This is a genomic window from Bifidobacterium sp. ESL1133 (assembly GCF_058107325.1).
The window spans coordinates 403700-461370 of record NZ_JBYLUI010000001.1 but is presented as its reverse complement, the minus strand read 5'-3'; the positions used below and the strand labels follow the sequence as shown (position 1 = coordinate 461370).

Annotated in this window: 46 protein-coding genes, 1 tRNA gene and 1 pseudogene (2 of these 48 running past the window's edge); 33 read left to right on the top strand and 15 right to left on the bottom strand. The window is 57.6% G+C overall.

Annotated elements, in window-relative coordinates; all coding sequences use genetic code 11:
• The 5 genes from sufD to AC3B5A_RS01870 all read left to right on the top strand — a co-directional run.
• Nucleotides 1-623, top strand: partial view of a Fe-S cluster assembly protein SufD gene (sufD, locus tag AC3B5A_RS01890; RefSeq protein WP_489798365.1) — the 3' portion only. Its footprint begins 604 nt before the window's first position; only the last 623 of its 1227 coding nucleotides appear in the window; its start codon lies off the left edge, out of view; the stop codon is at nucleotides 621-623.
• A gap of 2 nt (nucleotides 624-625) precedes the next feature.
• Nucleotides 626-1405 carry a Fe-S cluster assembly ATPase SufC gene (gene sufC, locus AC3B5A_RS01885; RefSeq protein WP_489798363.1) on the top strand — a complete coding sequence of 260 codons (780 nt, stop codon included), beginning with the start codon at nucleotides 626-628 and terminating at the stop codon, nucleotides 1403-1405.
• Between the two features lie 187 nt (nucleotides 1406-1592).
• Nucleotides 1593-2864: a SufS family cysteine desulfurase gene (locus AC3B5A_RS01880; protein ID WP_489798361.1), complete on the top strand. Its 1272-nt coding sequence runs from the start codon at nucleotides 1593-1595 to the stop codon at nucleotides 2862-2864.
• 2 nt (nucleotides 2865-2866) lie between these two features.
• Entirely contained in the window at nucleotides 2867-3442 is a 576-nt protein-coding gene (gene sufU, locus AC3B5A_RS01875; protein ID WP_489798359.1) for a Fe-S cluster assembly sulfur transfer protein SufU, read from the top strand.
• A 57-nt stretch (nucleotides 3443-3499) separates the two neighbouring features.
• Nucleotides 3500-4144: a metal-sulfur cluster assembly factor gene (locus tag AC3B5A_RS01870; protein WP_489798357.1), complete on the top strand. Its 645-nt coding sequence runs from the start codon at nucleotides 3500-3502 to the stop codon at nucleotides 4142-4144.
• Between the two features lie 31 nt (nucleotides 4145-4175).
• Here the strand turns inward: AC3B5A_RS01870 and AC3B5A_RS01865 are convergent, their stop codons facing one another.
• Together AC3B5A_RS01865 and AC3B5A_RS01860 are read right to left on the bottom strand one after the other, a co-directional pair.
• Entirely contained in the window at nucleotides 4176-5069 is an 894-nt protein-coding gene (locus tag AC3B5A_RS01865) for a TrmH family RNA methyltransferase (protein WP_489798356.1), read from the bottom strand.
• 61 nt (nucleotides 5070-5130) lie between these two features.
• Nucleotides 5131-5220: transfer RNA gene (locus AC3B5A_RS01860), tRNA-Leu, on the bottom strand.
• A 102-nt stretch (nucleotides 5221-5322) separates the two neighbouring features.
• Between AC3B5A_RS01860 and AC3B5A_RS01855 the strand changes: the two genes are divergently transcribed.
• The 6 genes from AC3B5A_RS01855 (at nucleotide 5323) to era (ending at nucleotide 10753) form a co-directional block, all read left to right on the top strand.
• Nucleotides 5323-6120 (top strand): 16S rRNA (uracil(1498)-N(3))-methyltransferase, encoded by a 798-nt coding sequence (locus AC3B5A_RS01855; RefSeq protein WP_489798355.1) that lies wholly within the window; start codon nucleotides 5323-5325, stop codon nucleotides 6118-6120.
• Nucleotides 6121-6223: 103 nt separating this feature from the next.
• The gene (locus tag AC3B5A_RS01850) at nucleotides 6224-6556 is read left to right on the top strand and encodes a histidine triad nucleotide-binding protein (protein WP_489798353.1); all 333 of its coding nucleotides are present in this window, start codon (nucleotides 6224-6226) and stop codon (nucleotides 6554-6556) included.
• Nucleotides 6557-6563: 7 nt separating this feature from the next.
• Entirely contained in the window at nucleotides 6564-7736 is a 1173-nt protein-coding gene (locus AC3B5A_RS01845) for a PhoH family protein (protein ID WP_489798351.1), read from the top strand.
• A complete protein-coding gene (gene ybeY, locus AC3B5A_RS01840; protein ID WP_489798349.1) occupies nucleotides 7733-8296 on the top strand; it encodes an rRNA maturation RNase YbeY in 564 nt (187 codons plus the stop codon). The genes AC3B5A_RS01845 and ybeY overlap by 4 nt, the downstream gene beginning before the upstream one ends.
• A complete protein-coding gene (locus AC3B5A_RS01835; protein ID WP_489798348.1) occupies nucleotides 8293-9678 on the top strand; it encodes a hemolysin family protein in 1386 nt (461 codons plus the stop codon). Before ybeY ends, AC3B5A_RS01835 begins: the two co-directional genes overlap by 4 nt.
• A 76-nt stretch (nucleotides 9679-9754) precedes the next feature.
• Complete coding sequence (era, locus tag AC3B5A_RS01830; protein WP_489798346.1) at nucleotides 9755-10753, top strand: GTPase Era; 999 nt, start codon at nucleotides 9755-9757, stop codon at nucleotides 10751-10753.
• A gap of 128 nt (nucleotides 10754-10881) precedes the next feature.
• On the opposite strand, the gene AC3B5A_RS01825 is transcribed toward era, so the two are convergent.
• Nucleotides 10882-12894: an AMP-dependent synthetase/ligase gene (locus tag AC3B5A_RS01825; protein ID WP_489798344.1), complete on the bottom strand. Its 2013-nt coding sequence runs from the start codon at nucleotides 12892-12894 to the stop codon at nucleotides 10882-10884.
• A gap of 310 nt (nucleotides 12895-13204) precedes the next feature.
• On the opposite strand from AC3B5A_RS01825, the gene AC3B5A_RS01820 reads away from it, so the two are divergent.
• From AC3B5A_RS01820 to pyrE, 10 genes are all read left to right on the top strand, one after another.
• The gene (locus tag AC3B5A_RS01820) at nucleotides 13205-13834 is read left to right on the top strand and encodes a 50S ribosomal protein L25/general stress protein Ctc (RefSeq protein WP_489798342.1); all 630 of its coding nucleotides are present in this window, start codon (nucleotides 13205-13207) and stop codon (nucleotides 13832-13834) included.
• Nucleotides 13835-14098: 264 nt separating this feature from the next.
• The gene (locus AC3B5A_RS01815) at nucleotides 14099-15226 is read left to right on the top strand and encodes a branched-chain amino acid aminotransferase (RefSeq protein ID WP_489798341.1); all 1128 of its coding nucleotides are present in this window, start codon (nucleotides 14099-14101) and stop codon (nucleotides 15224-15226) included.
• A gap of 164 nt (nucleotides 15227-15390) precedes the next feature.
• On the top strand, nucleotides 15391-16074 hold the full coding sequence (locus tag AC3B5A_RS01810; RefSeq protein ID WP_489798522.1) for a trimeric intracellular cation channel family protein: 684 nt from the start codon (nucleotides 15391-15393) through the stop codon (nucleotides 16072-16074).
• A 94-nt stretch (nucleotides 16075-16168) separates the two neighbouring features.
• On the top strand, nucleotides 16169-19285 hold the full coding sequence (locus AC3B5A_RS01805; protein WP_489798339.1) for a bifunctional [glutamine synthetase] adenylyltransferase/[glutamine synthetase]-adenylyl-L-tyrosine phosphorylase: 3117 nt from the start codon (nucleotides 16169-16171) through the stop codon (nucleotides 19283-19285).
• A 203-nt stretch (nucleotides 19286-19488) separates the two neighbouring features.
• Entirely contained in the window at nucleotides 19489-20649 is a 1161-nt protein-coding gene (gene pyrB, locus AC3B5A_RS01800; RefSeq protein WP_489798521.1) for an aspartate carbamoyltransferase, read from the top strand.
• On the top strand, nucleotides 20643-22157 hold the full coding sequence (locus AC3B5A_RS01795; RefSeq protein ID WP_489798337.1) for a dihydroorotase: 1515 nt from the start codon (nucleotides 20643-20645) through the stop codon (nucleotides 22155-22157). Before pyrB ends, AC3B5A_RS01795 begins: the two co-directional genes overlap by 7 nt.
• A gap of 114 nt (nucleotides 22158-22271) precedes the next feature.
• Nucleotides 22272-23339, top strand: a complete 1068-nt coding sequence (pyrF, locus tag AC3B5A_RS01790; RefSeq protein ID WP_489798335.1) for an orotidine-5'-phosphate decarboxylase — start codon at nucleotides 22272-22274, stop codon at nucleotides 23337-23339.
• A gap of 163 nt (nucleotides 23340-23502) precedes the next feature.
• The gene (locus AC3B5A_RS01785; RefSeq protein WP_489798519.1) at nucleotides 23503-24339 is read left to right on the top strand and encodes a dihydroorotate dehydrogenase electron transfer subunit; all 837 of its coding nucleotides are present in this window, start codon (nucleotides 23503-23505) and stop codon (nucleotides 24337-24339) included.
• Nucleotides 24336-25271, top strand: coding sequence for a dihydroorotate dehydrogenase (locus AC3B5A_RS01780; RefSeq protein WP_489798333.1), 936 nt, complete (start codon nucleotides 24336-24338; stop codon nucleotides 25269-25271). Before AC3B5A_RS01785 ends, AC3B5A_RS01780 begins: the two co-directional genes overlap by 4 nt.
• Nucleotides 25272-25475: 204 nt before the next feature.
• Complete coding sequence (gene pyrE, locus AC3B5A_RS01775; protein ID WP_489798518.1) at nucleotides 25476-26201, top strand: orotate phosphoribosyltransferase; 726 nt, start codon at nucleotides 25476-25478, stop codon at nucleotides 26199-26201.
• Nucleotides 26202-26369: 168 nt separating this feature from the next.
• Here pyrE and AC3B5A_RS01770 read toward each other — a convergent pair whose 3' ends face one another.
• The 5 genes from AC3B5A_RS01770 to AC3B5A_RS01750 form a co-directional block, all read right to left on the bottom strand.
• Nucleotides 26370-27233, bottom strand: a complete 864-nt coding sequence (locus AC3B5A_RS01770) for an aldo/keto reductase (RefSeq protein WP_489798331.1) — start codon at nucleotides 27231-27233, stop codon at nucleotides 26370-26372.
• 323 nt (nucleotides 27234-27556) lie between these two features.
• Nucleotides 27557-28480: a LysR family transcriptional regulator gene (locus tag AC3B5A_RS01765; protein ID WP_489798329.1), complete on the bottom strand. Its 924-nt coding sequence runs from the start codon at nucleotides 28478-28480 to the stop codon at nucleotides 27557-27559.
• 97 nt (nucleotides 28481-28577) lie between these two features.
• A complete protein-coding gene (locus AC3B5A_RS01760; protein ID WP_489798328.1) occupies nucleotides 28578-29270 on the bottom strand; it encodes an HAD family hydrolase in 693 nt (230 codons plus the stop codon).
• Between the two features lie 21 nt (nucleotides 29271-29291).
• Nucleotides 29292-31184: a bifunctional ADP-dependent NAD(P)H-hydrate dehydratase/NAD(P)H-hydrate epimerase gene (locus tag AC3B5A_RS01755; RefSeq protein ID WP_489798326.1), complete on the bottom strand. Its 1893-nt coding sequence runs from the start codon at nucleotides 31182-31184 to the stop codon at nucleotides 29292-29294.
• Nucleotides 31185-31275: 91 nt separating this feature from the next.
• Nucleotides 31276-32877, bottom strand: coding sequence for an ABC-F family ATP-binding cassette domain-containing protein (locus AC3B5A_RS01750; protein ID WP_489798324.1), 1602 nt, complete (start codon nucleotides 32875-32877; stop codon nucleotides 31276-31278).
• A gap of 232 nt (nucleotides 32878-33109) precedes the next feature.
• Here AC3B5A_RS01750 and uvrA point away from each other — a divergent pair, with 232 nt between their 5' ends.
• From uvrA to AC3B5A_RS01705, 9 genes and pseudogenes are all read left to right on the top strand, one after another.
• On the top strand, nucleotides 33110-36055 hold the full coding sequence (gene uvrA / locus AC3B5A_RS01745; protein ID WP_489798516.1) for an excinuclease ABC subunit UvrA: 2946 nt from the start codon (nucleotides 33110-33112) through the stop codon (nucleotides 36053-36055).
• A gap of 35 nt (nucleotides 36056-36090) precedes the next feature.
• The gene (gene uvrC, locus AC3B5A_RS01740) at nucleotides 36091-38415 is read left to right on the top strand and encodes an excinuclease ABC subunit UvrC (protein ID WP_489798323.1); all 2325 of its coding nucleotides are present in this window, start codon (nucleotides 36091-36093) and stop codon (nucleotides 38413-38415) included.
• Nucleotides 38416-38457: 42 nt separating this feature from the next.
• A complete protein-coding gene (locus AC3B5A_RS01735; RefSeq protein WP_489798321.1) occupies nucleotides 38458-39492 on the top strand; it encodes a shikimate dehydrogenase family protein in 1035 nt (344 codons plus the stop codon).
• A 149-nt stretch (nucleotides 39493-39641) separates the two neighbouring features.
• Nucleotides 39642-40502, top strand: a pseudogene (gene rapZ, locus AC3B5A_RS01730) (RNase adapter RapZ); the annotation flags it as partial.
• A gap of 151 nt (nucleotides 40503-40653) precedes the next feature.
• Nucleotides 40654-41604, top strand: coding sequence for a DNA-binding protein WhiA (whiA, locus tag AC3B5A_RS01725; protein ID WP_489798319.1), 951 nt, complete (start codon nucleotides 40654-40656; stop codon nucleotides 41602-41604).
• A gap of 275 nt (nucleotides 41605-41879) precedes the next feature.
• Complete coding sequence (locus AC3B5A_RS01720; RefSeq protein ID WP_489798318.1) at nucleotides 41880-43085, top strand: phosphoglycerate kinase; 1206 nt, start codon at nucleotides 41880-41882, stop codon at nucleotides 43083-43085.
• Nucleotides 43086-43231: 146 nt separating this feature from the next.
• Nucleotides 43232-44032 (top strand): triose-phosphate isomerase, encoded by an 801-nt coding sequence (gene tpiA / locus AC3B5A_RS01715; RefSeq protein WP_489798316.1) that lies wholly within the window; start codon nucleotides 43232-43234, stop codon nucleotides 44030-44032.
• A 193-nt stretch (nucleotides 44033-44225) separates the two neighbouring features.
• Entirely contained in the window at nucleotides 44226-44474 is a 249-nt protein-coding gene (gene secG / locus AC3B5A_RS01710) for a preprotein translocase subunit SecG (protein ID WP_489798514.1), read from the top strand.
• A gap of 22 nt (nucleotides 44475-44496) precedes the next feature.
• Entirely contained in the window at nucleotides 44497-45291 is a 795-nt protein-coding gene (locus AC3B5A_RS01705) for an alpha/beta fold hydrolase (protein ID WP_489798314.1), read from the top strand.
• A gap of 106 nt (nucleotides 45292-45397) precedes the next feature.
• Here AC3B5A_RS01705 and AC3B5A_RS01700 read toward each other — a convergent pair whose 3' ends face one another.
• The 5 genes from AC3B5A_RS01700 to tkt form a co-directional block, all read right to left on the bottom strand.
• Nucleotides 45398-46393, bottom strand: a complete 996-nt coding sequence (locus tag AC3B5A_RS01700) for a D-2-hydroxyacid dehydrogenase (RefSeq protein ID WP_489798312.1) — start codon at nucleotides 46391-46393, stop codon at nucleotides 45398-45400.
• 9 nt (nucleotides 46394-46402) lie between these two features.
• Nucleotides 46403-47566 carry an aminotransferase class I/II-fold pyridoxal phosphate-dependent enzyme gene (locus AC3B5A_RS01695; protein ID WP_489798311.1) on the bottom strand — a complete coding sequence of 388 codons (1164 nt, stop codon included), beginning with the start codon at nucleotides 47564-47566 and terminating at the stop codon, nucleotides 46403-46405.
• 43 nt (nucleotides 47567-47609) lie between these two features.
• Nucleotides 47610-48662 (bottom strand): PTS sugar transporter subunit IIC, encoded by a 1053-nt coding sequence (locus AC3B5A_RS01690; protein WP_489798310.1) that lies wholly within the window; start codon nucleotides 48660-48662, stop codon nucleotides 47610-47612.
• 555 nt (nucleotides 48663-49217) lie between these two features.
• Nucleotides 49218-50321: a transaldolase gene (gene tal, locus AC3B5A_RS01685; RefSeq protein WP_489798308.1), complete on the bottom strand. Its 1104-nt coding sequence runs from the start codon at nucleotides 50319-50321 to the stop codon at nucleotides 49218-49220.
• 106 nt (nucleotides 50322-50427) lie between these two features.
• A complete protein-coding gene (tkt, locus tag AC3B5A_RS01680) occupies nucleotides 50428-52527 on the bottom strand; it encodes a transketolase (RefSeq protein WP_489798306.1) in 2100 nt (699 codons plus the stop codon).
• 323 nt (nucleotides 52528-52850) lie between these two features.
• On the opposite strand from tkt, the gene hrcA reads away from it, so the two are divergent.
• Together hrcA and dnaJ are read left to right on the top strand one after the other, a co-directional pair.
• Nucleotides 52851-53903 carry a heat-inducible transcriptional repressor HrcA gene (gene hrcA, locus AC3B5A_RS01675; protein ID WP_489798512.1) on the top strand — a complete coding sequence of 351 codons (1053 nt, stop codon included), beginning with the start codon at nucleotides 52851-52853 and terminating at the stop codon, nucleotides 53901-53903.
• Between the two features lie 76 nt (nucleotides 53904-53979).
• Complete coding sequence (gene dnaJ / locus AC3B5A_RS01670) at nucleotides 53980-55119, top strand: molecular chaperone DnaJ (protein ID WP_489798304.1); 1140 nt, start codon at nucleotides 53980-53982, stop codon at nucleotides 55117-55119.
• 125 nt (nucleotides 55120-55244) lie between these two features.
• On the opposite strand, the gene AC3B5A_RS01665 is transcribed toward dnaJ, so the two are convergent.
• The gene (locus AC3B5A_RS01665) at nucleotides 55245-56036 is read right to left on the bottom strand and encodes a fructosamine kinase family protein (RefSeq protein WP_489798302.1); all 792 of its coding nucleotides are present in this window, start codon (nucleotides 56034-56036) and stop codon (nucleotides 55245-55247) included.
• A gap of 188 nt (nucleotides 56037-56224) precedes the next feature.
• Here AC3B5A_RS01665 and uppP point away from each other — a divergent pair, with 188 nt between their 5' ends.
• Nucleotides 56225-57142, top strand: coding sequence for an undecaprenyl-diphosphatase UppP (uppP, locus tag AC3B5A_RS01660; protein WP_489798300.1), 918 nt, complete (start codon nucleotides 56225-56227; stop codon nucleotides 57140-57142).
• A 288-nt stretch (nucleotides 57143-57430) separates the two neighbouring features.
• Here uppP and AC3B5A_RS01655 read toward each other — a convergent pair whose 3' ends face one another.
• Nucleotides 57431-57671, bottom strand: partial view of a PAC2 family protein gene (locus AC3B5A_RS01655; RefSeq protein WP_489798299.1) — the final stretch only. 641 nt of this gene lie beyond the right edge of the window; only the last 241 of its 882 coding nucleotides appear in the window; its start codon lies off the right edge, out of view — the gene reads right to left on this strand; the stop codon is at nucleotides 57431-57433.

The following is a 57671-nucleotide window of genomic DNA, read 5'->3' as shown; positions in this document are numbered from 1 at the left end:
GCAACCATCGCATCCATGTGGGTGCAGGCGCCACACTGCGTCACTCCGTGGTCACACTTGGCGGCGATGTGGTGCGTATTCGTATGGATCAGGACTTCGGCGGAGAGCAGGGCGATCTGAACATGCTCGGCATCTACTTCGTGGATCCGGGCGAGCATATCGAGCACCGCACCATGGTGGTGCACAACCATCCCGACTGCAAGTCCCGCGTGGTGTACAAGGGTGCGCTCGACGGTGAGGGCGCGCACTCCACTTGGGTGGGCAACGCGCTCATCGAACCGACAGCGCCAGGCACGGACTCCTACGAGCTCAACCGCAATCTGGTGCTCACGCACGGCGCCATCGCCGATTCCGAACCGAATCTGGAGATTGAAAACGGTGATATCGTCGGTGCCGGTCATGCCAGCTCGGTCGGTCGTTTCGACGACGAACAGCTGTTCTACCTGCAGTCCCGTGGCGTATCCGAGGTGGATGCGCGCAAACTGGTGGTGCGTGGTTTCTTTGGTGAACTGGTGGAGCAGATTGGTATCCCAGCTATTTCCGAACATCTTATGAACGTGATTGACCGTCGTCTGGCCCGTGGTGAGTCCGCGCAAATGCAGGCCGTATTGGAGGAGAAGTAACTATGTCGACATTGGAGATCAAAGACCTGTACGCCTCGGTGGAAACCAAAGAAGGGCGCAAGCAGATTCTCAAAGGTGCCAACTTGACGGTGAATTCGAATGAGACTCACGCCATCATGGGACCCAACGGTTCCGGCAAGTCCACGTTGGCGTACACCATCGCAGGCCACCCCAAGTATTTCGTGGATTCCGGCGAGGTACTCCTCGACGGCGAGGACTTGCTCAAGATGACTGTGGACGAGCGTGCCAAGAAGGGTCTTTTCTTGGCTATGCAGTACCCCGTCGAGGTGCCGGGCGTCTCGATGACGAACTTCCTGCGTACCGCCAAGACTGAGGTCGATGGGCAGGCTCCTGAGTTGCGCACTTGGGGCAAGGAGCTGAGTGAAGCGATGAAGAAGCTGCGCATGGATCCCAAATTTGCCTCGCGTTCCGTGAACGAGGGCTTCTCGGGCGGTGAGAAGAAGCGCGCCGAAGTGCTGCAGCTTGAGCTGCTCAAACCCAAGTTCGCCATCATGGATGAGACTGATTCCGGTCTTGACGTCGATGCGTTGCGCATCGTCTCCGAAGGCGTGAACCGTGCCAAGGAGAACACCGGTTTGGGTATTTTGATGGTGACGCACTATACGCGCATTCTCAAGTACATCAAGCCTGATATCGTGCACGTGTTCGCCGGTGGCAAGTTTGTGAAGACCGGCGGCCCCGAGCTGGCCGATGAGCTGGAAGAATCCGGATATGACCAGTATCTGCCGGAAGGTTCGGACTCGGAATCCGCTTTGGCATGATGCTCAGCGTGTGATTGAACGCGAGTAACAGAACAGGCAAATACATCACCGATACACGATATACATGTAGATATTCGTTTTCTTGCATATCATTAGCATCGGTGATGTTTGCTAGTGTGGTAGCTATATGCCGACCACACATATGCGGCACAAATGGCAGGAAACGGCAGATGAAAGGGACGTTGGGATGCTTGATACTGAAACGATCCGCGCTCAGTTTCCGATACTGAACCAAGAAATTCATGGCCACCCTCTGGTCTACCTCGACTCTGCAGCCACAGCGCAGAAACCACAATGTGTGATCGATGCGGAAACACGATTCTATGAGACCATCAACGCCGGTGTGCATCGCGGCGCCCACGAACTGGCAGCGCAGAGCACGGTAGCGTTCGAGGAAGCGCGCGGCAAAGTGGCTCGACTGGTGGGAGCTCAAAGCCGCGAAGGTGAAGAAGAAATCGTGGTTACCGCCGGAGCTACTGCCGGTTTGAACCTCTTGGCCACCGCCTTCGGCAATGCATCGCAAGGTCGCGGGGGAGCGGCCGCTCAGCGTTTCGCTTTGGGGCCAGGAGACGAGATTGTAGTCTCCAAGGCAGAGCACCATTCGGTACTGCTGCCATTCCAAGAGCTGGCTGCGCGCACTGGTGCCATGTTGAAATGGTTCGAGCTAAGCGACGACGGGCGCATTCTTGCCGGCAGTGCCGATGAAGTGATTACTGAACGCACCAAAGTGGTGGCGGTCACGCAGGTGAGCAACGTGACCGGTGCCATTACCGATCTGGCACCCATCGTGCGTCGTGCCCACGAAGTAGGGGCTTTGGTAGTGCTCGATGCATGCCAATCTGTGCCACACATGGCGGTGGATTTCCATCAGCTAGATGTTGACTTCGCCGCGTGGAGTGCACACAAGATGTATGGTCCCACTGGTGTCGGCTTCCTCTATGGCAAACGCGAGCTTCTTGAGGCGTTACCTCCGGCCAGCTTTGGCGGTTCGATGGTAGAACTGGCTTGGATGGATCAGCCGGCGCAATATATGGCGCCTCCTGCCAAATTTGAAGCCGGAACCCAGCCGGTGGCTCAAGTGGTCGCTGCAGGTGTTGCGGCTGACTGGCTGCGTGAGATCGGTATGAGCAACGTAGAGGAGCACGAGCACGCCATTACCGCAGAATTGTTGAAACTTGCAGACATCGAAGGGGTTCGTGTGCTGGGACCGACATGCAATGAGCGCCGTATCGGTACGGTGGCGTTCGACTTGGACGGAGTGCACCCGCATGATGTGGGGCAGTTTGTGGATGCGCAAGGCATTGCGATTCGGGTAGGGCATCATTGCGCCCAACCGGTGCATCGTCACTTCGGTGTCTACGCTTCGAACCGTGCTTCGACCGGCGTGTACACTACGCTCGACGAGGCGCGCGCCCTGGTGGAGACAGTGGGCAAAGTCCGCGCGTTCTTTAAGGTGTAGGTATGGAAGACTTTGGTATGAGCGGCAGTGAGCTTGAGCAGATGTATCAGGAAGTCATTCTTGATGCGTCGAAACATCCTCATGGTCGTGAACATTTTGCAGCGGACTTGACCCATGAGCCGGACAGTGCTACTTCGGCAGCAGATACCACGGTGCGTGCCACGCACGAGTATTGCACGCCAGGGGAGTCGCACCAGTTCAACCCTACCTGCGGTGATCAGGTCACAGTGCATGTGGAGGTGTCTCGCAGTGAGCCACGGCGCATTGAGCGGCTGGTTTGGGATGGCAGCGGATGTTCCATCTCGCAAGCCAGCCTCTCGGTGATGGTCGATCTCGTGGACGGTAAAACCGTGGACGAGGCGATGGAGTTGGAATCTGCGTTCCAAACGCTTATGAACTCGCGTGGCGCCGGCCTTGACGATGAAACACAGGAGGAAGCTCTGGGAGATGCAGTAGTGTTCCAAGGTGTTTCAAAGTATCCGATGCGCATCAAGTGCGCGCTGTTGGGTTGGGCCGGTTTAAAGGATGCGCTGGCCAAGGCACTTGCGGACGCTGACAGCGCACCTCGTGCACAATAATGCTTTGATATGCATATATCGCATAGTATGTAGGAATATATAGAGGGAAGATGGAATATGAGTGATACAAGCAATCTGGTGCCCGAACCGCAGTCGTCAATTCTTGCGTCCGCCAGCGCAGCGCTAGGGGACGAGGATGCGGCGCGTCAGGCAGTGGCCTCGCCTCAATCGGTCAATTCCATCGCGCAGGCAGCCGAACAGCGAGCGGAGTCGGTAGACCGCGCTGAGTCGCATGAGGCTGGTCGCGATGCTCAAGATGGTGGTGCGGCACTGTTGGATGACAGCACTTCCGTTCGTGCGGATGCGGGTACGGCCACGGATAATAGTGCTGAAAGCCAGGCTGATATCCCTCTCATTGCAGTGGACAGCATCGGGCAGGCGACTGCCGCCGATGTGCGCGAGGCTCTGCATCAGGTGATTGATCCTGAACTGGGTATTGATGTGGTGGATTTGGGCTTGGTGTACGGCATTGAGATTGACAGCCAGAATCGAGCCATCATCACCATGACGCTGACTACTCCAGCATGCCCGCTGACTGAGCTCATCGAAGATCAGTGCGCCAGCGTATTGGCTGGTCTGGTGGAGGAGTTCCGCATCGATTGGACGTGGCAGCCGCAGTGGAGCATCGATAAGATTCGCCCGGAAGGTCGAGAACAGCTGGCTGCCATCGGTTTCAACTTCGACAACATGCCGAAGTACTAGTATGTAAAAGTTGCTGATTCTGCGCGAATAATCACTGTTGTGGCATGCGCGTGGCGTAGAAAGCCACCGCGCTGGATGCGGCTACGTTCAGGCTGTCCACATTGTGGCTCATCGGGATGCGCACCGTCAGATCGGCACCGGCTATGGTGCGAGGGTTGAGTCCATCGCCTTCGGTGCCGAAAATGAGAGCGAGTTTGGCAATATGGTCAGGCTCGTTCTCGTTGTTGTTGAGTCTGCGGGTGAGCTCGTCCAGGCTTACCGAGTCGTCGCGCAACGCCATTGCCACCGTGGTGAAGCCCAAGTCGTGCAGTTGCCGCAGTCCTTCTTTGGGCCACCATCGGTTCTCGTCCTCATGGGTGAAGGGCTTGGGAGGCACCAGCCGCGTCCATGGCACTTGGAATACCGTGCCCATGGAAACGCGTGCGGCACGGCGATACAGCGGGTCGCCACATGAGGGGGAGACGAGCACGGCATCCACGTCAAGTGCCGCAGCCGAGCGCATGAGTGCACCTACGTTGGTATGGTCTACGATGTTCTCCATCACCGCCACTCGGCGCGCATCCCGGCATATCTCTTCCACGCTCGGCAGCGGCCAACGACGCATCGCAGCCATCGCTCCACGGTGCAGCGGATATCCGGTCAGACTGTGCAACAGTTCAGGGGAAGCGACATACACCGGCACGTCCTGGCCCCAACGTTCCTCGATGCGCGCGAACATGTCGCTCATGCCGTCGATCCAAGTGCGCTCCACCAGCAGTGATATCGGTTCCCGCCCCGCAGCGATGGCCCGCTCTATTACTTTGGGGGACTCGGCGATGAACAAGCCCTTTTCCGGTTCCAGCCGGTTACGCAGTTGCAGCTCGGTAAGGCTGGTGTATGCTGCCACGCGTTCGTCGTTGACGGAATCGATGGTGATGAAACGCATACAGGCCTTCTTCGGTAATGACAGGATAAACAAAAACCCTTGAGAAATCTCAAGGGTGATGTGGTGCCCAGGACGGGAGTTGAACCCGTACGCCCGTAAAATTAGGCACAAGCACCTCAAGCTTGCGCGTCTACCATTCCGCCACCTGGGCAGGTGTCGTTGAAAAGCAACAGAAGAAACTATACACCATGGGTTGCGTTTTGACCATACCGGTGTGTCGCGCGGACAAGGGAAGCGGATAGGCTGAGGACTTATGACCGCACCTCTCTTCGTTATCGACACTGACCATGACGATACTCCCATCACTCGCGATGAGTTGCGAGAGGGGTGGACGGTGAAGCTTCCTGCGGACGTGAAACGTCACGCCATCGCTGCCATGCGTTTGAGCGAGGGCGATACCCTGCAACTCAGCGATGGCAAAGGGTTGCGCATTGAGGCAAGCATCGTGGATGCACAGGAAGGACTGGCGCAAGTGGTTGGTTTTACCACCGACGAGCGTCCCATGACGCGTCTGCGTCTGGTGCAGGCGCTGGCCAAAACCGGACACGACGAACAAGCCATCGATATGGCCACACAGATTGGTGTGGACGAAGTGGTGCCTTGGCAGGCCGACCGTTCCATAGCCAAATGGAAGCCCGGGCGTACCGATAGGAAATGGCGTCAGACGCTTGTTGCGGCGACGGAGCAGTCTCGCCGTTCATGGGAGCCGGAACTCGGTGAGTGCGTGCCCAGCAAAGAGATTGTGGCGATGTGCCGCCGCGCTTGTGTGCACGGGGACTTAGTGGTCGTGCTTCATCAAGATGCCACCTCAACCTGGAATGGGGTGGAGAGTCGGGTTGAGCAGATGGAGCAGCGTTGCCTGTCTGACGGCAAACCGCGCACCGTGAGTGTGGTGGTGGGGCCGGAAGGCGGTGTCAGCGAGAAAGAGGCGGAGATGTTCGCCGATGCAGGTGCCATGGTCTGCGTGCTGGGATCCAATATCATGCGTGCCTCCACTGCAGGCCCGGTGGCGCTCTCGCTGTTGGCCCGGGCGTTGGGACGGTTTGCTTGAGCTGCCCGAGGATTATCGGGGAGCCGCAATACCATAGAGACATATAGCAAACTGTGGGAAAACTGTGTGTCGGCGCCTTGGCGCAGGCCGTTTAAGGAGCACTATGAGTGACGATTGCCTGTTCTGCAAGATCGTGTCGGGAGAAGTGCCTAGCACGCGCATCCGTGAGGACGACACCACCTATGCCTTCGCCGACCTGAATCCTAAAGCCAAAGTGCATGCTCTGGTGGTGCCGAAACAGCATTACGCCAACGTCGCTGAATTGGCAAAGGCAGACCCCGCTCTTCTGGCACACATCATCGAAGTGGCGCAGGACATAGCCGACGAGCATTTCCACGGTGCCTACCGGTTGATCTTCAATACTGGTGAAGACGCCGGCCAGACCGTATTCCACGTGCATGCTCACGTGTTGACCGGCGAGACGTTGGACGAGTAGGAGAGCAGTGGCGGTAACGAAACGAGTCATCACCATTCCAGAAGAACTTAACCCTGTGGCGGCCTTGGGACCAGGGGATAGTGTGCTGGCTGAAGTTGAGAAGAACTTCCCACAGGTCGACATTCTGGTGCGTGGCAATCGCATTGAAGTGCAGGCGTATTCAGCCCGCGATGACGCGCAGGCCGGCCAGGCTGCAGGCATAATCCAAGACATCATCGAGGCCGCACACAGCGCACCGGTGGAAGCGGATTCCGTCAGACGGGCGCTGGACCGCCAGGCAATACGTCACCCCGGGCGGGAGATGCCGGACGAGCACGAATATGCCACTGGTCGGGAATCGCTGTCCGGCAGGCAACCGCAACATAGTGCGCGGTCTGCTGCACGCCACAGGCAGTTCTCTGGTCCTTATGAAAATACAGACGAGGATGTGCAGTCTGCACGCTCCAGAGCAGAACGCCGGCGGTCTCGTGTACCCGGCGTCATCACAGTCGCGGCCGGTGAACCGGTGCGTGCCAAAACAGCCGGTCAAGTGGCTTACGTGGGTGCCATAGAGGAACACACCATCACGTTTGCCATCGGACCGGCAGGAACCGGCAAAACCTATTTGGCAGTTGCCAAGGCAGTGCGGGCATTCGAGGATGGTCTGGTCAGTCGCATCATTCTCACCCGGCCTGCAGTGGAGGCGGGGGAGAGCCTTGGCTTTTTGCCGGGCACGCTCAACGACAAAGTCGATCCGTACCTGCGACCGCTGTATGACGCACTCTCCGACATGCTCGGTGCAGCGCAACTGCACCGCTACATGGTTGACGGCACCATCGAGGTCGCGCCGCTGGCCTACATGCGTGGACGTACGCTCAACGACGCATTCGTTATCCTTGACGAGGCGCAGAACACCACCGAACAGCAGATGAAGATGTTCCTCACGCGTTTGGGTTTCAACACGAAAATGGTGATTACCGGAGACGTGACCCAAGTGGATTTGCAAGTGCCTCATTCTGGCCTGGCCACCATCGAACATATCCTCGGTGGCATCGACGACATCGCTTTTGCTCATTTGGGTGCCGGGGATGTGGTGCGTCACGAACTGGTTGGCCGTATCGTCGAAGCCTACGATGAGCGTGCTGCTCAGCGCAACCGTGCTGCAGGGCGTCATAGCAAAGCGCGGGAGGCGCGTCAATGAGTGTGGAAGTCACCAACGAAACTGTGTGGGACATCAACCCCAAGATATTCTCCGAGTTGGGGTTGTGGGTGATGAGCCAAATGCGGGTGAGTGTGGAGTCCGACCTGACGGTTCTGTTTGTCGACCCGGATCCGATTGCCCAGCTGCACATGCGCTGGATGCAGCTTGAAGGCCCTACCGACGTGATGAGCTTCCCCATGGACGAGTTGCGCCCCGGCAACGGGAACGACGTGATGGAAGGGGTGCTTGGAGACATCGTGATCTGCCCGTGGGTGGCGGCACAGCAGGCTTTGGCCGCAGGCCACACCGTCATGGAGGAGATGATGCTCCTTACCATTCACGGCGTGCTTCACTTACTCGGATACGATCATGCCACACCTGAAGAGGAGCGGCAGATGTTCGGTCTGCAGCGCCAACTGCTGCTCACGTTCATTGCGGTGCGCAGCGAACCGCTGGAGGTAGCCTCACTTCCTGCTGGGTCCAAAGATCTGCTGAGCCAGTGGGATGACGAACATACAGACGGAGATCATGCCTTGCACAAGGGGGCGGACCGCTCATGAGCGTGACGACCATGATAGAGGTGGCGGTGCTGTCCGTTGTGGTGATACTGCTGGTATGGCTGTCGCTACGCATGGCGTCGAACGAGTTTGCGGTGACCCGTGTGACCCGCTCGAGTCTGAACAACAGGATTCTGCAGGTGCAGACCGACAGCGAGATGGGCAAACTCGCGCAGCACAAGAAGATCGATCGCATTCACCGCGTGCAGCGACTGGTCGCCGACCGCTCAGGCACCGCGAGCTCATGCGCGTTCTTCCGCATATGCTGCAACGTGATGAGCGGCGTCATTGTTGCCGTCATCGCCTCCTTGCTAGACGCTCCGGTATGGGCAACTCTGATTGTCGGCCTTGTCTTCACCGTGCTTGTGGCCCTGATTTCGGTGCTGGTTCGCCGGCATTCACCCGGGCTGTTGCGGCCGGTCGATACCATGCTCGCCTCGGCTCGTCTGCTGACGGTATGCACGGCACTGACTCCGTTCGCCCGAGAAATAGGCAAAGAAGGGCGCGAACGGCACGGTGCGGAACTCTCTGCTGACGAACAGCTGGAGCGTCTGCAGCGTGAGCAGAGCCGCATGATGGTCGAACAACTGGTGGAGACGGGAGACTTCGACCCTGAGGTCGGGGAAATGTTGGGCAATGTGCTGACGTTGAGTGAGACACTCACCCGTGAGATCATGGTGCCGCGCACCGATATGATCTGTGCCGGCCAAGATGAAACTTTGGGCGGCTTCCTCCAACTGTGCTCTCGTTCCGGGTATTCTCGCATTCCTGTGATCGGAGAAGACATCGACGATCTCAAAGGCGTGGCATATCTCAAGGATGCGGTGAGGGCCGTGGCTTTCAACGCTTCGGCGACGGAACGGCCGGTCAGCTCCATTGTGCGAGACCCCACGCTGGTGCCTGAATCCAAACCTGTGGACGATTTGTTCCACGAGATGCAGCGCACCCGCCAGCATGTGGCTGTGGTGGCTGACGAGTACGGCGGCATCGCCGGCATGGTGACCATCGAGGATGCCATCGAGCAGATTGTGGGCGAGCTGGAAGACGAGCACGACCATACCCAGCGGCAGAATCCAGAGCAGGTAGGTGCGCGCACATGGCGTATGCCGGCACGAGCGCCCATTACGGATCTGGAATCGATTTTTGAAGTCAGCATTGACGAGGATGACGTGGACACCGTCTATGGGCTGCTCACCAAACTGCTTGGCCGTGTGCCCATTGTAGGCATGAGCGCATGCACTCATGGACTGAAGCTGACCGCTGTCGATTCGGCAGGACGGCGCAAAAAAGTATCCACCATTGTTGTCGAGCCGGAACACCAAAGCGCTGAACCGCCGGACAGCGGCGAAGAGCCGGAGCATGACAGCGGTATGCATGAGGACTAGGCGCAGCAGCACCTCTATCTACAGTCAAAGCATCAGCAATCATTCTTATCAGCAGTACCCCAAGTAAAGGAACATCGTGCAAGACGTAACACCATCAAACCATTCCGCGACTGCCCCAAGCCGGGAGGGTGAGCGACCCTACCGTTCCGGGTTCGTCGCCGTGGTAGGCCGCCCCAACGTAGGCAAGTCCACACTCATCAACGCGCTTATCGGCACGCAGATCGCCATTGCCTCCTCGCGCCCGGAAACCACACGTAAGGCCATCCGCGGCATCCTGACGCAGCAGGATGCTCAGCTGGTGTTGGTGGACACTCCAGGCATTCACCGTCCACGTACGTTGCTTGGTCAGCGTCTCAACGATATCGTGGATGAATCGCTCTCCGACGTGGACGAAATCGCGTTCCTGCTCCCCGCAGATCAGGAGATCGGGCCGGGAGACAAGCGCATCCTCAGCCGTTTGCGCCAGTCATTCGCCCGTAAGCGTGACGACGGAACGTTCGAGTGGAAGGTACCGCTCGTGGCAGTGGTGACCAAAATCGACGAACTGAGCCACAAAGAGCTGATGGCCAAGCTTATGGAGATCACCCAGTTCGCTGATTTCTCTGACATCGTGCCGGTGAGTGCGCTCGAGAAAGACAATGTGGACGAAGTCAAATCTGTGCTCATCGACAACATGCCTGAAGGTCCGCAAATGTACCCTGAAAACCAGGTGAGCGAGGAAGCTCCGGAAGACACCATCGCCGAGTTGATTCGTGGCGCGTTCCTTGAGGAGCTGGACGATGAGCTGCCTCATTCCTTGGCTGTGGTGGTGGATTCCATCGAACGCCCCGGGCAAAGCGATGACCCGCAGACCGCTGACGGCAAAGCACGCGTACTGGTTTCGGTGTACGTTGAGCGTGACTCGCAAAAACCCATCATCATCGGGCACAAGGCCGAGCACCTGGTGCAGGTCAAGAAGCGCCTGCGCACTCCCATCAACCGCATTGTAGGGCAGAAAGCCAAGCTTGACCTACATGTCAAAGTGGCCAAAGGCTGGCAGTCCGACCCCAAGCAGCTTGAGCGACTCGGGTTCTAGGAACGAATCGGTTTGTGAAGGGAACAAACCATAAACATACGCAACAGGCGGTGCCCACGACCATAGGTAAGTTACCATAGGTAAGTCGGGGCACCGCCTGTATTGATTCCGCTGTGCGTTGTCTGGGACTACTTGCGCGAGGTGTACATCTGCGTGTTCAGCACGTTGGTGTAACGCTCGATGACTGCGGAACGCTTGACCTTCATCGATCCGGTAAGCAGGCCGTTCTCCTGGCTGAACTCCTCGGGAAGGATGATGAACTTACGCACCGACTCGGCTCGGGAGACCCCCTCGTTGGCCTGATCCACATACTTTTGAATTTCGGCACGCACCACCGCGTTGGTGGCGACCTCCTCCATCGGCATATTGCGGTCGAGACGCTGCACGTCAAGCCAGGAGCGAACGGCATCCTCGTTCAGCGTGATGAGAGCGGAGATAAAGGGACGCTTGTCTCCCAACACCAATGCCTGCGAGACCAAATCGCATCGCTGGATAATCTCTTCGACCGGGCCGGGGGCCATATTCTTGCCGCCTGCGGTGATGATGAGATCCTTCTTGCGCCCGGTGATGTACAGGAACCCGTTCTCATCTATTTGCCCCAGGTCTCCGGTGGTGTACCAGCCGTCGTCCGTGAACGCCAACTCGGTGGCCTCATCGTTCTTGTGGTACCGGTTGAACACGCAGGTGCCTTTGATCTGCACCTCGCCGTCAGCGGCCAGACGAATGGAGAAGCCGGGGTAGGGTATGCCGACTGAACCGGCATGGAACGGCGTTCCCTTAGGGTTGAACGCGCATGGTGCGGTGGTCTCCGTCAGACCATATCCCTCATAGGCCGGAATGTCGGCGCCACGGAAGAAGGCGATAAGCTCAGGGTCGAGCGGGGCGCCACCGGTGACGAACCATTCGGCACGACCGCCCAGCACTTCGCGCAGTGACTTGTAGACCAACGGATCATAGGTTTTGCGCTTCGCCCGGGTGGTGAAACTGATGGTGCCGGTCTGCTGCTCGGCCATGTAGCGCTGCGCTGTAGAGACCGCTGCGGCGAATGTGCGCCCCTTCAAGCCGTTGCCGGCCTTTTGAGAAGCGGCGTTGTAGACCTTCTCCAGCACGCGTGGCACCAGGATGGTGACGCTGGGGCGTGCCACCTGCAGGTCATTCAACAGCGTTTTGGTGCCCTGGGATATGTAGATGTGCAGATCGCTGGCCACGACGATGTAGTTGACGGCTCTGGCGAATGTATGCGCTTGGGGGAGGAAGAGCAGCACGGACTTGTCTCGCTGATGCAACAGGCGTGGCATGTAGTCACGCAGGTTGAGAGCGGTGGTGCAGTAGTGTTCGTGTGTCATCTCCACGCCCTTGGGAGCGGCTGTGGAACCTGACGTGTAGACGATGGAGCACAGGTCAGTCTTCCTGATCGAATCGATGCGCTCGTCGAGCGTCGTGTCGTCAATGGATGTGCCATAAGCCTTGAGCTCATCGAGTGCGCCCATCTCCAGGCAGTACACCTTCTCCAAACTCGGGCAGTCCTCCACGGTGCCGTCTGCGGACTCTTGCATGGCACGCGTTTCAACGATGAGCAGACGGGCGTCGGAGTTGTTGACGATATTGCGAATCTGCTCGGCCGAGTCGGTTTCGTAGATGGTGGCAAGCACGCCGCCGCACGCCATGACGGCGGCATCGACCACATCCCAGTCGTAGGATGTGCGGCTCATGAACGCCACCGCATCTCCCTTGCCCAGACCGTAATGCATGAGGCCTTTGGCCACGGCGCGCACATCCGCAAGGAACTCGTTCGCGCTTTTCGTCTCCCACGAGTCGCCGGAACGATAGGTATAGAGCGGATCGTCGCCCATGCGCTTGGCACGGTCCACGTACAGGTCATAGATTGACATACCCTCGTCGATGGGTTCGTTGCCGGCAGTGGTGGTGGTCAGCAGCCCGGTGCGCTCGTCGATGAACGTGCGGGTCGGGTAACCGGGGCCCCATTCGTGGTTCGTGGGCAGATGGCTGGTGTCGAGGCTAGGGGCGACGACGTTGGCGGTGCCGGAGCCTTCATGGCCAGAGGTTTTGGCACCGTCGTCTTTTCCAAACGGATGCAGAATCTTCTGGGCTGATGTACTGAGTGACGCAAAAGCTGACACGGACTACTCCTCGATTTGTGACGGTTCTCTGTAAGTATTCTAGAGCGTTTTTCTCGTTCCGTCACCTTACGGTAGCGTAAGAACGTCAATGTTCTCTAGGCATGCACTGTGCTTGTCGCTGTCGTGATGCTATAATGCCCATGATTTGGCAAGCTGAGGAATGGCGCACAATGCGTCGGCCGTGCTTGCCGGCTCTGGCGAGGGGACAGGTTCCCGTAATCGACTGGGCTGATTCGGCTTGGGTTTCAGGCCGCTTTCGGCGCATCGGAGCGCCCGAGTGGCATCAAAGAGAACTCAAGGAGTTATGACTATGGCAAACACCATTACCATCGATGGCGAAGTCCGCGACGAATTCGGCAAGGGCGCTGCGCGCCGTATGCGCGTGGCTGAGCAGATTCCCGCCACCATCTATGCCGGCGGCAACGATCCCGCCTTCGTCAAGCTGCCGATGCGCGACGCGACCTTGGCTCTGCGTCGTGCCAACGCCCTGTTCACCATCAACTTCGGCGGCGAGTCGAAGATGGCGGTCGTCAAGGACGTGCAGCGCAACCCTGTCAAGCGCATCGTTGAGCACATCGACTTCCTCGAGGTCAAGGCCGGCGAGAAGATCGAGGTCGAGGTGCCTGTCTTCGTGGAAGGTACGCCGAAGGGTGCCGCTGTGGCGTTCGTCGACATCCAGAACCTGGCCATGCGCGCCGACGTCTCCAACCTGCCCGAGCGCGTCACCGTGAACGTCGATGGCATGTCTGACGGCGACAAGGTGTTCGCCAAGGACATCGAACTGCCCGAGGGCTCCGAGCTGGTGAACACCGACCCCGAAGAATCCGTGGTCAGCGTCGTGGTGCCTGCTGACGCCACCGCTACCACCGCCGAGGGTGAGGGTGCAGCCGCTGGCGAGGGTGAGGCCGCCGCTGAGGGCGAGGCCGCCAAGAGCGAGTGAGTCACACGTCGCGGCATCATTGGATGAATGCTGTGTAGTGCAGAGGCGACCGGTCTTCGGGCTGGTCGCCTTTTCATATCTATGCCGCGCTGCAACCCGGTGGGTGATGCTTTTTGGGGTGCGCGACGTATGTTCGTTCGCGAATCTGCCCATATGGTGAGCAAAATCATGCATTGGGTCTGCTGGCATGATACAACTGCTGGCACGACGCGAATGCGCCACAAGTTCGAGATGCCGCGCGGCGGCGGAGCGAGGAAGAGACATATGACTGAGCAATCTCACCATGACCCAGCGGCATTGAACGCGCTGTCCCAGGCGTTTTCGGTTGAGCCCAACGACCATCTGATTCCCGAGGAGACGCGGGCGCAGATGATTGACAAGCCGGCGTTCGGACAGGTGTTCTCGGACTCCATGGCACGCATGCAGTGGAATGCCGGTGAGGGCTGGTCCGACCGCCGCGTGGAACCCTTCGGCCCCATCCCGATGAACCCAGGCGCCTCCGTGCTGCACTATGCACAGGAGTGTTTCGAAGGGCTGAAGGCCTATCGTCATGCCGATGGCAGTACGTGGATGTTCCGACCCGACGCCAATGCGGAACGTTTCCAGAACTCGGCAAAACGTATGAAACTGCCCGAGGTGTCCACCGATGACTTCCTTGGTTCGCTGGGTGCGTTGGTGAACGCCGATGTGAACTGGGTGCCGAGCCGTCGCGAATACACGCTGTATCTGCGTCCCTTCATGTTCGCCTCCGAGGCGTTCCTCGGTGTGCGAGCCCCTGCGCAGGTGGATTATTGCGTCATTGCCTCGCCTTCCGGCCCCTACTTCCCGGGCGGCGTAAAACCGGTGAGCATTTGGGTGGAGGACAAGTGGTTCCGCACAGGCCCCGGCGGCACCGGTTTCGCGAAGTGCGGTGGCAACTACGCCGCCTCGATGATCGGCGAATATCGTGGCAAGGACAACGGCTGCGAACAGGTGTGCTTCGTGGACGCGGCCACGAAGACCTACTTGGAGGAGCTGGGCGGCATGAACATGTTCGTCGTCCACAAGGACGGTCATCTGGAGACGCCCTCGCTCACCGGCACCATTCTGCCCGGAGTGACGCGGCGTTCGATCATCCAACTGGTGCATGACCGCGGCCTGGACGTGGTGGAGACCATGATCAAGCTCGACGACTTGCTTGCGGACATCAAGTCCGGCGAAGTGACGGAGGTCTTCGCCTGTGGTACCGCAGCCATTGTGACCCCCATAGGGCGGTTCAAGTCCGACCGGTTCGACGTCGAGGTCGGCGGCGGGCAGTCCGGCAAGTTCACCTGCGAGCTGCGTGACGAACTGCTTGGCATTCAGCTCGGTGAGATTGACGATCCGCACAACTGGATGTGGAAGGTGTGCTGAGTTAGACATGGCGGCATGCTGACGCATGCATGCGACGGTCTGCCGACTCTCGGGGTCCATTCGCTTATCGCGGGTGGACCCCGCGTGTTGTGGCCGCAAACTGTCCAAAACGCCGGAGACAATATAGGCTGAAATCACTGGCGGCATGCGGAAAGGCTGTGGACATGCAACTGGCGTTGGAAAGCAATGTGTTCTTCCTGGCGGTGGAATATATGGCCACCTTCTGTTGTGCGCTGCTCGGTGGACTGTGTGCGGTCAAGAAAGGCTACGATGTTGTGGCCATCATGCTTACCGCCTGGCTGACGGGACTGGGCGGAGGCATCATCAGGGACGTGCTGCTTGGTGCGCTGCCGCCCGTGGGTGTCTCCGACAAAGGCTTGGTGCTCACCTGCCTTGCTTCCAGCGCTGCAGTGGCGGTGCTGTATCCGGAAGCAGATAGGCTCAAGTGGACCATGCTGAGTCTGGATGCGTTGGCGCTGGGATTGTATGCGGTCAACGGCACACAGAAGGCGCTGATGATGGGGACTTCGGGCATGACGGCCTGCTTCATGGGGCTGTTTACGGCACTGGGGGGCGGTCTGATTCGAGATGTATTGCTCAACATCGTGCCTTCTATCGTGCGTGATCGGCACTGGTATGCTTTCCCTGCTGCGGTGGGCAGCATATTAGCGGTGTTGGTGACCAAAGCGTTCGAGGCGCACCACATCAACTTCGCCACTGAAGTGATACTCGACCTGCTGGTGGTAGCTCTGGTGGTGGCGATGCGCCTGGCTTCGGTGATATTTGACTGGCAGATGCCACGGGCCATCAAACGTGGTCGCGGTATACGCAGTGACGACGGTGAATAGCGTTCCGAGAGGCGAGATTGCTGTGCATTGCGTGTTGTCATTACAAGAAGGGTCGGCCGTCCCGTATGGTTTGTCGCCCGAGTAGAGTGGAGCCATGAACACACGGTCGGCAGGAGTATCCGCACGCGAACTGATCCGTTCCGGATTGCGTAATCTGGATGAAGCCAAGGAACAGTTCGCACAACTCACTGCGCTCGGTGTCGGCAGTCAAGGCGTGGAAATGCTGATGGAGGCACTCAGACGCTGCGCGGACCCAGACACCGCGCTGCGCAATCTCGTCGGTATTGCACAGCATGGAGCAGTTGAAGGCAAGATGTCAACAGAGCTGTCCGAGCTATGGGACAACAGAAACGCTGCCTTCGCGCTGATGGGAGTGCTGGGTGCCTCGGACGAGATGGGCAAGCTCATGCGCACCCGCCCCTCGCTGGTACGCGCCGCTGCGCTGGACGAGTGCGGGTCGGCGCGCTGGAGCCGAGAGCGGCGCGTGAACCACATGCTCAAAGCGGTGAACGCGCAAGACCATGATGGGGCACCGGTATCGGCGATGCCCCAACCACAGGCCGTATCGGCATTGCGACGCACCTACCACCACCAGCTGGCAGCCATCATGTCCATGGACGTAACTGCAGCCGATCCACTGGAAATACAGCCGGTCGTCAGCCGTGCGCTCTCCGATTTGGCGGACGCCACGCTGGAAGGGGCGCTCGCCATCGCCAAAGCCGCGGTGGAAGGCAGTGAGCGTTGCAGGTTTGCCATCATCGCCATGGGCAAACTCGGTGCTCAAGAGCTCAACTATGTGTCCGACGTTGATTTGATTTATGTGGTGGAACCAGCACAAGCGAACAATGCTCCTGATGTTGCGGAACTTACCCGTGTGGGCACACGCATCGCCTCGATGCTGCCACGTATCTGCGGGTCGGCCATGCCGGGTGTCCAGGAGCCTGCGCTATGGCCCATCGACACGGCGCTGCGTCCGGAAGGCAAGGACGGGCCGCTGGTGAGGCGCCTTGCCTCACACGAGGGATATTATGCCAAATGGGCCAAGAACTGGGAATTTCAGGCCCTGCTCAAAGCTCGTGCCGCGGCAGGCGACGAAGCCCTGGGCGACGCGTATATCAGCATGGTTCAACCGTTGGTATGGCGCGCGTCCACGCGCGACAACTTCGTCAACGACTGCCAGAAGATGCGTACCCGAGTCGAAGAGCATATTGCCCCCGAACTGCGCGGACGCGAGATCAAACTCGGCAAAGGAGGACTGCGCGACGTGGAGTTCACCGTGCAGATGCTCCAGCTGGTGCATGGCCGCTACGACGAGACGTTGCGCCGACGTTCCACTCTGGACGCGTTGACGGCGCTCACGCAAGGAGGCTACGTTTCCCGAGGCCAGTCACAACGCATGTCCCAGGATTATCGATTCGAGCGAGTGCTCGAGCATCGCCAGCAGATGTGGCAGCTGCGGCGTACGCATCTGTTTCCGGACTGCGGCATGGCGGAGCTGGGCGGAGCCGCCTCAGGTCGTGTCAGTGATGCGGCGCTGAACGACAATCCGGAACTCTCTCGTTTGTCCAGAGCGTTCGGCTTGCTAGGCGACGAGCTGGTGAATCGGTACGACAGCGTACGTCGTGAAGTGCGACGGCTGCATGCCGACATCTACTACCGACCCATGCTGCCCATCAGCGCGCAGTTGAGTGAAGACCAGGTCACGCTCGACGAGCGTGCCACACGCGATCGGTTCCAATCCATCGGTTTTGCCGACCCTGACCAAGCCATGCGCCATGTCGCCGCACTGACTTCGGGTGTCTCGCGCGCGGCGAAAATCAACCGTATTCTGCTGCCGGCGGTACTCAAATGGCTTTCTGAAGGACAGAACCCCGACATGGGATTGCTTGCCTGGCGCAGACTCGAAGAACAATTCGGGGACAATAGCGGATATCTTGGTTTTCTTCGCGATTCAACGCAAGCGGCTCAACGCCTGTGCCATGTGCTTTCCAATTCGAGACTGTTGGGCGAAGCGCTGCGCCGTTCGGTGGAGTCGGTGACTTGGCTTGGCGATGACAGCAAGCTGCAGGCGCGCAGTCGTGCAAGTCTTGACGCACAATGCTCGGCTACCGCTCGACGTTACTCCTCACCTGAGCGCATCACTGAATTCGCGACATCATTGCGTGCCATGAGACGTCATGAAATCGAGCGCATCGGGTTGGCTTGGATGAGTGGGGTCATGGACCAGGGCACGTGCCTGCAGTCCATGACCGATGTGGTCGATGCTGCGATTGAGGCGGCGTTGCAATGGTCCGTTCTCGTGCAGACGCATGCGTTTGAACTTGACCGGGCTCCAGCGGCGATTGCGGTGATCGCGATGGGACGGTACGGCGGCAGGGAAGTGAACTTCTGCTCTGACGCCGATGCGATCCTCGTCTACCGTCCCTGTCTCGACGCGGCGGACAGCGCGGAAGCGGCGCGGTTCGCTCAGGCTGTGGCCGAACAGTTGAGACAGGTGCTCCTCGGGCCGGTAAGTGCGGAACCGGGAATCGACTTGGATTTGGGGCTGCGGCCGGAAGGCAAGAACGGTCCGGTGATACGTTCATATGATTCCTGCGAAACGTATTACACCCGGTGGTTCAGCACATGGGAGCGTCAGGCGCTGCTTCGTGCTCGACCTGCAGCCGGCGATCATGCGCTGGCGGAAGATTTCCTCGCCAATCTTGCCGACCCGCTGCGCTATCCGAGTCAACCGCTCGGCGAGGAGCAGGTCGGTGAGATTCGCATGCTCAAATCGCGTATGGAAGCCGAACGTCTGCCGCGTGGTGTGAGCCGAGAGCAGCATCTCAAACTTGGTGCCGGGGGACTGTCGGATGTGGAATGGACGGTCCAGTTGCTGCAATTGCAACATGCCGGCGCGAACTCGATGCTGCGCACCACCTCGACCATGGATGCGTTGTCGGCATTGGAGCAGGAGGGCGTGGTGAGTGCAGAGGATGCCGCCGTGTTGCGTCAGGCTTGGTGGATGTGTACCGGGGCGCGCAACGGCAACTACCTGTGGTCGGGTCGAGTCGGGCAGGCGGATGTGCTGCCCAGCGACAGCGAATCCTTGGGAGGTGTGGCTGTGTTTTTGGGGTACGACGCGAACCAAGGGCAGTATTTCAACAACGATGTCAAATCAGTGATGCGGCGTTGCCGTGACGTGGTACAACGGTTGTTCTACGAAGCATGACACGCGCCGTGGCTGGCTCGTATCCGTGTTTGCGCAGTGCTGTGGGGAAGTGGCGCAGGACGTTTTGCAGGTGTCCTGTCGCCGAGGGCGAGTATGGTGAATCCGGTCACACAGGGTGACCACCTTGGATATAGAGGTGGGTCATGTCACTAACGCATGCATCGCCGTCGGGAGCCGCGCAGAGTGCCCTAGGCGGATTCGATATTTCTTTGACGGGTTCCAGCGTGGTGACGTTGGACGATATACCCGTTTCGTCGATACGTGAATTGATAGCCAAGGCGCGCTACATCGATTCCCATCGCACAGCAGTGGCTGACACCTGTTCCGGCAGAGTGTTGGCCACTTTGTTTTATGAGCCCAGCACTCGCACTCGCCTGAGCTTTGAAACCGCCATGTTGCGACTTGGCGGTCAGGTAGTCGGCTTTGCTGGTGCCGGCTCCTCGTCGGCCAGCAAAGGCGAGACGGTGGCTGACACACTTTTCGTAATGTCAAATTACGCCGACGTGGCCGCGATACGGCACCCCAAGGATGGTGCCGCACTGGTGGCGGCCGAGGCGGCCAGCATACCCGTCATCAATGCGGGTGACGGCGGTCATATGCATCCCACCCAAACACTGGCCGACCTAGCCACGCTTCATGCCCGGCTTGGCCGACTCGAACACTTCACCCTCGGTCTGTGCGGCGACCTGAAATTCGGGCGTACCGTGCACTCGCTCATCCAAACCCTGTGCCGTTTCGGGCATGTGCGTTTCGTGCTCATCAGCCCCGACGAGTTGCGTCTGCCGCGCTACGTGCTCGACTGCATCGAAGCGAACCCCACCTGCTCCTACACGCAAGTGACCGATCTTGCCGATGCCATCGGCGAGCTTGACGCGCTGTACATGACTCGAGTCCAGCAGGAACGTTTTGACAACGAAGCCGACTATCTGCGGCTGCGGGACACCTATATCCTGGATGCCGCCAAGCTGTGCGCCGCCAAAACCGATATGGCAATCCTTCACCCGTTGCCCAGGGTCAACGAGATTGCGGCCGACGTGGACCGCGACCCCAGAGCCGCTTACTTCGAACAAACCAAGTACGGTATGCTGATGCGCATGGCCCTGCTGAGCTCCGTGCTGGGTGACGACCTGCCGGGGTATGTCTCCTCGAACACGGGCGACGGCATGGAAAACGGTGCCGGCGCAGAAGGCGAGGCAATGCGTCCTCGAGAAGTTGTGGAGATACAGCAGACGAATCTGGTCTGTGGCAACCCGCGATGCATGAGCGGATGCGAACCATACGCGGCTCCGCGGTTCTACCGGGCCGATGACGGCGCAGCGAGGTGTAGGTATTGCGACGAGAAAGTACAGGTGCCAACATGCTGACTATACGAAACGTGCAGGTTTGGGACACCGACGAGCACATCGACGTTATCGCACGTACCGCACCATCTGCAGACACGCCTCGCTCGCCAGAGGCGATTATCGAACCCGGAGTGGTGAACGAAGGCGTGGTGGACGGTTCAGGACTCACGCTCGCCCCGGGATTCGCCGACCCGCATGTTCACTTCCGCGACCCCGGGCAGCGCGAGAAGGAAGATATGCTGTCCGGTGCTCGGGCGGCCGCATCGGGCGGTTATACCGATGTGCTCATCATGCCCAATACGATTCCTGCCGCTGATGGAAGAAGCTTCTCTCCAGATGAGAACGGTGACGCTGGCAGCATGAGCAAGGAGCATGTCGGCGGGGAATATATCGGCGCGAGCGAGCCAGGAGCGGATGAGTTGCGCCAGTGTGGTGCCACCAGTGTGCTGGATTACCTTGACCGGTACGAGCATACGCACGGCACATCCTTGCCGGTGCACTACATGCTCTCCATATGTGCCTCACGCCGTCGAGAAGGTGCTCTTGCCACCAGTGCGGAAGACATCGCACGCCTGAGCTCTTTACAGCATCGTTTGGCTGCCATCAGCGACGACGGATCGGCCATTGAGCCGGGCATCCTCGACCAGGTGCTGCACACCGCTCAAGTCACCGGTCTGCCCGTGCTTGAACATTGCGAACACCATGACCGGGGAGTTATCAATGAGGGGGCCGTCAGTCGGGAACTGGGCGTGCCAGGAGTTCCCGCCGCTACCGAACTGGCGGTGGTGAGCCGAGACATCGAGGCGGTACGCCGCACCGGTGTGGCCGTCCACTTCCAACACGTCAGCACGGCAACAGCCTTCGACGCCATCCGGCAGGCAAAGGCCGAGGGGCTGCCGGTAACCTGCGAAACCGCCCCGCACTATCTGGCATTGTGCGACGAGGATGTGCGGGAGCTGGGTGCCATGGCCAAAATGAACCCGCCGTTGCGCTCGCGCGTCGACCGGCAGGCCACGCTTGAGGCAGTGACGGACGGCACGGTAGACATGATTGCCACCGACCATGCACCGCACACCATCAGTGACAAGCAAGCCGGACTGCAGGCTGCTCCCAACGGCATCATCGGTCTGGAAACCGCATACGGCGTGTGCCATCGCGCACTTGTGGACTCCAAACTCATCGACGAAAAACGGCTCATCGAACTCATGTCGGTGCGCCCGATGAATCTCATGGGAGTTACGGCAACAGACATTACCGCAATGCTTGACGGCGCGTCTCCAGCGGCGGTGCCGCAGAGCGCGCCCCGACGAGTTTTGGATTTGCGCAACACCAGTGGCCTGCCGCCGGCAAACCTGGTGCTGCTGGACACCAAACGCCACTGGACGGTGGAGCCTCAACGCTTCCATTCCAAGGCGCGCAATACCCCGTTCGCCGGGTGGGAACTCACCGGTCTGCCACTGGCCACGGTGCTGGACGGGAGGTTGGTGATGAGCCGCATCCCTCACGCTCGACTCGAGACAAACAGCTAGACGAAACCCTATACAGAACGTAAAGAACAGCACCCTGCACATGCGGTTTGGCATGGCAGGAAACGCCATGCACAACTCAGCGGAAACCCAAGAACCGCGGATCGGGAGGAATATATGGATCGTCTGATCGAAGTCATAGCAGCCACACACAATCCCAGCATCGTCGGGCTTGACCCGACCGAAGCGCTCGTACCGAAGCAAATCATCACGTCCATGTGTTCGGCAAGTAACGGTGATCTGGGCAAAGGCGCACAACAGGTGCCGGCACAAGAGCAGGCTTCAGATGAGAGTGCTTGCGATGTATACCCGGCGAATGAGGAAACGGTTGGAGAGGACCATACGTCCCGTGTGATGTCGGCATTTTACCTGTTCAACCGTGCCATCATCGACGCGGTAGCCGGCATCGTACCGGCCGTAAAACCGCAGATTGCCATGTATGAAGCGTATGGTGCAGCAGGAATCGACGTCTACCATCGTACTTGCGCGTATGCGCACGAACGGGGCCTGTATGTGCTTGGCGACATCAAGCGCGGCGACATCGGTTCCACCGCGTCCGCCTACGCCAGACATCTCACCGGCGTTGCCGCTCGGCCAGATGCCACTCAGCCGGGGAATTGCGACGGTCGGCCATGGATGGAAGATGCAGTCACCGTCAATCCCTATCTCGGCAGCGACGGTGTCACACCATTCACCGATGCGGCAGCGGCCACCGACAAGGACGTATTCGCCTTGGTACGCACCTCGAATCCGTCCAGCCGTGAAATTCAGGAACTGGAACTAACCGGCGGCGAACACCTCTATGAACACGTAGCCGACTTGGTGGAACACTGGGGTGCCGACAGCATCGGTGAATACGGTTACTCCCGATTGGGCGCGGTGGTAGGCGCCACACATCCCGAACAAGGCCGCGCATTGCGCGAACGGATGCCGCACACGTTTTTCCTGGTACCAGGCTACGGAGCACAAGGCGGCACGGCTGCCGACGTGGCCGGCATGTTCGATGCCCACGGTTCCGGTGCCATAGTCAACTCCTCGCGCGGCATCATCGGTGCATGGCGCACGGCTGGCGCCTACAGCGATGACATGAGTGTCCAAGAAGCGCTCGACCTGGTGTCCAGTAGTGCGGCCACGGCCGCCGTCACCATGCGTGATGACCTCAACCAAGCCATAAAGGACCGCTGATGGCAGCGCAATCCGAAAGCCGTATTCGTTCAGTAGAACGTTTCGATGCTCATCATTTCAGCTACGATCGAGGAGAGCAATGACTGTTTCACCGTTTATGACCACCGGCAATCGTGCCCCTGCAGGAGGCGCGGCGAATGATGCCGGCTTTGGAGGTGCTCCGATGGTGCCCGGCGAACGTGTTGGCGCTCGCAATGGCGAAGGTGGCAACAAACCTGGACGACGAACCGTACCGGTTATCTCCCAGCGGGTGCTGGACGATCGTCAAGGCGTCTATGAGCTGGTGGTGCGTGACGCCTACACTGCCAAGCATGCCCAACCGGCACAATTTGTGAATCTGTACCCGTCCAACGCCATGACCCTGCTTCCCAGACCGTTTGGAGTGGCGTATGTCAGCGGAGACGATGTGGCGCTCATCTATCAGATCGTCGGCGAAGGCACCCGCGAATTCAGTACGCTAAGCGCTGGCGATACGGTAGATGTGTTAGGGCCGCTCGGCAATCCGTTCAATGTGGATGCGAGCGCGAACTACGTGCTTGTCGGCGGTGGTCTCGGTGTGCCGCCACTGCTGTATGCCGCACAGAAACTCAGCGCCAGAAACGACGTGCGGGTGACCACTGCGTTCGGTTACCGGGACATGCACTTCGCAGACGGTTTGACGCAGCGGTTCGTACCGGTCGGACGTATGCATGCCATCAGCAATGATGAAGGCAATGTGATTGATTTGCTGGAGCACATGGAGAGTGAACTCGATGTGACCGACGGCGATGGTAACGTGCTGCGTCCCGTCATTCTCTCCTGCGGGCCGACACCGATGATGCGTGCGGTGGCGCAGTGGGCCAGCGCACGTGGCATTCCCTCCCAGCTGAGCTTGGAGGCTCGTATGGGATGTGGGTTTGGTGCCTGTGTGGCGTGTGTGGTCGAAACCGCACAAGGCCGACGCAAGGTGTGTACGGATGGACCGGTATTTAGTCCTGAAGAATTGGGGTGGACGGCATGAACACAGCAGAAAACACAGAGATGCAATGGCAACATCCTACCGTGGTGGCTGGGGTGCCTTGGAAGAACCCGGTCGGTACGGCATCGGGCACATTCCAGCTGGCGGCTTGCTGCGATTATTATGACCCGGCCCAGCTTGGTTCCGTGGGTACCAAGGGTGTCTCTCCCGTGCCTTGGGAGGGCAACCCAGGTCCGCGTGCGGCCGAAAGCCCGGCCGGCATGATCAATGCCGTCGGATTGCAGAACCCGGGCGTCGATCATTACCTTGCCGACGAGCTGCCGGCTCTCAAATCGCTTGGTGCCACAGTGGTGGCCAACGTGGCCGGGCACAGTGACGACGATTACGCGCAGGTGGTGGAACGGCTTGATGGCAGCGATGCCGACATGCTCGAAATCAACGTGAGCTGCCCGAATGTGAGCCACGGTGGCATGAGTGTAGGCACCGACCCTGCGGTGCTGTCCGCGCTTATCGCCCATTTGCGTGCGCTGACCGACAAACCCATGGTGGTTAAGTTGTCGCCCAACGTCACCGACATTGTCACTGTGGCGAAGGCGGCCGTCGACGCCGGTGCCGATGCGCTGAGCCTCATCAACACGTTGGTGGGCATGCGCATTGATGTACGTTCCGGAGAGCCGATTCTCGCCAACGTTACCGGAGGGGTTTCCGGCCCGGCGATATTTCCCATCGCGCTGAGCTTTGTGTGGCGTGTGCGCCAGGCATTGCCGCAGATTCCCATCATCGGCATCGGTGGCATTGACTCGGGGGAGAAGGCGCTCGAATACCTGTATGCCGGTGCCAATGCAGTGCAGGTCGGTGCTGCGGCGTTGTGGGATCCGGCGGCACCCATGCGTGTGGCGCGAGAGTTGGAGGCATTGCTCGATGAGCGTCCGGAATTGGCGCAACGGTTGGCCAGCGGCAAAACGTGGCGGTGATCGCTCGACTGCGGCATATGCAGTTATTCGTCATGGACTGGCCGCAGAGCGCTGGTTCTCGGCATCTGTGTGTCAGGAAAGCGACGCGCATGGCGGCAGGCGGTGAATGCTGGACGGGAGTGTTGGCTGAAGCCTGTGACCGGAACAGTACTCAAAATATGAAATATATACAGAAGAAAAGGATATATGATGAATGATGATGTGATGTACAACAGCACACCCGGTGCCGGAACTTCCTCTCCGGTTTCGATCGACGCTCGGTTCACCGAGTTTCTGCTGCGCTCCGGTGCGTTGAAATTTGGTGACTTCACACTGAAATCCGGTCGCCAGTCGCCGTATTTCATCAATGCCGGTGCCTTTGACGACGGCAGCAAAATCGCCACTCTCGGCGCATTCTACGCTGAGAAAATCGCACAGTGCGTTGCTGATGGTACGCTGCCCGGAGGCATCGACACCGTATTTGGACCTGCATATAAAGGTATTCCTCTGGCTGTGTCCACGGCAATGGCAATGGATGCGCACGGTATGCCCATCGGCTACACGTTTGACCGCAAGGAAGCCAAGGATCATGGTGACGGGGGCCTCTTCGTTGGCACGCCGCTGAAGGACGGCATGAAGGTGTTGCTCGTCGACGATGTGATGACAGCTGGCACCGCCGTACACGAGGTCATGGCGAAGATTGCGACCGCGGCCGACGTTGAGGTGGTGGGTCTGGTACTCAGTGTGGATCGCATGGAAAAAACCGGGGACTCGGATATATCCGCCGTTGCCGCGGTGGAACAGGAGTTCGGCTTCCCGGTGCGTGCCATTGCCAATGTGCGCGAACTTTTCGCCGCTGCAAGTGGCATGACCGCTGCGGATGGCACCCCGCTGCTCACGGACAAGACAAGTGAAGCTGCCCGCTCCTACCTGCAACGCTACGGCGCTTGATACCTAGTGCCGAAAACGGTGGTGAATGCCGTTGATTGTGCATTCCGTGAGCACTTTTCAAGGGGAATTAGGATGCAGTGAAATCAGAATCGGCTGATTTCCAACGTTTCCAGAGAGTCGATTTGCATGTTGCTCCTTGAAAAGTGCTCACGGAATGTGATGTGGCCGTTATTTGCCGCTATAGACCGGGAAATTCGTGTATTCGCCGTAGTTGGTCAAAGGCTTGAAGGACATGAGTGTACCCATATCCTCGTCGCTAATAGCGAAGTCGACGTCGGCGTTCTGGCGCATGTGTTCCGGGTCGGCTGTCTTTGGTAGGGCAACGGCGCCGAGCTGCAGGGTGTAGCGGATGCAGAGTTGTGCCGGGCTGACGTGGTAGCGTTCTGCCATGGCGGCGATGTCGGCATCGGCCAGAATGGTGCCATGAGCTATAGGGGAGTAGGCCTCCATGAGCATGCCTTGTGATTTGCAGTAGTCGAAGAGGTCGAGCGGGGTGTTGCCGATGTGCGCGAGCACTTGGTTGACCATGGGCTTGACGGTGCACGCGGAAAGAATGTTGTCGATGTCCGTCCGGCGGAAGTTGGAAACGCCGATGGCGCGTAGTTTACTGTCATTGTAGGCGTTTTCGAGTGCTCTCCATGCCTCGCGATTGCCTTGTGCGTACTCACCTTCACGGAAACTATCCCATGGCTGTGGGCTGTGGATGATCATAAGGTCGATGTAGTCCAGCCCAAGCTGTTCCAGCGACTCGTCGATGGCTTGGCTGGCTGTGTCATAGTCTTTGGCTTCTGCGGCGAGCTTCGTGGTGACGAATATGTCTTCACGTCGAACGCCGCTGTCTTGTATGCCTTGTCCGACGCCATGCTCATTGCCGTATGCCTGTGCGGTGTCAATGTGCCGGTATCCGTTTTGTATCGCCTGGCACGTCGCTTGTCGGGCTTCCTTGTCGTCCATCAGCCATGTGCCAAGGCCGATGTCGGGTATGGTGATGCCGTTGGGCAGCGTGTAGGTTTCGTTCAGGATGGTGTTCATGGTTGCCTTTCTCTACCGCTCTCCGATAAGGGGTGCTGTGCTTGTCATGCTAATGCAGTTCAAGTGCTTGAAGTCAACGTCGCGTTCTGTTGCGAGTCGTGGTGGACGAAGGGTCGTGCGGCGACTGGCAAGTACTGATATGTCGGGCTTGGGGAGATGTGGTGCAGCCAGATGTAAAGGAACAGACCGGTTACGGGGTTGCTGTCTTGGGTGACGTTGCTGCAACTTTATGTATGCATGCATATACATGCATAATAAGTGGATATCGGATGGATATGCAGTGAATAAAAATTCACACGATTCGCATAGACATTGCATACTGTTTATTCGATGATTGCATATCCGTGCTGTTGCAACACTTGCCGCAGCTTTCCCAGGTATGATTGAGCAGCTGAAGAGAGGCTGGCACGCTCATTGGTGATCCACCCCACCAGCATAGTCTCGTCGCTTTCCAAAGGCACAGTGACGATCTTCTCGTTGTTCAAATCGCCGTTGTCGATGCCGCTGCACACCGTATAGGCATTGAGCCCGATGATGAAATTGAGCATGGTGGCGCGGTCGGTCACGTCAATGCGTTTGGGGGAGTAATCGGGACGAACCGCCTCTTCGGCAAAGTAGAAACTGTCATTGTTTCCCTGTTCATACTGCAGGAACGGGTAAGGCTGCAAATCGTCCATGGTCACGCGCTCCTTGCTTGCCAGCGGGTTGTCGCGTGAAATGAAAACGTGCAGCGGGGCGCGGAAGAGCGGGTGGAACTGCACATGCTTGGCGCGCATGAATTTGCCGATCACATCCTTGTTGAAATCGGACAGGTAGAGGATGCCGATCTCCGAGCGTAGCGTGGATACCCGTTCAATGATGTCTCGAGTTCCTGTCTCACGCAAGGTAAATTCGTATTCCTGCGATTGAATGGAATCGATCATGGCCACGAATGCTTCCACAGCGAACATGTAATGCTGCGTGGAGACGCTGCACAGCTGCTTGCGAGGTTTGACGTGCTTATACCTGTCGTCCATCAGAGCGGCCTGGTCGAGCACTTGGCGAGCGTAGGTGAGGAATTCGGCCCCGTCGTCGGTAAGGGAGATGCCTTGAGAAGAACGGGTGAAGATCTCTATGCCCATCTCGTGCTCGAGTTCGCGCACCGACGAGCTCAACGCCGGCTGGGAGATGTAGAGCTCGTGGGACGCTTCGTTCATGGAACCGCATTCGGCGATGGTGACGATATATTTGAGTTGCAGCAGAGTCATAACTGGATTCTATAGCATCAGAAGCAACCTTGGGCGCCAAACCGCCGTTTATGAACGCTTTTGCACCGTCTGCCCTATAGATATGAGTTATATCCTGTCAGAACTCAAGACCCATGTCATGCAATGCCGTCCTGGCCTGCGGTTGCGAGGTGAAGAGGCGGGCGTGGATGCCGAGCGCCGAAGCGGCACCGACATTGTTCGCGTTGTCGTCGAGAAACGCGGTGCCGCCGGCCGTGAGACCGTACCGGGACAGTGCCAGTTCGAAGATGTCGGCGTTTGGCTTGTGCATATGCTCGACGCCGGAAACCACTGTTCCGTCCAGCAGCTCCTCGATCTGCGGGAACTTCTCATGCACGTAGTGGAATGTCTCGCTCGACCAGTTCGTCAAGCCCCACACCCCGTATCCGGCCGCTTTGAGATCGCGCACCAGTTGTTCCATGCCGTACACCATACCTGCCATGGCGTCATCGTAATGTTCGACGTAGTAGCGGAACACCTCGGCCATCTCGGCACCGAACTCGGCACGGTAGTCCTTGAGCACATCGGCGATGAGTTCGCCGGCGTCCATGCGGTCCTCATACTCGTAGAATCCGTACGCGTTATGCTCGGTGCCGAGACGGTCCAGCACCTCGGGCGGGCAATGACCCTCCAGGCACGCCCGATAGTCGATGTGTATGAGCACGCCGCCGAAGTCGAAAATCACATCGTTGACCGGCGCGTGCGGTTCGGTGTGCGACGGTGGAGTGGGGGTATCGCTGTGAAGCGAGTGTAGTGACGATGGTGTTGCCATGATGGTCCTTTCAACGAGCGTTCAATGCAACAGAGAGCCGATGATGTGGGGGATGGGGGCAATCAGGTCGGATGCTGTGATGGGATGTCCCAGCGGTCCTGAGTGGTGTAGATCCTGCGGCTCTGGAGATTGGGCGCTCACGACGAGCGGCGGCCGCCAGCCGCATTGATTGCCACCGCTGGCCTGCCCGGCTGCCAGCCCGTGGAGTCGGCTGGCGGCAGCAGCGACAAGGGCGATATGCTCTGGATGGTCACGCCATGCTGCCTCATCCTGCTGTGCCAGCAATGCGCCGAGGATACCCGCCAGCACATCGCCTGAACCAGCCGTTGCCAGCCAAGCCGGACCGTTGCCTGCAGTAAGCGTCACCGTGCCTGCATCATCAGTCGTATTCTCGCCAGCTGCGTCAGACTGGACGTTGAGGTCTGAAGGGACGTTGCGCTCTGTAGTCGGCCCGACGACTACGGTAATCGCCCCCTTCAGAAGTACTGTGGCACCAGTCAGCACCTGAGCTTTACGTGCCCAATACCATGGCCGGGCAATGATGTCGTCCACGCCTGCCGATTCTCCGCGAAGAGACAGCAATCGCGCCAGTTCGCCGGTATGCGGGGTCAGCACGACTTGGGGCGGTACACGGTCGGGCAGCAAATCCAACGCTCCGGCATCCACCACCAAAGCCGGCATGGCATATGCTTCCTGCACGTGTGGTGAGCCGGCGGACGCATCGTAATGCTTCAGCAATGCCGCAAGAGTCACACGCTCAGGCTCCATGCCCTGCGCATGCTCGGCGTCAGGTACACCGGAACCGGCCACCCATGCCTGCACATGTCCTTTGCCGACCACTGCCTCGGGCAATGCGTCCAACACGCGTTCGGCCACAGAAGACGGTCCCACATAGCGCACCATGCCTATGTTGGAAGCCGCTGCTGCGCGGCAACCCAGCACGGCGGCACCGGGGTAACGTTGCGAACCGGTCATCATCCCAGCAGCACCTCGGCTGTATTTGGAGTCCGAGGCAAACGGCCGGCGTAACACCTGTGACAGCAAATCATCGTTCATCACGGTTACGGCGCACGGCATGGCATCCAGATCAAATCCAAAATCGGCCAGCACCAAGGTGCCGCACGCTTCTGACGCGGGGGGTAACACCGCACACGGTTTCATGGCACCGCACATAACCGTCACATCGGCAGGCATGTAGTCTCCCGGCAGCGCCCCGTCATCAACGCTAACGCCGGAAGGCACGTCGACCGCCAAGATCAACGGGGAAGAAGCGTCGAGTGCCGAAAGCGGACGTCGACCAGAGCAAACGGATGGTGAGTGCCGCTGATTCGTACTGCCTTGTGGTGCTCCGCTATGGTGCTGGACCATGGTGCGGCACAGCGTTGCCGCCACTCCTCTCAATGCACCGCGAGCGCCGATTCCGGTCATGGCATCGATTACCATGTCGGCATGCGTCATCATGTCCAAGGCCATTTCCAAGCGCTCGCCGGCCTCACCGGCACTGAATCCACTTGCTGCTCCGGGAATCGTGGATTGCGCGTCTAGTACCAGCAGTTGGCCGCCGGCATGGGTGAATGCCAACAGGCCTGCCATATGCAAGGAGCGACCTGTGGCGATAGTGGTGACGGAAGCGCCATGTCGCGCCAATTGAGCACCTGCGAACAGGCCGTCGCCTCCGTTGTCTCCAGCACCGGCCAATACCACGATATTGGCGCGCTCCGGCACCACATCACGTTCAGCCAGCATCTGTGCGGCTACGTGGGCAACCGTCGATGCAGCCATGCGCATCAACGGCATGCCACGCTCCAGTAGGGGCTGCTCCATACGTCTCACTGTGTGCGAAGTGTATGCGTGGTGGCGCAGTGCATCCATGTGCCGCCCATCTGCGCGATCATGCGCCGATTCCTGAGCCATGCGCCCCTCCTTCTGTCATCATGCCGAGAGCGTCGGCGTCTTGTTGCAAGCGCCGCCTATAGCGTCGACGTTTGTGCGGCAGGGTGCGCGTCTACTCTTCAGCAACCAATTCAAGATATTCGTCGTTCCACAAATCCTCGTCACCGTCAGGCATAAGCAGCACACGCTCCGGGTTCAGCGCCTCCACCGCGCCTTCATCGTGAGTAACCAGGATGATAGCACCCTCATACTTGGCTATGGCCTTCAAAATCTCGTCTCGCGAAGCCGGATCAAGGTTGTTTGTCGGTTCGTCCAACAGCAGCACATTGGCACGTGAGGTAACCAGCGTGGCCAAAGCCAGACGCGTCTTCTCGCCGCCGGAAAGCACCTTCGCCGGTTTCATCGCATCGTCGCCGGAGAAGAGGAAACTGCCCAAGATGGAACGAGCGTGCGTATCATCCAAATCGGGGGCCACATGCTGCAGATTCTCCAATACGCTCGATTCGAGATCCAACGTATCGTGTTCCTGGGCAAAATAACCGATCTTGCAGCCATGCCCATACTCCACCTCACCGGTATCGGCCTGCTCCTCACCGGCGAGAATACGCAGTGTGGTGGTCTTGCCGGCACCGTTATAGCCCAGGATAACCACACGTGACCCTTTATCTATCGCCAAGTCAATGCCCGAGAAAATGATGTTCGAGCCATATGCCTTGGAAATGCCCTTGGCCATGATGGGAGTGCGTCCGCATGGGGCCGGCTCGGGGAAACGAATATCGGCCACCTTCTCCTGTGTCTGAGCCTCGCTCGTGTTCTCCAACAAACGTTCCGCACGGCGCATCATATTCTGAGCGGCCACTGCCTTGGTGGCCTTGGCGTGCAAACGAATGCCCTGCTTCATAAGGCGGTCGGCTTTCTTCTGCGCAACCTCGCGTTCGCGGCGGCGACGTTCCTCATCCACCACACGCTGGTGCAGATACGCCTTCCAGCCCAGAGAATACATGTCTATCTGGCCGGTCTGCGCGTCCAAATGCCACACCTTGTTCACCACTTCGTCCAGCAGCTCCGTGGAGTGGGAGATCACCAGGAACCCACCCTCGAAACGCTTCAGATAGCTGCGCAGCCATTCAATGGAATCGGCATCCAAGTGATTCGTAGGCTCATCAAGAATCAACGTGTCAGCGTCGGAGAACAGAATACGAGCCAGCTCTATACGGCGGCGCTGCCCACCAGAAAGCGTGCCCAGCGGCTGCTGCATCACTTCCTGTGGCAACCCCAAGCTCGACGCCATGGAGATGGCCTCGGACTGTGCCGCATAACCGCCGGCCTTGTCAAACGCCTGCATGGCCTTGTCATACTTGTCCATTGCCTTTTCCATGACCTTCACGTCAGGACTGGTCATATCCTTCTCGGCCTTACGCATACGCTTGATGATGCTGGCAATATCCCGCGCACTCATCATGCGGTCCAACGCAGACTGCTCGGGGTCGGCCGCATGCGTGTCCTGTGGCAAATACCCCAACTCGCCAGTGATGCGTACCTTGCCGCCGGAAGGCAGCAAATCTCCGGTAATGACACGTGTCAGCGTGGTTTTGCCGGCACCGTTACGTCCCACCAAACCAATCTTGTCACCCTTGGCCACATGGAAGTCAGTGGGGTTAAGCAGCGTGCGCGCCCCGATCTGAATCTCCAACTGCTGCCCCTCGATTGCCATGCGCTCCGCCCTCATCAATATCGCTAAAAGCCGGGCAATACACCCAGCGTTGAAATGGTTATGGTTGTCACCCCATCATAGCGACACGTGTACCGAAATCGAACAATTGTTCGAACCCATTCGCTATACTGAAACCCTCAACGGAACACTCAAACGTCCGGAGGACGGCATGGCAACGGATTCAACGGAACTCACCGAACGCGGCACAAGCGAAGCTGCAGCGCGCAAAATCATGGACGGCGACACCTTCCTGTCACAAGAAATCGCCAAAGCCCCCCTGCGCTCGCAGAACGGTTCGCTCGTGGCGGACATCTCCCACATACCCAGCGACCTGAAAATCACCATCCAAGGCGCTCGCGAGCACAATCTGAAGAATGTCAACATCGCTGTTCCGCGCAGTCGTATGGTCGTGTTCACCGGTCTGTCTGGTTCCGGCAAATCGTCACTGGCGTTCGACACGCTGTTCGCCGAAGGGCAGCGGCGCTATGTTGAGTCATTGAGCGCCTACGCCCGTCAGTTCCTGGGGCAGATGGACAAGCCTGATGTGGACTTTATCGAAGGTCTGAGCCCAGCGGTCTCAATCGACCAGAAGACCACGAATCGCAATCCGCGTTCGACGGTGGGAACCATCACGGAGATTTATGACTACCTGCGTCTGCTGTTTGCTCGCACCGGTGTGCCGCACTGCCCTGAATGCGGTGCACTCGTCAGTGCGCAGACGCCTCAGCAGATGGTCGATGCGCTCATGAAGAATCCGGAAAAGACGCGATTCCAGGTGTTGGCACCAGTTGTTCGTGGCCGTAAGGGGGAATTCGAGGACTTGCTGGAACTGCTGCGTGGCGACGGCTATGCGCGTGCCCTCATCGACGGTGAGATGAGGCAGCTTTCCGACGAAATCAAGCTGACCAAGCAGAAAAAGCACACCATAGAGGTGGTGGTTGATCGTCTGGCGGTCAAGGAAGGTATGCGTCAGCGTCTCACCGATTCCATCGAGACAGCACTGCGCTTGGCCAAAGGCATTGTGGTCATCGACTACGTAGATAAGGACGACAAAGACCCACAGCGTCGACAGCCGTTCTCCGAGAAGCGTTCCTGCCCCAACGGGCACCAGCTGGAACTCGATGAGATCGAGCCTCGCACATTCTCCTTCAACGCTCCATACGGTGCTTGCCCTGACTGCACCGGCATCGGTTACAGCTTGGAAATCGATCCCGAACTCGTGATTCCGGACCCAAGCAAGTCGCTCAACGACAACGCCATCGAGCCGTGGGGTATGACCAAAGGCACCGGTGACTATTATCGGCACGTGCTCGAAGGTCTGGCCAAAGAGATGGACTTTAGCCTTGACACCCCTTGGAAAGACTTGTCCGAGGACGTACGCCATGCCGTGATGTACGGTCATGATTTTGAAGTGCAGGTGTCGTATCGTAACCGTTGGGGCCGTATGCGCGAATACAGCACCGGGTTCGAAGGGGTGGTACGTACGCTCAAGCGTCGCCACGACGAAACCGAATCCGATCAGATGAAGCTCTACTACGAGTCCTATATGCGTGAGGTGCCGTGTCAGGCCTGCGCGGGCAAGCGTCTACGGCCGGAAGTGCTTGCCGTCACGGTAAACGACAAGTCCATCGCCGACGTGTGTGACATGTCGGTGCACACGAGCCTGGAGTGGGTCAAGAACCTCAATCTCGAAGGTGCCGCCGCGCAGATTGCAGGAGAAGTGCTCAAAGAGATTCGTGCACGTCTTGGCTTCCTCAACGATGTCGGTTTGAACTATCTGACACTCTCGCGAGCTGCGAAAACGCTTTCAGGCGGTGAAGCGCAGCGTATTCGTCTGGCAACGCAAATCGGTTCCGGCCTGGTGGGCGTCATGTATGTACTCGACGAGCCTTCCATCGGTTTGCATCAGCGTGACAACGAACGTCTCATCAAGACGCTTCACCACCTGCGTGACTTGGGCAATACACTTATCGTAGTCGAGCATGATCAGGAGACCATCGAAAAAGCCGACTGGCTGGTTGATATTGGTCCGGGCGCCGGTGAAAGCGGCGGAGAGGTCATCTACTCCGGCCCGGCCGCGCACATCGTAGATGCTTCCCGTTCGGTTACCGGAGACTACATAGCCGGTCGTCGCCAGATAGCCGTTCCGGAGCAGCGACGCAGCATCGATAAGACGCGTGAACTGAAAATCGTGGGCGCTAGGGAGAACAACCTCAAGAACCTCAACGTGTCTATACCGCTTGGTGTGATGACCTGCATTACCGGTGTGTCCGGTTCCGGCAAGTCAACGCTGATCAATCAGATTCTGTATCCATCGTTGGCAGACAAGCTTAACGGCGCCCGTATTGTGCCCGGCAAGCACACCCGCATCGAAGGCATTGACCAGTGCGACAAGGTGATTCACGTCGACCAGAATCCGATCGGCCGCACCCCGCGTTCCAATCCGGCCACCTACACCGGTGTGTGGGACAAGATTCGTCAACTGTTCGCCAAAACTCCCGAAGCCCAAGTGCGAGGCTATGGGCCCGGACGCTTTTCCTTCAATGTCAAAGGCGGGCGTTGTGAGGCATGCCATGGTGACGGCACGATCAAAATCGAAATGAACTTCCTGCCGGATGTGTACGTGCAGTGCGAGGAATGCCATGGTCAGCGTTACAACCGTGAGACGCTGGAAGTCAAGTACAACGGGAAAACCGTGGCGGACGTGCTCAACATGCCCATCGAAGAGGCAGCCGAGTTCTTCAAGGCCTACACTTCCATCTCCCGGTACCTCAACACCTTGGTCGATGTCGGATTGGGTTATATTCGCCTGGGGCAGCCTGCCACCACGCTCTCCGGCGGTGAGTCCCAGCGCGTCAAACTGGCCACCGAACTGCAACGCCGCTCCACCGGGAAAACGGTGTACATTCTCGACGAGCCGACCACCGGTCTACACTTCGAGGATGTTCGCAAACTGTTGCAGGTGCTGCAAAGCTTGGTGGACAAGGGGAACACGGTCATTGTTATCGAGCACAATCTGGATGTGGTGAAAGCCGCTGATTGGATCATTGACCTCGGTCCCGAAGGCGGTGAAGGCGGCGGTACTATTGTGGCGCAAGGTACCCCGGAGAAGGTGTCCAAGAATGAGGCGAGCTGGACCGGCAAATATTTGAAACCACTGTTGGAACCTCAACGGTGACAGTGACGGTGGCAGAGACAGGAGAGCGGTAAGACATGGTAGAGACGGGACAGGAAAGAGACTCGGGGCAGTGGCGCAAGACACAACGCCAGCTGGGGGACTCTCGCGACCTGTTCCGTCCTCGAACCAGTGACATTCCCACCGATCCCGGTGTATACAAATGGCGTGATGGCAACGGACGCGTCATTTATGTAGGTAAGGCTAAGAACCTGCGCAACAGGCTCACATTCTATTTTCAGCCGCTGTCCCAGCTTCACCCGCGTACGCAGAACATGGTACTTACCGCACGCAGTCTCGAATGGACGGTGGTGGGTACTGAACTCGAAGCGCTCACGCTCGAATACACATGGATCAAGGAATTCGACCCGCGGTTCAACGTTGTATTCAAAGATGACAAAACATATCCATACTTAGCGGTGTCACTCGGAGAAAAGGTGCCGCGCGTATGGATCACCCGTAACCGCAAACGGCGTGACACAAGGTATTTCGGCCCCTACGCAAAGGTGTGGGATTTGCGGCACAGCCTTGACAAGCTGCTCAAGACCTTTCCTGTACGCACCTGTTCGCCAACTGCCTTTCACCGGGCGCAGATGACGAATAGGCCTTGCCTGCTGGCTTCCATCGGCAAATGTTCTGCGCCATGCGTAGCCAGAATCGATGAGCAAGAGCATCGGCGCATGTGCGAGCAGCTGGTTGGTGTACTCACCGGGCGGCTCGGCAAAACCTATATTGCCGGTCTCACACGGGAGATGAAACAGGCCAGCAATGAGATGGAGTTCGAGAAGGCGGCTCGGTTGCGCGACCAGATAGCCATGCTCAAAACGGTCTCCGAACAGAACGCGGTGGTCTTGGAACAAGATACCGATGCTGACGTGTTTGGCTTTGAGGCAGACGAACTCGAAGCGTCCGTACATGCATTCTTCGTTCGTGCAGGTTCCATCCGAGGAGAGCGTAACTGGAGTGTGGAACGTGTGGAAGATATTGACGATGCCAGCCTCATCGCAGACCTCATCGTTCAAGTGTATTCGGATGTGATGAATCAGTCTCGCGACGAACAGGCAAAAGACGTACACTCCTTTGACGATGCCGTGTCCATAGAAGAGAAACGCGATGCCATCGCCCATACGCAGCATCTGACCGCCACCGACAGCGTTTCAAGAGCCCAAGCCACGCGTGAACGTCGTGAACGACAAGTGCAGACCGGCCGTGGAGACCTTCTGGCGCCTGTTGCGCCGATACCTCGCGAAGTGCTGGTTCCCATCGAACCGGATCGCAAAAACGAGCTTGAAACGTGGTTGTCAGGTCTGCGCGGTGCCGCCGTCACCATCCGCGTCCCCAGTCGTGGCGAGAAGCGGACTTTGCAGGAGCGCGCGAACAACAACGCCAAACTGGCGTTGCAACGTAGCAAAATGAGCCGTATCAGCGACATAGGGGCTCGCACACAGGCCATGAACGATGTCGCCAAGGCGCTGGGGTTAAGCGAAGCGCCGCTGCGTATCGAAGGTTACGACATCTCCAACACCATCGGAGGCATCTACCAGGTGGCATCCATGGTTGTATTCGAGGACGGCATCGCCAAAAAGTCCGAATACCGACGTTTTGCCATCCGCGGCAACGACGGCAAGGGGGCGCTCGACGATCTGAGTGCGGTGTATGAGACGTTGACCAGACGTTTCAAACACGGCAACATCGCCGGTGACTCTGGAGAAAGCATCGACAACGAGCGACGTATTCAGGCAGCACGGGAGTCTCAAGCATCCTTGATATCGACGAGTGCCGAAGACAAGCCCAGCGGGGACGCGCGGCATGAAAAAACCGCGAGTTCCGACAGTCGTGTCGCGTCGTCAACGGAAATCGACGAGACGCAAATCGTGCAGCAGAACACCACATCGCATCATTTTGCCTATAAGCCCAACCTCATCGTGGTCGATGGCGGCAAACCGCAGGTTGAGGCGGTAGCGCGCGCACTGCACGACTGTGGCGTGGACGATGTGGCGGTCTGCGGTCTGGCTAAACGTCTCGAGGAGGTATGGGTGCCGGACGATGACTATCCCATCATCCTCAAACGGCAGTCCGAAGGCATGTACTTACTGCAACGAGTACGTGACGAATCCCATCGTTTCGCCATTACCTATCATCGTAATTCCAGAAGAAAGGGAGCGTTGCGTTCAGCACTCGATGACATTCCCGGCGTGGGTGAAGCATTCCAGAAACGGTTGCTGTCCAAATTCGGCTCCCTCAAAGCCATTCGAGCAGCGAGCGTGGAGGAACTCCAGCAGGTGAAGGGTGTCGGAGAGCACAAGGCCGAAGCTATTTTTGAAGCGCTGCACAGCGGCGACGAGGCTGCTCCACAGGGGTGATGCTTCGCGTCGGCTAGTATGGCCGTAGAGAATGGAGTGAGAATGACAGTCGTACATCATCATTGTGCGGTATTGGGCAAGCCGATTTCGCATTCGTTATCGCCGGTGTTGCACATGGCGGCGTATCGTGAGCTCGGCCTTGATGACTGGGAGTACATGCGGCAAGAAGTCGATGAACGCGATCTCGAAAGGTTCCTGAACGGCTTGGATCCTTCATGGCGCGGGCTCAGTCTCACCATGCCGCTCAAACGGACGATTCAACCATACGGCACACCACAAGACCAATGGTCAAAAAGACTTATGGTTTCTAATACAGCGATATTAAACTGGTCGCAGCAATCGAAAATGCCCAGTGTTGATCTCTATAACACTGATGTCAACGGCATCGTAATGGCGTTTCGTCACGCATGGTCTGAGTGCGGTGCAGTCCTATGGTCATCTCATTGCAAACAGCAAGATGAGAAATCGTCGAATTCGGCAGACTTCAGCTACTCTGACGGCAACGAATGCGTGCAAGGCAACGAGACACGCACCACGGGAAGAGACGGTGCCCATGCTGTGATACTGGGCAACGGGAACACCGCGCTTTCGGCTCTGGCGGCCTGCACTCAGTTGCAGATTCCTGGTATTGGTCCGGTTGACCAAGTCACGGTCTGCGCGCGCCGGCCTAAAACCGGTGATGCGTTGGAACAACTGGCGCTCCAATCCGAGCATCAGCTGCGCTATCGGTGTATCCCCTTGAACGACGCGATTCCCGCTTTACTGCGTGCGGATATCGTCATAAGCACGCTGCCCGCCCATGCGGCAGACGACTTGGCTGTGGATTTACTACAAGCTGATCGGCCTGTTGGCGCAAGGGGTAGAGACGTACCTGCGGCGTTGCTGGACGTAGTTTATAAGCCGAACCCAAGTTTGCTGCTGCAATCATGGGGTAAACTGGACGGATATAGCATAGGCGGCCAAGAGATGTTACTGTACCAAGCGCTGGAACAGGTGGCACTGATGACGGCATGCAGTTCGTCGTGCATGGCGAGGTTGGAGCAAGCCATGCGCCGAGCACTTGAGGAGAGTATATGAACGATCAGAACCAGAGGGCACTGCGCCAGGCGCAAGGCGATAACGACGGCAATAACAATGCAAAAGAGCAAGGCGACGTTTCGACTAATCATGAGGATTTTTCTTCAGCAGCTCAGATTCATCGCGAAGATCATCAGTCTTCGAACGAATTCGAAGTGATGCTCATTACGGGTATGAGTGGTGCCGGTCGTTCTCATGCAGCTGATTGCGTAGAGGATATGGGCTGGTATGTGGTCGACAATCTGCCGCCCAAGCTGCTGGTGCCGTTGGTGGACATGATGACCTCATCGGGTTCGAAAGTGCATAAGCTGGCGGCGGTCATAGACGTGCGGTCCCGCAGCTACTTCGACGATCTTTCCGCAGTGATCAGCCATCTTGACGACCTGGGCGTGCGCACGCGCATTCTGTTCCTTGATGCCAGCAACGAGGTGCTGGTGAAACGTTACGAATCAGTGCGCCGACCGCACCCGTTGCAGCACGGGAACCGTCTTATCGATGGCATTTTAGAGGAACGCGATTTGTTGGCCAGTCTGGAGAAGCGTGCCGACACGGTTATCGATACCTCAAATCTCAGCATTCACCAGCTTTCTACCCAATTGTACGAAGCATTGCTGGGGGAGGGGCCATCCACCGTAGCCGTTCACATTTTCAGCTTCGGGTTCAAATATGGGATTCCGCTGGATGCTGATTTTGTGGCAGATGTGAGGTTTTTGCCTAACCCGTATTGGGTGCCGAGTTTGCGAGAATTGACCGGTCTTGATACTCCCGTGAGTGATTATGTTCTCGGTGACGAAAGTGCCGAAAAGTTCTTGGATGCGTACGAGCAAGCGATGATGGTGGCCATTAACGGTTATGCACGTGAAGACAAGCATTTTGTTACTATTGCTGTAGGTTGCACGGGCGGACAGCATCGTTCTGTGGCGATGAGCGAGGCTCTGGCGCAACGGTTGAGAGCAAGAGGGCTTTCCGTTACCGTATCGGCACGTGAACTGCACAAGATCAATCGGTAATGCGCAATTTGTACGAGGCTTTGCAAATTTGGTCAGAACGCGTAATTTTGTCCAAGTCATTCTGTATCACAGAGAATCGTGGCAGAACATGAGTGGACTCATTCGGTAGCCGGTCAATAAGTGAGCAATTTGGGAAGTAGGAGGTTGGGCTTTGGCTCTTCTCACAGACGTCAAAACTGAACTGGCATCGATTCAAGCCGAACTGCCGGCTGCGACTATCGCGCAGGCCGCAGCGATGATGCGATTCGGCGGAGGGTTGCGTCCAGTCAACAACCAAGCGGTTATCAGAGCCCAGTTTGACTCATTGGAAGCGGCGGAATGGCTGAGAACCGTCATCAGCAGTGCCTTTGGACGTGAGGCCAACCTCAACCGGATTTCCAGGCAAACACCTAACGGTGTGGTGCAGCGCTTCGATTTGATTGTGGAACGTGGAGCCACGGCTCTCGCTTTGCAGACCGGTCTGCTTGATCGTCGCATGCATTTGGTCAAGGGTCTTCCAGCAGAAGTGGTGAGCGGCAACATCGCTCAGATCAAAGCTGCATGGCGAGGTGCTTTCCTGGCTCGTGGCACCATCTCCGATCCAGGCAAAGCCAGTTATCTGGAAATCGTGTGCCCGACTCCCGAAGCAGCCAAGGCGCTGCAAGGCGCTGCAAGGAGGCTTGGCATTACTGCCCAGACACGCCGGTTGCGCAGCTCGGAGAGGGTGACGCTGCGTGATCCCGATGCCATTGAGCGCATGCTCAATCTGATGGGCGCACCACGTTCGGCTAGGGAATGGACCGGTAAACGTTCCGATGGCGAGGCCAGAGGTAAAGCGAATCGTCTGGCGAACTTCGATGATGCGAATATGCGTCGCAGTGCCAAGGCTGCAGCTGAGGCCACGCAGAAGGTTCATCATGCCTTCGAGATTTTGGGCGATGAAGTTCCAGACAACCTGAAAGCCGCTGGTGAGCTGCGCCTCAACCATACAGATGCCAGCTTGGAGGAATTGGGACGGCTCGCCGATCCGCCAATCACCAAGGATGCCATTGCAGGCCGCATACGCCGGTTGCTGCAGTTGGCGGACAAGGTTGAAGCTGCGCGTAAGCAGGATGCTGAGTAATCGAGGGATGCAAGAGTAGATTCATCGCGAAGATTTGTTGCAATAGATGGTGGCATAGCGTCAACGCATAAGAGATGCATGCTACAGTTGCTCTAACTAGACGAAGCGCATTGCCTTGTCTGTTCACTTCACCCGTACTTGCCTATAGAGGCAGCGCGGGTGAAGTTTTTGTTCGTTCGCCCTTGTACACTCTAAGGTAATGCGCGCTTTGCGGCAGTACTCTTTATCTCTGCTCGGCGGTAGTGGCTGGGCGAGGCCTTAGGGAAAGGAAACTCATGAAAACGCTGAATGATCTTGGAGACCTGACGGGCAAGAAGGTGCTGGTGCGCGCCGACTTCAACGTGCCGCTCGACGGTACTACCATCACCGATGACGGCCGCATCAAGGCAGCTCTGCCGACCATCGAAGAGCTGCGTAACCAAGGTGCCAAGGTCATCCTGATGGCGCACCTCGGCCGCCCGAAGGGTTCAGTCGTTCCCGAGCTCTCGCTCGCTCCTGTGGCCAAGCGCCTCGGTGAACTGCTCGGTGCGGACGTCACCCTTGCCGACGACACTTACGGTGCCGATGCCCAAGCCAAGGTCGCTGCCATGAACGACGGTGACGTGGTCATGCTTCAGAACGTGCGCTTCAACCCCGAAGAAACCAGCAAGGATGCCGATGAGCGTGCGGCATATGCCAAGAAGATCGCTGATCTGGGCGATGTGTTCGTCTCCGACGGATTCGGCGTGGTGCACCGCGCACAGGGTTCCGATTACGATGTTGCTTCGTTCCTGCCCAGCGCCGCCGGCAAACTCATCGAGAAGGAAGTGAACGCACTGTCTCGCGCCACTCAGTCTCCTGAGCGCCCCTTCACGGTTGTGCTCGGCGGTTCCAAGGTATCTGACAAGCTTGGTGTCATCGAGAACCTGCTCGACAAGGCCGACCGTCTTGTCATTGGCGGCGGCATGGTGTTCACCTTCCTCAAGGCGCAAGGCTATGAGGTCGGCACTTCACTGCTCGAAGAGGATCAGGTCGAGAAGGTCAAGGGCTACATCAAGACCGCCGAGGCCAATGGCGTCGAGCTGGTGCTGCCGACCGACGTGGTCGTCAACGCAGGGTTCCCGGCAGGAGACACCCCTATCAACCCCGAAGTGGTGCCTGCAGATGGCATTCCCGCCGACAAGATGGGTCTTGACATCGGGCCGGAGTCCAGCAAGCTCTTCCACGACAAGATTGTCGACTCGAAGACCGTGGTGTGGAACGGACCCATGGGTGTTTTCGAAGTCAAGCAGTTCGAAGACGGTACCAAGGCTGTGGCTCAGGGCCTTGTCGATGCCACCAAGGCCGGTGCGTTCACGATCGTGGGCGGCGGTGACTCCGCCTCGGCAGTACGTCACCTCGGCTTCTCCGATGAAGAGTTCTCGCACATTTCCACAGGCGGCGGCGCTTCCCTCGAATTCCTTGAGGGCAAGGAACTGCCGGGTCTGAAAGTGCTTGAGTAGTCGAAAACATTCGCTACTATGATGCTGTTCACGGCCTTATGACCGGTGAAATAAGCGATTGATTGGTGCGGGCAGGTTCTTCGGGCCTGCCCGCACTGTGTATACGCTCCTGCCGACTGATTGGCACGAGCAGTTGGGGGAATGGCATGACGTCAACGCGCACACCTCTGGTGGCAGGGAATTGGAAGATGAATTTCGACCATCTCGAAGCCACATATTTCGTGCAGAAGTTTGCATGGCTGCTGCGTGACGCACGTTTTGATTTCAATCGCTGCGACGTGGCACTGTTCCCTTCATTCACGTCGTTGCGCAGCGTCCAGGTGCTGGTGGAGACCGACCGGTTGAAAATACGTTATGGAGCACAAGCGGTTTCCGTCACCGATCAAGGCGCGTTCACCGGGGATGTCTCGGCCGATATGCTTGCGCGGCTGGGCTGTTCGTATGTGATTATCGGGCATTCGGAACGGCGTAAATACCATCCTGAAGACGACGCTAACATCGTAGACCAAGTGAGGGCAGTGCTCACCGCCGGCATGCAACCGATTCTGTGTGTCGGTGAGAGTCTCGAGGAACGGCGCCAGGGAATAGAGCTCGATTATGCAGTCGGTCAGGTGCACGATGTGACACGCGACCTCTCGGATGAAGAGGCTTCGCGGCTGATCATCGCCTATGAGCCGGTATGGGCCATCGGCACGGGCATGGTGGCCACACCGGATTCCGCGCAAGATGCCGCGCACGCAATCCGCGCCGATTTGTCCTCAATGTTCGGTGACCAAGTATGCCAATCGGTGCGTATTCTTTACGGAGGTTCAGTGACTTCGAAGAATGCAGTGGAAATTCTCAGCCAGCAGGATGTCGATGGTTTCCTCATCGGGGGGGCGTCGCTCGATGCCGACGAGCTGGCCACCATCTGCAGACTCGCCGCCAAGACCGGCAATGGTGCGTGACGCCGAGTCTATGTAATGCTTTAGCTTGTTAGTGCAGCAGAGGCAGTGGCAGTGGCTAAGGCAAGAGTGTGTGGCATGATGCTGCTGTCGCGCTGAGTGCAGTTGTCCTCGCGGTTATGATTGCAGTTGTTGGCCCATTACGGTAGCATACATACCAGTATTGTTTCATTATGGAGGTTCGCCCGTGTCAGCTATGGCCATTGTTGCGCTTGTTCTGAAAATTATCCTCGCGGTGTCCAGCATCTTTCTCATTCTGCTGATTCTCATGCACCGAGGCAAGGGCGGCGGCTTGTCCGACATGTTCGGCGGCGGGCTCACCAAGAACGCCGGTACTTCTGGCGTTGCCGAGAAGAATCTGAACCGCTGGACGATTATCATCGCGCTGGTGTGGGTTGCCATCATCATCGCTCTTGGCCTGATGACCAAGTACAAACTCATCTGATTAGGTAGGTTCTTCAGCCGATATGACATCTGTTGAGCCGAAGCCCAATATCGTAGTACAAGGCCACGGTATTCCTGTCATCATGCTGCACGGCATGGGATTGGATTATCGTGGTCTTCTGCTGCTCGATGACGCGTTCCCAGAAGGAATACAGCGTATCTACATCGACCTACCGGGGCACGGGAGGACCCCGGCGCTGCCGGCACCCGGTGGGCTGCAGGAGATGGCAGTCTGGACACTCAACGCAGTGCGTGACATCGTGGGGGAGCATCCGTTCGCATTACTTGGAAACTCCATGGGTGGTGCCATCGCGCGTTATATCCTCTCTCAAGTGCCAGAACAGGTCTGCGGCATTGCTTTGATTGCTTCTGTGGTTGACCCGGTCAAGTCACATCGTCATGTGGCACAGCACGTGGTGAGTGATCCTAATCCCAAACTGACGGAAAAGCTGCAAAGCGAGCAGCTCATCGAATTCCTGCAGATGGGTGTCAATCAGTCGTTTGAGGCGTGGCGTCGGTATCAGCGCTATGTACTTCCCGGCACCAAACTCTACGACCACGAGGCGGGTTTGCGTCTTGACAGCCACTATTGGCTAGACGAGATGCCTGAGCAACGCCTGGGCACATATCAAGGTCCCGCGCTTATCGTTACCGGTAAGCAAGACCAGGTGGTGGGATATGAAGACCATAAAATGCTGCTGAACTATTATCCGAATGCCGGATACCATGTCGTCGATCCGGCGGGGCACAACATCCATATCGATCAACCGGAAGCAGTCAAGGAACTGGTAGGCGATTGGGCGGCAAAGCTGCTGTAACGATTATGGATCGCGCTGTGACACTAGACAACAGTATGGTTATCTAGTGTCACAGCGCTTTTGACTGTTTTATATTTCAGTTGTTTTATATCTCTGCTGTCTGGTTCTATTCAACGACCTCGTGGTATCCGGTCTCATGGTTGAGGATCTTCAACGTATCATCCAGTGCAATTTCCACCATGTTCTTAACCGCCACATCCGTATCGAAACCAATATGCGGGCTTAACGTAACATTATCGAGTGCCAACAACTGGTCGATATAAGGGTTGGGCTGGTGGCTTTCGGTGAAGTCTTTGCTGAAGATGCCCGCTTCGTTCTCTACCGTATCGATGCCTGCGGCGGCGATACGATGATGCTGCAAGGCGTCGATGAGTGCTGGCGTATCCACTACCGCTCCACGAGAGGCGTTGATGAGTATGGCGCTTGGTTTCATCAAGGCCAAAGCGCTGGCGTCGATGAGATGATGCGTTGTCGGGAGTAACGGCGTGTGAAGCGTGACGATATCCGCTGTGCGGTAGACGGTCTCATGGTCGGTATAAGTCAACACGCTGTTCAGTTCGGGGCGGTAGACCGGATCGGCAGCGATGACGGTAGCTCCCAAAGCTCTGAATACACGAGCCACTTCGCTACCTATCTTGCCGGCGCCGATGATACCGACCGTCAACTGGTGAATCTCACGCGCCATCAGCCCTTCCCAGCGAAAGTCCCCATGTTGCTCGTTCGCAGTGGCCGTATTCAGGTGGCGCAGCAACCACATGGTGTGTGCCAGCACTAATTCGGACACCGAACGAGGGGAATATGCCGGCACATTGGTTATGGTCAGACCGTGTGCGTGGGCTTCTGGAAGATCGACGATCTCATATCCGGTGGTACGTAGGGAGATTTGCTGGATGCCCAGTTCTTGCAGTCGCGCATACACCGCCGGGTCGATCGGATTGTCCTGCTGGAGCAGCACACCATCGTAGCCTTCGGCTTGATCCACGGTATCGGGCGTGAGCTCATCCTTGTTGGTGGTGAGTGTGATATCCGGATGGCTATGCTGCCATGTGTCGACCACTGTTTGTTCGTCGTCCATGATGTTGAACAGAATAAGTTTGGTCATGATGTACTCCTATAGGTTGAGTGATGCGAAACCGTTGACGGCTTGTTCCAATGAGGACAAGGGTTGCGTGGCGGCAAGCCGGACAAACCCTCGTCCTGCTTCGCCGAACGCCTGACCGGGAATGACCAGCACGCCTTGCTGCTCCAGCAGTGTGTCGCTGAAGGCGATGTCGTCCAAACCGCTGCCACTGATATTGGCAAACAGGTAGATGCTGCCAAGCGAGGGCATAAGGGAGATCCACGGAATCTGGGCCAATTGTTCGGACAGATAGGTCAGGCGTTCCTCGAAAGTATGTTGGAGCGGCGGTATGATCTCGTCGATGTGGTCCATGCCGTAACCTCCTGCACACTGTGCCATACTTGGCGCGGTGTAGCATACACCTTCGTTGAGCAGACCCACGGCTGTGATTACCGGTTCTGGGCCAAGAACGTATCCGCAGCGGAATCCGGTCATGGCGAATACTTTGGAGAGCGAACCGAGCACAATGGTGCGTTCCGGTGCCAGATTCTCCAACGGGATATAGGTGTTGTCGCCGAACGCGTAAGGCCAGTAAACTTGATCTGAGATGATGTACAGGTCATGTTTACGAGCAATAGAGACGATGGAATCGAGAGTGGACTGATTGTATACGGCACCCGTAGGGTTGTTCGGACTGTTGACGACGATGGCCTTGGTGGATGCCGTGATAGCCTGTTCCAGATCCTCGCTCTGAGGCTGGAAATCATGGTCCATAGTGCAGTTCACAAAAACTGGTTTAGCATGCCATGCTTCAACCTGTACCTTATATGGCGAGAAATAGGGGGAGGGGATAATGACTTCGTCTCCAGGGTCGAGCAGGGCACCCAACGTCAAGTACAGGGAGTGGGTGGCTCCCGCGGTGGCCCAGATGTTTTCCATGCCGTAGTGCTGACCAAACTTTCGGCGGTGCATCTCCAGTATGGATGTCAGGTATGCCGGGTCTCCATTGGACGCGGTGTAGTGTGTTTTACCGTCGTCCAAGGCTTGTTTGGTCGCCTTGAGCAATGCCGGAGGGGTATCAAGATCTGGGTCTCCGATAGACAGGTCGACCACGTCGGTCATCAGTGCTGCTGTCTTGCCTATTTGAGCCATGATGTTGGTTGGTGCTTGCTGGAAGAGTTTGGCTATGGGTTTCATGCGTGTATTGCCTTTCATGAATGCGGGTATGGGGTGGATTCGGTATGCGCGCGAATGCGTATCACACTGTCAGATCGACTTTCCAATCGTCCTGATTGTAGAGCTTTGGGAACTTTCTGATGATGAAATAGGTGACAAGCGAGTAAATGATTGGCAGGATGAAGTAAATCAGTGCCAGCAGGATGATTTTGGTGACCAGTGGGCCTTCCATATAGGTGTATGAGTTAATGGGGCCGACGGGCTGACCAAATCCGGCACACTCGGGGCTTGATTGCATACCGATAAAGGAGTCGGTGAACCCGGTGAGCGCGCCGACGATGGCGATGGGTAGCAGCATCCGAGGATGCTTGATGAAGTTGGCAAGCATCATCTTCACGCCGCCCCAGAACATGGCTGCGGATACTCCAAGACCGTTGGAAGCGTAGGTGGCGACGGCCACCATCATGAAGCATGATGTCACACCTACCGATGCGGCTCCGCCCGCCAATCCGGTAATGCCGATGGCATAGGCCAGTCCCACCGTAGAGAGCGGTGTGGCGATAATGACAGCGAACGACATGGCGATGAGTGTGCAGAGCAGCATTGGTTGCAGCGTTGTGAACAGATTCAGCACGTTACCTACGGCCATGGAAATCATGTGCACATACTGGTAGGTCCACATGCCGAACGGGCCGATGAGAGACGCGCACACGATGGGCTCAACGATGACGGAGAACGTACCGACATACTGGCGAATCAGGAAGATCACCGCGATGGCGAGCGCTATGATGAGAATGGTATTGATGAGGTCACCCATACCTAGTAGCGTCCAGGTGTCGTTCTCGTATTTTACGGCACCGCTACCTGCTACTGCGGCCAGTGCCACGCTGGCTTTTTCGACCATGCTGAATTTGAACTGGTTGGCAGCAAGCACTGCGGACATAGCTGGTACGAAGTAGATGCCCATGTTTGAAGCCGTGTTCACGGCATTCCAGAACGCGCTGTGTTCGGCGAGTCCTGTGATGAAGGGGGAGATGATGGCTCCTGGTGTCACTGCTACCACGATGGCCATGGCGACTCCTGACAGGAGTTTGTTCCAGAATTCGCCAAATTTGTATTGTGTAAGTTCCTGCATAATGTTCTCCGGTGCGGTATGACGTTTGATGAATGATCTTGCTGTTAGGACTGATGGTGACGATGGCAACGTCGTCGTATATCCGGAAGGAACGAGCTGCGATGATGTACCGATATCGGGGTGTGACTCATAGGTATGCCAATCTCTGATAAGAAACTAAAAACAGGGAAAACTGGTAGTATCTGGGCGATAATTCAATAATAAAAGAGAGAGGTTATTATCGTCGTCGTTGCAGGGATAAAGCGTGAATGTGCGCGTGATGGTTGCCGTTCATGCGATCCCCTTTCCTGAGAGTGAACTAATAAGGAACAGTGTATAACATTCGGGAGACGTAATATTTATTCGTGCCAATAGCGTGTTGGTTTCCGCTTAAACAAGCGATTTCTACGGCGCGTCGCCGGCAAGTATTGAGGAGGGAACTTTAGTAATGAATATTGTGACTCGAACAAACAAAACCCCTGCACTTCATCCAACCAGAGCAGCTTCAGCTGTGTCGGTTTGGGATTCTGTGCAGGGGTTAAGGGTGATTTGCTACCGGCTCATGCAGGCATTGAATCAGGCATTCACGCGGTCGATGCCGGCCTGGGTGTCGGAGAGTACCGAGTCCCAAGACTTGATGAACGCGGCCACGCCGTCGGCTTCGAGCTTGTCGGTGACATCCTTGATGCTGATACCCAGCTCGGCGAGCTTGTCCATGACGGCCTTGCTCTCCTCGTAGGTGCCCTCAATGCTGGGCTTGCCATCACCGTGATCTGCCAGTGCGTCGAGCGTCTTGGCCGGCATGGTGTTGACCACATCGGGAGCCACGAGCTCGTCGACATACTTGCAGTCGGAGTAGGCAGGGTTCTTGGTACCGGTGGAGGCGAAGAGCGGGCGCTGCTTCTTGGCACCCTTGGCTTCGAGATCGGCCCAACGAGGATCGTCGGCGAACTTCTGCTCGAAGAGCTGGTAGGCCAGACGAGCATTGGCTACAGCAGCCTTGCCTTCAAGAGCCTTGGCTTCGTCGGAGCCGTTGGCTTCGAGGAGCTTGTCGACAGCGCCGTCCACGCGGGAGACGAAGAAGGAAGCCACAGAGCCCATGTGCTTCAGGTCGTGACCGTTCTTATCGGCCTGCACCATGCCGTCGATGTATGCGTCGATGACCTGCTCATAGCGCTCGAGTGAGAAGATGAGGGTCACGTTGACGGAGATGCCCTTGGAGAGGGTCTCGGTGATGGCCGGCAGGCCTTCGAGCGTGGCCGGGATCTTGATCATGGCGTTGGGGCGGTCCACCTTGGCCCACAGTTCCTCGGCCTGCTTGGCGGTCTTCTCTGTCTCATGCGCCAGGCGGGGATCCACCTCGATGGAGACGCGACCGTTGACGAAGTCGCTCTGCTCGGCTACCTCACGGAAGATGTCGGTGGCGTTGCGCACGTCGGTGGTGGTGAGCTCGCGCACGGCGGTCTCAACGTCCACACGGCCGAGCTGCTTGAGCTGCTCGTCGTAAGGTCCGACCTGGCTCAGAGCCTTCTGGAAGATGGAAGGATTGGTGGTAACGCCGACCACGTTCTTGTTGACGATGAGGTCTTGGAGCGAGCCAGACTCGATGCGTGTGCGGTCGAGGTCGTCGAGCCAGATGGAAACGCCGGAATCGCTGGTGCGCTGCGTTGCTTCAGTCATGTTTTTCTCCTTATGTTCCAAAATTTTTGGAAGCAAATCTTGAATTGATTCCCAGTGCGGTGCTTGGCGGCTACCGCACTGGGATATGTGCCTTTCGGATGGAATCTCAGGCCTTTGCCTCGGCGATGGATGCTTCGGCAGCTTCCACCACGTGCTCGGCGGTGATGCCCAGGTCGATCATGTTCTGAGCGCCGTCGCCCTGCAGGCCGTAACGCTCGATCGAAACGGGCTTGCCATAGGCACCCAGGTACTTGTACCAAGGCTGAGCAATGCCGGCCTCTACGGAGACGCGAGCCTTGACGGCCTTGGGCAGCACCGACTCCTTGTAAGCATCATCCTGATCTTCGAACCATTCCATGGACGGCACGGACACCACGCGAGCCTTGACACCCTTGGCGCTCAGTGTCTTGGCTGCCTCGACGGCCCACTGCACCTCTGAACCGGTGGCCATGATGATGACGTCAGGCGTGCCTTCGGTTTCAACGAGCGTGTAGGCGCCGCGGCGCACACCTTCGCGAGCCTTTTCGGCGGTCTCGGCGAGGGCGGGCACACCCTGGCGGGTGAGGATCATCGCGGTCGGCAGGGTGTTGTCTTTCTCGAAGAAAGCACGGTAAGCCTCAGCGGTCTCGAATTCATCGACGGGACGAACAACTTCGAGGTCGGGAATAGCGCGGAAAGCGGAGAGGTGCTCGATCGGCTGGTGGGTGGGGCCATCCTCACCCAGCGCCACGGAGTCGTGGGTCCATACGTACAGGTTCGGAATCTGCATGAGTGCCGCCAGACGAACCGCCGGACGCTCATAATCCGAGAACTGGAAGAAGGTGCCGTTGAACGGACGGGTGTCGCTGCCCAGCAGGATGCCATTGGTGATGGCGCCCATGGCGAACTCACGCACGCCGAAGTGCAGCTGACGACCGTACAGGCTGGTCTTGGGCCAGGTGCGGGTGGCATCTGCCTCGGGGCCGAAGGAATCAGCACCGGAGATGTTGGTGTTGTTGGAACCGCCCAAATCAGCGGAGCCGCCCCACAGTTCAGGCATGACCTCGGCGATGGCGTTCAGCACCTGGCCGGAGGACTTGCGAGTAGCGACCTTGTCGCCAGCGGTGAAGCCGGAAACGAGCTTATCGATGGCCGCGTCAAAGCCCTCAGGCAGTTCGCCTGCGTGCATGCGGTCGTACATCGCGGCCTTGTCGGGATTGGCTTCGCGCCACGCGTTGTAGCTCTTATCCCAAGCCTCGTGCGCAGCATTGCCTCGCTGGCCTACCTCGCGCGCGTGAGCCAGAGCCTCGTCGTCCACGAAGAAGTTCTCTTCGGGGTTATAGCCGAGCTCCTTCTTCAGGCCGGCAACGGCCTCGGCACCAAGGGCGGAGCCGTGAGAGGACTCGTCGTTGGTCTTGCCGGGGGTGGGCCATGCGATGAGGGTGTTCACCTTGATGAACTTCGGGCGGTCGGTGACCTGCTCGGCACGGTCGAGCGCCGCCGCCAGGGCTTCGGTGTCTTCCTTGTAGGAGCCATCGGGCTGGATAAAGCTGATCTCGTCGGTGTACCAGCCGTAGGCCTCATAGCGCTTCAGGATATCTTCGGAGAAGGTGAGCTTGGTGTCGCCTTCAATCTGGATATGGTTGGCATCGAAGATGACGGTGAGGTTGCCCAGCTGCTGGTTGCCAGCAAGGGATGCGGCCTCGGAGGAGACACCTTCCTGCACGTCGCCTTCACCGCAGATGACCCACACCTTGTGGTCGAACGGGGAGGTGCCTGCAGGAGCTTGCGGGTCAAGCAGGCCGCGCTCGAAACGCTGGCCATATGCAAAACCGACAGCGGAGGCAAGACCCTGGCCAAGCGGGCCGGTGGTCATCTCGATACCGGGAGTCAAGCCGACTTCGGGATGTCCGGGAGTGCGGGTGTCTGCACCGCCGCGGAAATGCTTCAGATCGTCGAGGGTGACGCCGTAGCCGGAGAGGTACAGTTGCACATACTGCGTGAGCGAAGCGTGTCCACCGGAGAGGATGAAGCGGTCACGTCCGGCCCAGTTGGGGTCAGAGGGATCGTGCTTGATGTAGTGCTGGTACAGCGTGTACGCGATGGGGGCAAGGGAGATGGGGGAGCCGGGGTGGCCGCTGCCGGCCTTCTCTACGGCGTCCGCTGAGAGCGCCTTCGCCATCTTGACGGCGCGCGTGTCCAAATCCGACCATGTGAAATCGGTCATAGGTGCAACTTTCCTTCCAGTGTTTTCGGCACCGCAGTCCGGGTTTCACCGAGGCAGCGGCCCTTCATATTGCACTGCCATGGTAACTTTCGCAGACGACGAAATTGTTCGGGTCAGGCGTGTTCTGAGTCACGTGCATGTGTGAGCGCTCACATAAGCTATGTCACAGCAACTTGTCGCAAAATCACCTGAGAACGAACGTATTAGCACTCACGGCCAATGAGTGCTAATACAGTACGGTATGAGTTGTTCCTCTTATTTGGCACTTGGCGGGGGACATTGGAGAGAGCGATGAAGGAGGAGCCGTGAACCAATCGAGACGCATGCTCATTCTTCAAGCAGTGGTGGAAGACTACATAAGATCGCAGGAACCTGTGGGCTCGACGACCTTGGCCCGAGACCATAATCTTGGTGTGAGTTCGGCCACGATTCGCAACGATATGGCTGCCTTGGAGGACGAGGGCTATTTGATTCAGCCGCATACGTCGGCAGGTAGGGTTCCCACGGAGCGCGGATATCGGTATTTCGTTGACCGTCTCTCGTCTGTGGTGCCGCTTTCTTCGGCTCAACGGCGCGGTATCGTCACTTTCCTTTCCGGGTCGGTGAGTTTGCAGGATGCCCTGAAACGTGCTGCGAAATTGCTGGCTTCCATCACCGGGCAGGTCGCCGTAGTCTCGGCTCCGTCGTTGTCTCGGTCCCGTTTGCGGCGGTTGGAGATCGTTCCGCTGGCACATGCCACTTTCTTGGCCGTGATTATCACTGATGCCGGTAGTGTGGCTCAGCACACGCTGAGTGTCGCTCCCGTGCCGCCGGAGTCATATGTGATGCGTTCAGCAGAGCACATCAACGCCTCATGCCTGAACGCTCCTTTGGCTCAGGCAGGACTGCATATCAGGAGGCTCGCGCAGACGCCGCATATGCGGCAAGTGCGGTCAATGGCGTTGGTGCTGGCTCATACCATCGAGAGCATGGCGGCTGACGAGCAGCAGCAAAGCGAGATGTACACGGCAGGTACGTCGCGTTTGGCCAAACGGCAAGCAAGTGATGATTTGGGGCCATTGTTCGATGCGCTAGAGGAGCAGGTGGTGCTTATGCAGCTTATGCGCAATCTCAGTGAAGAAGAACGTGATGTCAATGTGGCCATCGGCTCCGAGACGCACACCCCTGGCCTGATGAATGCGGCAGTGGTTTCCGGTGGTTACGGGCGCGACGAGGCTTCGGCTCCGGTGGCGTTTGTGGGATCCATAGGGCCAAAGCATATGGACTATGCCGCCACGATTACCGCAGTGCGTGCAGTGGCACGCTACTTAAGTCGGTTGGTGAGTCAGGGAGAGGACGAGATAAGGGACGTATCGCCTGCGTCGCCGCTCACTTAGACAAGTTGGGCTGACGCAGCCCTATGACACAATATTTTGCATAGAACACGGAACGTAACAGCGTAAAGGAACAGCAGTGGCAGATTACTACGAGGTGCTGGGAGTAGAGCACTCGGCCAGCAATGATGAGATCAAAAAAGCCTATCGGAAGATGAGCCGCAAATATCATCCCGACATTGCCGGCGCGGAGTTTGAGGACAAATTCAAGGAAGTTAACAGTGCCTATGAAGTATTGTCCGATCCTGACAAAAGGCGTATGTATGATGCTGGCATGGATCCCAACGACCCCAATGCCTCGGCAGGTTTTGGCGCCGGCAGTTTCGAAGCTGATATGGGGGATATTTTCGGTCAATTCTTCGGCAGTGCCTTTGGTGCGGGTTCTGGCCCCACATCGCGTACTCAACCGGGGCGTGACTCTCTGTCTCGTGCCGACATTGATTTGAAGACCGCCATCTTCGGTGGTACGGCGCATGTGAAAGTCAACACTTTTGGCGTATGCCAGCAGTGCGGCGGTTCGGGTACGGCGGATGGCAAACAGCCGGTGACCTGCCCGGACTGCAATGGTCAGGGTAAGCGCCAGAAGGCTGTGCGCACCATGCTCGGTCAGATGATGACCACGGCACCATGCGAACGGTGTGAGGGGCATGGCACCATAATCGAGAATCCATGCCCACAGTGCCAAGGGCACGGTCGGGTGAGCACCACGCGTGAGATCGGTGTGACGATTCCGGCCGGAATCGCTGACAGCACGCGCTTACGTTTGGCCTCTCAGGGAGAGGTTGGCGAAGGCGGTGGCGCGGCAGGCGACCTGTATGTTGATATTCGCATCAAGGCCGACAAGCAATTCACGAGAGATGGCGACGACCTGCATTGCTGGATTCAGATTCCGATGAGCTGGGCTGTGCTGGGGCATGAATTCACTATAGGCACATTCGACGGAGACAAGCAGCTGACTATCCCGCAAGGATGCCAGCCCGAAGATACAGTATCACTCAAGGGGCTCGGTGTTGCCAAGTTGCGCAAACCTGAGGAGCGAGGCAATCTTGTTGTGCATCTTAATGTGCATATTCCTACAAAAATGAATGATAGAGAACGTGACCTGATTAGCCAGTTCGGACAGTTGCACGACTCCGACGCCAAGCAGGTGTGCCAGAGCTCCAAGCCGGCATCGCAGCGCAAAGGCTTCTTTAGCAAATTGAAGGATGCGCTAAGCTAAGATACCGAGTCAGTGATTTATATCGATTCTTAAGTAGATATATACCATTATATATTCACTAAAATGGTGAGTGCCAAGACAATCGGCACTCACCATTTTGCATGTGTGCTATGTTCGGTCGCGCTTTATCGCAACAGCGAGCGGCACATATTTCGGTATTCGTTTACATAACCGCCGCCGAAAAACACGCAATGTCCGGCGATGGGGTAGAGCTGCCACAGTGTGGTACGTGTCTCAAATCCCTTCTTAAGTGGGTGCACTGACTCGTATCCTTCCAAAATCTCATCCAAATATGAGATGCCAAACAGATGCAGCATGGCCAAATCCTCTTCACGGTGCCCTCCATGGGCGGCTGGATCGATAAGTATGGCTTCCGTTTGCCCCGAATCAGCTGTCCACATCACATTGCCGCTCCATAAGTCACCATGCACGCGCGCCGGCTTGTCTGCGCCGGCTGCCCCCAACAAATCAGGTAAGGCTTCCACGATTTCTTGAGTCATGGCCATGTCGCGCTCGTCCAGCTCGCCGCGCTGCATGCCCAAACGCACCATGGGAAGCAATCTGCCCTTGCTGTAGTATTCAGCTGCGTTGGGCCAATCTCCAGTGTCCATGGGCACCGGGTCCTGCAGAGGGCCAAAGTAGCATGTTCCCGTGTAACCATCCGGTGCGCAACCAAACGAACTGGCACCAGCGTCGTGCATACGTGCCAGCGAGGCGCCAAAATTGTGCGCTGCCTTAGGGCTGGGAGGGCAAGGAGTCACGCGTTCGATATCAAGCCAATCATCTCCCCAGCCTTCAACCTCGACCACGCGAGGGCCTCCGGCGTTGTGCGCCTGACCTAGCCACTGCAGGCCACGCCCCTCGCACTCGAAGAATCCTGCCGGCGCGAACGCCCTGCTCTTGCGATACGGTGCCATTGCTTCCTCCTACTTCGAAATCAGCTGTTGCGCTGATGCTCCGTCAAGTATACGTACCGCGCAAAAATATTGTGAACCTTGGCAGATCCGACTTGCCGAGTTCGTGTAGTAGGCTGAACCCAGGCTGCACATTGCGCAGCAGTATCGTCACATATTTACCTTTGGCAGGTAGCAGTTAAAGAGGGGTTATGAATTTTTTCCAAGCGATCATTCTCGGCCTGGTGCAGGCATTGACCGAGTACCTTCCGGTTTCTTCCAGTGCGCACATTCGCATTGTAGGTGAGCTGATGCTGGGTTCAGATCCCGGTGCGGCGTTCACCGCCATCATTCAGCTGGGTACGGAGCTGGCGGTCATTTTGTACTTCCGTCGGGACATTATCCGCATTCTCTCGCACTGGTTCTCCTGCCTGTTCGGGCGCAATGGCAGCGACTGGAAATCCCGCCTCGGCAAGGGTGACGGCGATGCCACATTCGGCTGGTATATCATCATCGGCACACTGCCTATTATGATTGTTGGACTGCTTTTCCAAGACGCCATCGAAACAACCCTGCGCAATCTGTGGATTACCGTTGCCGTACTGATTATCTTCGGTGTGCTGTTGTGGGTTGTGGACGACAAATTCCCGCAGCGCAAGACCATCAAGGAGATGACCGCCAAGGAGGCTCTCATCTACGGTATCGGCCAGATGCTGGCTCTTATTCCCGGTGTCTCTCGTTCCGGCGGCACCATTACGTTCGGCCGTGCTATGGGCTACACCCGCGAATCCGCAGTGCGCGTGAGCTTCCTTATGGCGGTTCCTGCCGTGTTTGGTTCGGGTCTGCTTGAAGCGTTCAAGGCGGTGCGCGACTATCATTCCGATGCTATGTTCCCCGGCTGGGGGGCTACGATTGCAGCTACCATCGTAAGTTTCTTGGTGGGATACATCGTCATCATCGGCTTCTTGAAGTTTGTATCGACCTTCTCTTACAAGGCGTTTGCAATCTACCGCATCGTTATTGCCGTAGTGGTGGCTATTCTGCTTATCGCCGGTGCGTTGCCGGCTACGCAAAGTGCTGCAGCATCTGCAGCCGGAGCAGTTGGCGGGGCATTGATCTCGATGCTGTGACGGGTGACGGTGCTTGAGGAGAGCACTGGCCGGCAGAGGGTCTTGCGGTTTCAGAAATATCTGAGGCAGCAAGACCCTCTGTATTTATACTGAAATATATGAACTAATGCAAGTTAATATATCCATTTACAGCGGTATCTAGGTAGTATGTGCCAAACTAGTAATATTAATAATATATAAAGAACTATGTAGAGTGGTCGAATATATCAGCTAGACATACTAAACCAATATATTCACACAATGGGAATTCTGTATTGACAGCGCCTGTATTGCAGTCATCTGACAAATCTATTGGGGCCTACCAGCTTGCCTGGCGAGGAATTCCTCGGTCTCACGAACCAATTGCTCGGCTTGTGGCCTTCCAATTTCCGCAAGCCCTTGCATCTGCGACTGCTTGTCGTACTCGTGCTCCAAATGGCCGACATAACTTTTCAGGTCGTCGTTGCAGGACATGAGCATCGTGGCTTGTGCCTTCCATTGAGCAGCTTGCCGAGGTAAGCTGCCTTCGTCAAAACCTGTGCCAATAAGC

Excerpts from the sequence above, each read along its gene's own strand:
- pyrE (WP_489798518.1), top strand. The coding sequence starts at position 25,476 with ATGTACAACAGCACACCCGGTGCCGGAACTTCCTCTCCGGTTTCGATC.
- uvrC (WP_489798323.1), top strand. The coding sequence starts at position 36,091 with ATGGTAGAGACGGGACAGGAAAGAGACTCGGGGCAGTGGCGCAAGACA.
- AC3B5A_RS01810 (WP_489798522.1), top strand. The coding sequence starts at position 15,391 with ATGCAACTGGCGTTGGAAAGCAATGTGTTCTTCCTGGCGGTGGAATAT.
- tal (WP_489798308.1), bottom strand. The coding sequence starts at position 50,321 with ATGACTGAAGCAACGCAGCGCACCAGCGATTCCGGCGTTTCCATCTGG.
- sufU (WP_489798359.1), top strand. The coding sequence starts at position 2,867 with ATGGAAGACTTTGGTATGAGCGGCAGTGAGCTTGAGCAGATGTATCAG.
- uppP (WP_489798300.1), top strand. The coding sequence starts at position 56,225 with ATGAATTTTTTCCAAGCGATCATTCTCGGCCTGGTGCAGGCATTGACC.
- AC3B5A_RS01690 (WP_489798310.1), bottom strand. The coding sequence starts at position 48,662 with ATGCAGGAACTTACACAATACAAATTTGGCGAATTCTGGAACAAACTC.
- tkt (WP_489798306.1), bottom strand. The coding sequence starts at position 52,527 with ATGACCGATTTCACATGGTCGGATTTGGACACGCGCGCCGTCAAGATG.
- AC3B5A_RS01850 (WP_489798353.1), top strand. The coding sequence starts at position 6,224 with ATGAGTGACGATTGCCTGTTCTGCAAGATCGTGTCGGGAGAAGTGCCT.
- sufC (WP_489798363.1), top strand. The coding sequence starts at position 626 with ATGTCGACATTGGAGATCAAAGACCTGTACGCCTCGGTGGAAACCAAA.
- AC3B5A_RS01805 (WP_489798339.1), top strand. The coding sequence starts at position 16,169 with ATGAACACACGGTCGGCAGGAGTATCCGCACGCGAACTGATCCGTTCC.
- uvrA (WP_489798516.1), top strand. The coding sequence starts at position 33,110 with ATGGACGGCGACACCTTCCTGTCACAAGAAATCGCCAAAGCCCCCCTG.
- AC3B5A_RS01765 (WP_489798329.1), bottom strand. The coding sequence starts at position 28,480 with ATGACTCTGCTGCAACTCAAATATATCGTCACCATCGCCGAATGCGGT.
- ybeY (WP_489798349.1), top strand. The coding sequence starts at position 7,733 with ATGAGTGTGGAAGTCACCAACGAAACTGTGTGGGACATCAACCCCAAG.
- AC3B5A_RS01785 (WP_489798519.1), top strand. The coding sequence starts at position 23,503 with ATGGTGCCCGGCGAACGTGTTGGCGCTCGCAATGGCGAAGGTGGCAAC.
- AC3B5A_RS01855 (WP_489798355.1), top strand. The coding sequence starts at position 5,323 with ATGACCGCACCTCTCTTCGTTATCGACACTGACCATGACGATACTCCC.
- AC3B5A_RS01760 (WP_489798328.1), bottom strand. The coding sequence starts at position 29,270 with ATGGCAACACCATCGTCACTACACTCGCTTCACAGCGATACCCCCACT.
- AC3B5A_RS01815 (WP_489798341.1), top strand. The coding sequence starts at position 14,099 with ATGACTGAGCAATCTCACCATGACCCAGCGGCATTGAACGCGCTGTCC.
- AC3B5A_RS01700 (WP_489798312.1), bottom strand. The coding sequence starts at position 46,393 with ATGACCAAACTTATTCTGTTCAACATCATGGACGACGAACAAACAGTG.
- AC3B5A_RS01755 (WP_489798326.1), bottom strand. The coding sequence starts at position 31,184 with ATGGCTCAGGAATCGGCGCATGATCGCGCAGATGGGCGGCACATGGAT.
- AC3B5A_RS01795 (WP_489798337.1), top strand. The coding sequence starts at position 20,643 with ATGCTGACTATACGAAACGTGCAGGTTTGGGACACCGACGAGCACATC.
- AC3B5A_RS01770 (WP_489798331.1), bottom strand. The coding sequence starts at position 27,233 with ATGAACACCATCCTGAACGAAACCTACACGCTGCCCAACGGCATCACC.
- pyrF (WP_489798335.1), top strand. The coding sequence starts at position 22,272 with ATGGATCGTCTGATCGAAGTCATAGCAGCCACACACAATCCCAGCATC.
- AC3B5A_RS01780 (WP_489798333.1), top strand. The coding sequence starts at position 24,336 with ATGAACACAGCAGAAAACACAGAGATGCAATGGCAACATCCTACCGTG.
- AC3B5A_RS01865 (WP_489798356.1), bottom strand. The coding sequence starts at position 5,069 with ATGCGTTTCATCACCATCGATTCCGTCAACGACGAACGCGTGGCAGCA.
- AC3B5A_RS01880 (WP_489798361.1), top strand. The coding sequence starts at position 1,593 with ATGCTTGATACTGAAACGATCCGCGCTCAGTTTCCGATACTGAACCAA.
- AC3B5A_RS01720 (WP_489798318.1), top strand. The coding sequence starts at position 41,880 with ATGAAAACGCTGAATGATCTTGGAGACCTGACGGGCAAGAAGGTGCTG.
- AC3B5A_RS01870 (WP_489798357.1), top strand. The coding sequence starts at position 3,500 with ATGAGTGATACAAGCAATCTGGTGCCCGAACCGCAGTCGTCAATTCTT.
- AC3B5A_RS01705 (WP_489798314.1), top strand. The coding sequence starts at position 44,497 with ATGACATCTGTTGAGCCGAAGCCCAATATCGTAGTACAAGGCCACGGT.
- AC3B5A_RS01665 (WP_489798302.1), bottom strand. The coding sequence starts at position 56,036 with ATGGCACCGTATCGCAAGAGCAGGGCGTTCGCGCCGGCAGGATTCTTC.
- AC3B5A_RS01735 (WP_489798321.1), top strand. The coding sequence starts at position 38,458 with ATGACAGTCGTACATCATCATTGTGCGGTATTGGGCAAGCCGATTTCG.
- AC3B5A_RS01820 (WP_489798342.1), top strand. The coding sequence starts at position 13,205 with ATGGCAAACACCATTACCATCGATGGCGAAGTCCGCGACGAATTCGGC.
- AC3B5A_RS01835 (WP_489798348.1), top strand. The coding sequence starts at position 8,293 with ATGAGCGTGACGACCATGATAGAGGTGGCGGTGCTGTCCGTTGTGGTG.
- secG (WP_489798514.1), top strand. The coding sequence starts at position 44,226 with ATGGCCATTGTTGCGCTTGTTCTGAAAATTATCCTCGCGGTGTCCAGC.
- hrcA (WP_489798512.1), top strand. The coding sequence starts at position 52,851 with ATGCTCATTCTTCAAGCAGTGGTGGAAGACTACATAAGATCGCAGGAA.
- AC3B5A_RS01750 (WP_489798324.1), bottom strand. The coding sequence starts at position 32,877 with ATGGCAATCGAGGGGCAGCAGTTGGAGATTCAGATCGGGGCGCGCACG.
- tpiA (WP_489798316.1), top strand. The coding sequence starts at position 43,232 with ATGACGTCAACGCGCACACCTCTGGTGGCAGGGAATTGGAAGATGAAT.
- AC3B5A_RS01695 (WP_489798311.1), bottom strand. The coding sequence starts at position 47,566 with ATGAAAGGCAATACACGCATGAAACCCATAGCCAAACTCTTCCAGCAA.